The sequence below is a fragment of the Paracoccus sp. TD-10 genome (assembly GCF_048270675.1).
Lineage (GTDB): Bacteria > Pseudomonadota > Alphaproteobacteria > Rhodobacterales > Rhodobacteraceae > Paracoccus > Paracoccus pantotrophus.
On record NZ_CP182420.1, the window covers coordinates 556,923 to 612,241 of the forward strand.

Annotated in this window: 53 protein-coding genes, 3 pseudogenes and 1 riboswitch (1 of these 57 only partly in view); of the genes and pseudogenes, 24 read left to right on the forward strand and 32 right to left on the reverse strand. The window is 68.7% G+C overall.

The features are described from left to right. Positions 1-710, reverse strand: the 5' portion of a protein-coding gene (locus tag ACNKFW_RS21440; RefSeq protein ID WP_333484251.1) for an aspartate aminotransferase family protein. 619 nt of this gene lie to the left of the window's left edge; the window shows 710 of its 1,329 coding nt (coding positions 1-710); it begins with the start codon at positions 708-710; the stop codon falls past the left edge of the window. A gap of 125 nt (positions 711-835) precedes the next feature. On the opposite strand from ACNKFW_RS21440, the gene glnH reads away from it, so the two are divergent. From glnH to ACNKFW_RS21465, 5 genes are all read left to right on the forward strand, one after another. Beyond that, positions 836-1,576 carry a glutamine ABC transporter substrate-binding protein GlnH gene (gene glnH / locus ACNKFW_RS21445; RefSeq protein WP_333484252.1) on the forward strand — a complete coding sequence of 247 codons (741 nt, stop codon included), beginning with the start codon at positions 836-838 and terminating at the stop codon, positions 1,574-1,576. Positions 1,577-1,668: 92 nt separating this feature from the next. Beyond that, on the forward strand, positions 1,669-2,325 hold the full coding sequence (gene glnP, locus ACNKFW_RS21450) for a glutamine ABC transporter permease GlnP (protein ID WP_333484254.1): 657 nt from the start codon (positions 1,669-1,671) through the stop codon (positions 2,323-2,325). After that, on the forward strand, positions 2,322-3,047 hold the full coding sequence (gene glnQ, locus ACNKFW_RS21455; protein ID WP_147429223.1) for a glutamine ABC transporter ATP-binding protein GlnQ: 726 nt from the start codon (positions 2,322-2,324) through the stop codon (positions 3,045-3,047). The genes glnP and glnQ overlap by 4 nt, the downstream gene beginning before the upstream one ends. After that, positions 3,040-4,059, forward strand: a complete 1,020-nt coding sequence (locus tag ACNKFW_RS21460) for a C45 family autoproteolytic acyltransferase/hydolase (protein WP_024843438.1) — start codon at positions 3,040-3,042, stop codon at positions 4,057-4,059. The genes glnQ and ACNKFW_RS21460 overlap by 8 nt, the downstream gene beginning before the upstream one ends. Continuing rightward, the gene (locus ACNKFW_RS21465) at positions 4,016-4,936 is read left to right on the forward strand and encodes a MurR/RpiR family transcriptional regulator (protein WP_333484255.1); all 921 of its coding nucleotides are present in this window, start codon (positions 4,016-4,018) and stop codon (positions 4,934-4,936) included. The genes ACNKFW_RS21460 and ACNKFW_RS21465 overlap by 44 nt, the downstream gene beginning before the upstream one ends. A 24-nt stretch (positions 4,937-4,960) precedes the next feature. Here the strand turns inward: ACNKFW_RS21465 and ACNKFW_RS21470 are convergent, their stop codons facing one another. The 8 genes from ACNKFW_RS21470 to ACNKFW_RS21505 form a co-directional block, all read right to left on the reverse strand. Continuing rightward, positions 4,961-5,722 carry an SDR family oxidoreductase gene (locus ACNKFW_RS21470; RefSeq protein WP_333484256.1) on the reverse strand — a complete coding sequence of 254 codons (762 nt, stop codon included), beginning with the start codon at positions 5,720-5,722 and terminating at the stop codon, positions 4,961-4,963. After that, positions 5,719-6,546 (reverse strand): PCC domain-containing protein, encoded by an 828-nt coding sequence (locus ACNKFW_RS21475; RefSeq protein WP_333484258.1) that lies wholly within the window; start codon positions 6,544-6,546, stop codon positions 5,719-5,721. Before ACNKFW_RS21475 ends, ACNKFW_RS21470 begins: the two co-directional genes overlap by 4 nt. Beyond that, positions 6,543-8,144 (reverse strand): acyl-CoA synthetase, encoded by a 1,602-nt coding sequence (locus tag ACNKFW_RS21480; RefSeq protein WP_333484259.1) that lies wholly within the window; start codon positions 8,142-8,144, stop codon positions 6,543-6,545. Before ACNKFW_RS21480 ends, ACNKFW_RS21475 begins: the two co-directional genes overlap by 4 nt. After that, positions 8,141-9,310, reverse strand: a complete 1,170-nt coding sequence (locus ACNKFW_RS21485; protein ID WP_114669157.1) for an acetyl-CoA acetyltransferase — start codon at positions 9,308-9,310, stop codon at positions 8,141-8,143. The genes ACNKFW_RS21480 and ACNKFW_RS21485 overlap by 4 nt, the downstream gene beginning before the upstream one ends. Continuing rightward, positions 9,307-10,119 carry an IclR family transcriptional regulator gene (locus tag ACNKFW_RS21490; RefSeq protein WP_333484260.1) on the reverse strand — a complete coding sequence of 271 codons (813 nt, stop codon included), beginning with the start codon at positions 10,117-10,119 and terminating at the stop codon, positions 9,307-9,309. Before ACNKFW_RS21490 ends, ACNKFW_RS21485 begins: the two co-directional genes overlap by 4 nt. Continuing rightward, a complete protein-coding gene (locus ACNKFW_RS21495; RefSeq protein ID WP_333484261.1) occupies positions 10,119-11,135 on the reverse strand; it encodes a TRAP transporter substrate-binding protein in 1,017 nt (338 codons plus the stop codon). The genes ACNKFW_RS21490 and ACNKFW_RS21495 overlap by 1 nt, the downstream gene beginning before the upstream one ends. Before the next feature lie 29 nt (positions 11,136-11,164). Further along, positions 11,165-13,042, reverse strand: a complete 1,878-nt coding sequence (locus tag ACNKFW_RS21500; RefSeq protein WP_024843430.1) for a TRAP transporter large permease subunit — start codon at positions 13,040-13,042, stop codon at positions 11,165-11,167. Positions 13,043-13,450: 408 nt separating this feature from the next. Continuing rightward, positions 13,451-15,091 (reverse strand): bifunctional 3-(3-hydroxy-phenyl)propionate/3-hydroxycinnamic acid hydroxylase, encoded by a 1,641-nt coding sequence (locus ACNKFW_RS21505; protein ID WP_333484262.1) that lies wholly within the window; start codon positions 15,089-15,091, stop codon positions 13,451-13,453. A gap of 275 nt (positions 15,092-15,366) precedes the next feature. On the opposite strand from ACNKFW_RS21505, the gene ACNKFW_RS21510 reads away from it, so the two are divergent. Next, positions 15,367-16,005 (forward strand): TetR/AcrR family transcriptional regulator, encoded by a 639-nt coding sequence (locus ACNKFW_RS21510; RefSeq protein WP_114669153.1) that lies wholly within the window; start codon positions 15,367-15,369, stop codon positions 16,003-16,005. Here the strand turns inward: ACNKFW_RS21510 and ACNKFW_RS21515 are convergent. Next, positions 16,002-16,760 carry an IclR family transcriptional regulator domain-containing protein gene (locus tag ACNKFW_RS21515; RefSeq protein ID WP_114669151.1) on the reverse strand — a complete coding sequence of 253 codons (759 nt, stop codon included), beginning with the start codon at positions 16,758-16,760 and terminating at the stop codon, positions 16,002-16,004. The genes ACNKFW_RS21510 and ACNKFW_RS21515 overlap by 4 nt on opposite strands. 108 nt (positions 16,761-16,868) lie before the next feature. On the opposite strand from ACNKFW_RS21515, the gene ACNKFW_RS21520 reads away from it, so the two are divergent. The 3 genes from ACNKFW_RS21520 to pcaF (ACNKFW_RS21530) are packed head-to-tail and all read left to right on the forward strand — an operon-like array spanning position 16,869 to position 19,487. After that, entirely contained in the window at positions 16,869-17,618 is a 750-nt protein-coding gene (locus ACNKFW_RS21520) for a 3-oxoacid CoA-transferase subunit A (protein ID WP_114669150.1), read from the forward strand. After that, on the forward strand, positions 17,615-18,286 hold the full coding sequence (locus ACNKFW_RS21525) for a 3-oxoacid CoA-transferase subunit B (RefSeq protein ID WP_333484264.1): 672 nt from the start codon (positions 17,615-17,617) through the stop codon (positions 18,284-18,286). Before ACNKFW_RS21520 ends, ACNKFW_RS21525 begins: the two co-directional genes overlap by 4 nt. Before the next feature lies 1 nt (position 18,287). Next, positions 18,288-19,487, forward strand: coding sequence for a 3-oxoadipyl-CoA thiolase (gene pcaF / locus ACNKFW_RS21530; protein WP_333484265.1), 1,200 nt, complete (start codon positions 18,288-18,290; stop codon positions 19,485-19,487). Between the two features lie 303 nt (positions 19,488-19,790). On the opposite strand, the gene ACNKFW_RS21535 is transcribed toward pcaF (ACNKFW_RS21530), so the two are convergent. After that, the gene (locus tag ACNKFW_RS21535; protein ID WP_114669146.1) at positions 19,791-21,548 is read right to left on the reverse strand and encodes an FAD-dependent oxidoreductase; all 1,758 of its coding nucleotides are present in this window, start codon (positions 21,546-21,548) and stop codon (positions 19,791-19,793) included. Between the two features lie 56 nt (positions 21,549-21,604). Further along, complete coding sequence (locus tag ACNKFW_RS21540; RefSeq protein ID WP_114669145.1) at positions 21,605-22,678, reverse strand: maleylacetate reductase; 1,074 nt, start codon at positions 22,676-22,678, stop codon at positions 21,605-21,607. Positions 22,679-22,771: 93 nt separating this feature from the next. Between ACNKFW_RS21540 and ACNKFW_RS21545 the strand changes: the two genes are divergently transcribed. Continuing rightward, a complete protein-coding gene (locus tag ACNKFW_RS21545) occupies positions 22,772-23,722 on the forward strand; it encodes a LysR family transcriptional regulator (RefSeq protein WP_114669144.1) in 951 nt (316 codons plus the stop codon). 5 nt (positions 23,723-23,727) lie between these two features. Here the strand turns inward: ACNKFW_RS21545 and ACNKFW_RS21550 are convergent, their stop codons facing one another. The 9 genes from ACNKFW_RS21550 to ACNKFW_RS21590 form a co-directional block, all read right to left on the reverse strand. Further along, positions 23,728-24,060, reverse strand: a complete 333-nt coding sequence (locus ACNKFW_RS21550; protein ID WP_024843419.1) for a hypothetical protein — start codon at positions 24,058-24,060, stop codon at positions 23,728-23,730. A gap of 7 nt (positions 24,061-24,067) precedes the next feature. Beyond that, positions 24,068-24,904, reverse strand: a complete 837-nt coding sequence (locus tag ACNKFW_RS21555) for an intradiol ring-cleavage dioxygenase (protein WP_114669142.1) — start codon at positions 24,902-24,904, stop codon at positions 24,068-24,070. An 18-nt stretch (positions 24,905-24,922) separates the two neighbouring features. Continuing rightward, positions 24,923-25,960 (reverse strand): branched-chain amino acid ABC transporter permease, encoded by a 1,038-nt coding sequence (locus tag ACNKFW_RS21560; protein ID WP_181817330.1) that lies wholly within the window; start codon positions 25,958-25,960, stop codon positions 24,923-24,925. Between the two features lie 12 nt (positions 25,961-25,972). Further along, a complete protein-coding gene (locus ACNKFW_RS21565) occupies positions 25,973-26,836 on the reverse strand; it encodes a branched-chain amino acid ABC transporter permease (RefSeq protein WP_114669138.1) in 864 nt (287 codons plus the stop codon). Beyond that, positions 26,836-27,549 (reverse strand): ABC transporter ATP-binding protein, encoded by a 714-nt coding sequence (locus ACNKFW_RS21570; protein ID WP_114669137.1) that lies wholly within the window; start codon positions 27,547-27,549, stop codon positions 26,836-26,838. The genes ACNKFW_RS21565 and ACNKFW_RS21570 overlap by 1 nt, the downstream gene beginning before the upstream one ends. Next, on the reverse strand, positions 27,546-28,265 hold the full coding sequence (locus ACNKFW_RS21575; RefSeq protein ID WP_333484270.1) for an ABC transporter ATP-binding protein: 720 nt from the start codon (positions 28,263-28,265) through the stop codon (positions 27,546-27,548). Before ACNKFW_RS21575 ends, ACNKFW_RS21570 begins: the two co-directional genes overlap by 4 nt. Continuing rightward, positions 28,265-29,530, reverse strand: coding sequence for an ABC transporter substrate-binding protein (locus ACNKFW_RS21580; protein WP_333484271.1), 1,266 nt, complete (start codon positions 29,528-29,530; stop codon positions 28,265-28,267). Before ACNKFW_RS21580 ends, ACNKFW_RS21575 begins: the two co-directional genes overlap by 1 nt. A gap of 262 nt (positions 29,531-29,792) precedes the next feature. Beyond that, positions 29,793-30,266 (reverse strand): DUF6644 family protein, encoded by a 474-nt coding sequence (locus ACNKFW_RS21585; protein ID WP_114669132.1) that lies wholly within the window; start codon positions 30,264-30,266, stop codon positions 29,793-29,795. Positions 30,267-30,271: 5 nt separating this feature from the next. Next, positions 30,272-30,658 (reverse strand): DUF6152 family protein, encoded by a 387-nt coding sequence (locus tag ACNKFW_RS21590; RefSeq protein ID WP_024843411.1) that lies wholly within the window; start codon positions 30,656-30,658, stop codon positions 30,272-30,274. Between the two features lie 222 nt (positions 30,659-30,880). On the opposite strand from ACNKFW_RS21590, the pseudogene ACNKFW_RS21595 reads away from it, so the two are divergent. The 11 genes and pseudogenes from ACNKFW_RS21595 to ACNKFW_RS21645 all read left to right on the forward strand — a co-directional run. Then, positions 30,881-33,253: pseudogene (locus tag ACNKFW_RS21595) on the forward strand (penicillin G acylase). 117 nt (positions 33,254-33,370) lie between these two features. Beyond that, complete coding sequence (locus ACNKFW_RS21600; protein WP_418025624.1) at positions 33,371-34,225, forward strand: PaaX family transcriptional regulator C-terminal domain-containing protein; 855 nt, start codon at positions 33,371-33,373, stop codon at positions 34,223-34,225. Between the two features lie 144 nt (positions 34,226-34,369). Beyond that, positions 34,370-35,575 carry a 3-oxoadipyl-CoA thiolase gene (pcaF, locus tag ACNKFW_RS21605; protein ID WP_114669131.1) on the forward strand — a complete coding sequence of 402 codons (1,206 nt, stop codon included), beginning with the start codon at positions 34,370-34,372 and terminating at the stop codon, positions 35,573-35,575. Between the two features lie 18 nt (positions 35,576-35,593). Further along, complete coding sequence (gene paaA / locus ACNKFW_RS21610) at positions 35,594-36,583, forward strand: 1,2-phenylacetyl-CoA epoxidase subunit PaaA (protein WP_024843407.1); 990 nt, start codon at positions 35,594-35,596, stop codon at positions 36,581-36,583. A gap of 55 nt (positions 36,584-36,638) precedes the next feature. Next, a complete protein-coding gene (gene paaB / locus ACNKFW_RS21615; RefSeq protein WP_024843406.1) occupies positions 36,639-36,923 on the forward strand; it encodes a 1,2-phenylacetyl-CoA epoxidase subunit PaaB in 285 nt (94 codons plus the stop codon). After that, positions 36,923-37,777, forward strand: a complete 855-nt coding sequence (paaC, locus tag ACNKFW_RS21620; protein ID WP_333484274.1) for a 1,2-phenylacetyl-CoA epoxidase subunit PaaC — start codon at positions 36,923-36,925, stop codon at positions 37,775-37,777. Before paaB ends, paaC begins: the two co-directional genes overlap by 1 nt. 6 nt (positions 37,778-37,783) lie before the next feature. After that, complete coding sequence (gene paaD / locus ACNKFW_RS21625) at positions 37,784-38,305, forward strand: 1,2-phenylacetyl-CoA epoxidase subunit PaaD (protein WP_333484275.1); 522 nt, start codon at positions 37,784-37,786, stop codon at positions 38,303-38,305. A 31-nt stretch (positions 38,306-38,336) separates the two neighbouring features. After that, positions 38,337-39,413, forward strand: coding sequence for a 1,2-phenylacetyl-CoA epoxidase subunit PaaE (gene paaE, locus ACNKFW_RS21630; protein ID WP_418025627.1), 1,077 nt, complete (start codon positions 38,337-38,339; stop codon positions 39,411-39,413). Positions 39,414-39,435: 22 nt separating this feature from the next. Next, positions 39,436-40,188 (forward strand): Phenylacetic acid catabolic protein, encoded by a 753-nt coding sequence (locus ACNKFW_RS21635; protein WP_024843402.1) that lies wholly within the window; start codon positions 39,436-39,438, stop codon positions 40,186-40,188. 77 nt (positions 40,189-40,265) lie between these two features. Then, the gene (gene paaZ / locus ACNKFW_RS21640) at positions 40,266-42,326 is read left to right on the forward strand and encodes a phenylacetic acid degradation bifunctional protein PaaZ (protein WP_333484277.1); all 2,061 of its coding nucleotides are present in this window, start codon (positions 40,266-40,268) and stop codon (positions 42,324-42,326) included. A 92-nt stretch (positions 42,327-42,418) separates the two neighbouring features. Further along, positions 42,419-42,586 (forward strand): annotated as a pseudogene (locus ACNKFW_RS21645) (hypothetical protein); the annotation flags it as partial. A gap of 193 nt (positions 42,587-42,779) precedes the next feature. On the opposite strand, the gene ACNKFW_RS21650 reads toward ACNKFW_RS21645, so the two are convergent. The 5 genes from ACNKFW_RS21650 to ACNKFW_RS21670 form a co-directional block, all read right to left on the reverse strand. Beyond that, positions 42,780-43,208 carry a pseudoazurin gene (locus ACNKFW_RS21650; protein ID WP_333484279.1) on the reverse strand — a complete coding sequence of 143 codons (429 nt, stop codon included), beginning with the start codon at positions 43,206-43,208 and terminating at the stop codon, positions 42,780-42,782. 11 nt (positions 43,209-43,219) lie between these two features. Continuing rightward, positions 43,220-43,990 carry an ABC transporter ATP-binding protein gene (locus tag ACNKFW_RS21655; RefSeq protein ID WP_024843398.1) on the reverse strand — a complete coding sequence of 257 codons (771 nt, stop codon included), beginning with the start codon at positions 43,988-43,990 and terminating at the stop codon, positions 43,220-43,222. Beyond that, positions 43,987-45,036, reverse strand: a complete 1,050-nt coding sequence (locus ACNKFW_RS21660; protein ID WP_024843397.1) for a FecCD family ABC transporter permease — start codon at positions 45,034-45,036, stop codon at positions 43,987-43,989. Before ACNKFW_RS21660 ends, ACNKFW_RS21655 begins: the two co-directional genes overlap by 4 nt. Continuing rightward, positions 45,033-46,043 (reverse strand): ABC transporter substrate-binding protein, encoded by a 1,011-nt coding sequence (locus tag ACNKFW_RS21665; protein WP_024843396.1) that lies wholly within the window; start codon positions 46,041-46,043, stop codon positions 45,033-45,035. The genes ACNKFW_RS21660 and ACNKFW_RS21665 overlap by 4 nt, the downstream gene beginning before the upstream one ends. Before the next feature lie 93 nt (positions 46,044-46,136). Continuing rightward, positions 46,137-46,340: riboswitch (cobalamin riboswitch) on the reverse strand. Beyond that, entirely contained in the window at positions 46,335-46,529 is a 195-nt protein-coding gene (locus ACNKFW_RS21670) for a short-chain fatty acyl-CoA regulator family protein (protein ID WP_028710289.1), read from the reverse strand. Its footprint overlaps the riboswitch before it by 6 nt. Before the next feature lie 513 nt (positions 46,530-47,042). On the opposite strand from ACNKFW_RS21670, the gene ACNKFW_RS21675 reads away from it, so the two are divergent. Continuing rightward, the gene (locus tag ACNKFW_RS21675) at positions 47,043-47,504 is read left to right on the forward strand and encodes a hypothetical protein (RefSeq protein WP_418025865.1); all 462 of its coding nucleotides are present in this window, start codon (positions 47,043-47,045) and stop codon (positions 47,502-47,504) included. Continuing rightward, positions 47,489-48,171 (forward strand): annotated as a pseudogene (locus ACNKFW_RS21680) (isocitrate lyase); the annotation flags it as partial. The gene ACNKFW_RS21675 and the pseudogene ACNKFW_RS21680, both read left to right, overlap by 16 nt. 113 nt (positions 48,172-48,284) lie before the next feature. On the opposite strand, the gene xrtE reads toward ACNKFW_RS21680, so the two are convergent. Then, positions 48,285-49,973, reverse strand: a complete 1,689-nt coding sequence (gene xrtE, locus ACNKFW_RS21685) for an exosortase E/protease, VPEID-CTERM system (protein ID WP_333484280.1) — start codon at positions 49,971-49,973, stop codon at positions 48,285-48,287. Then, complete coding sequence (locus ACNKFW_RS21690) at positions 49,970-50,197, reverse strand: hypothetical protein (protein ID WP_024843390.1); 228 nt, start codon at positions 50,195-50,197, stop codon at positions 49,970-49,972. The genes xrtE and ACNKFW_RS21690 overlap by 4 nt, the downstream gene beginning before the upstream one ends. Before the next feature lie 4 nt (positions 50,198-50,201). Here ACNKFW_RS21690 and ACNKFW_RS21695 point away from each other — a divergent pair, with 4 nt between their 5' ends. Continuing rightward, on the forward strand, positions 50,202-50,414 hold the full coding sequence (locus ACNKFW_RS21695; RefSeq protein ID WP_167521746.1) for a hypothetical protein: 213 nt from the start codon (positions 50,202-50,204) through the stop codon (positions 50,412-50,414). Positions 50,415-50,507: 93 nt separating this feature from the next. Here the strand turns inward: ACNKFW_RS21695 and ACNKFW_RS21700 are convergent, their stop codons facing one another. The 4 genes from ACNKFW_RS21700 to ACNKFW_RS21715 all read right to left on the reverse strand — a co-directional run bounded on the left by ACNKFW_RS21700 (position 50,508) and on the right by ACNKFW_RS21715 (position 54,812). Then, positions 50,508-51,821 (reverse strand): FtsX-like permease family protein, encoded by a 1,314-nt coding sequence (locus ACNKFW_RS21700; protein ID WP_333484281.1) that lies wholly within the window; start codon positions 51,819-51,821, stop codon positions 50,508-50,510. Then, a complete protein-coding gene (locus tag ACNKFW_RS21705) occupies positions 51,818-52,504 on the reverse strand; it encodes an ABC transporter ATP-binding protein (RefSeq protein ID WP_024843388.1) in 687 nt (228 codons plus the stop codon). The genes ACNKFW_RS21700 and ACNKFW_RS21705 overlap by 4 nt, the downstream gene beginning before the upstream one ends. A gap of 9 nt (positions 52,505-52,513) precedes the next feature. Then, entirely contained in the window at positions 52,514-52,990 is a 477-nt protein-coding gene (locus ACNKFW_RS21710; RefSeq protein ID WP_024843387.1) for a hypothetical protein, read from the reverse strand. A gap of 67 nt (positions 52,991-53,057) precedes the next feature. Then, complete coding sequence (locus tag ACNKFW_RS21715; RefSeq protein ID WP_418025631.1) at positions 53,058-54,812, reverse strand: alkaline phosphatase; 1,755 nt, start codon at positions 54,810-54,812, stop codon at positions 53,058-53,060. Positions 54,813-55,319 lie beyond the last annotated feature (507 nt).

Consider the following 55,319-nt stretch of genomic DNA (forward strand, 5'->3'; position numbering starts at 1 on the left):
AGCACGCCATGGCGGTCGCAGATCTGGCGGATGCGCTTCAGATAGCCGGGCACGGCGGGCACCGCGCCGGCGGTCGCGCCTACAACCGGCTCGGCGATGAAGGCCATCACCGTCTCGGGGCCGAGGCGGCGGATCTCGGCCTCCAACTCGTCGGCGGCGCGCTGGCCGTAGGCCTCCTGCGTCTCGTCCTCCTGCCGGTCGCGATATTCGTAGCAGGGCGCGATATGGCTGGTCTCGACCAGCAGCGGCGCGAATTGCGCCCGCCGCCAGGCATTGCCGCCCGCCGCCAATGCGCCCAGCGTATTGCCGTGATAGCTCTGCCGCCGGGCGATCACCCGGTGCCGCTGCGGCTGGCCGATCTCCAGGAAATACTGCCGCGCCAGCTTGATCGCTGCCTCGACCGCCTCGGAGCCGCCCGAGACCAGATAGACCCGCTCGATCCCCTCGGGCGCATGGGCGGCCAGTGCGTCGGCCAGCGATTCGGCGGGCTCGGAGGTGAAGAAGCCGGTATGGGCAAAGGCCAGCGCATCCAGCTGCGCATGCAGCGCGGCGCGCAGCCCGGCATCGGAATGGCCAAGGCAGGACACCGCCGCCCCGCCCGAGCCGTCCAGATAGCGTTTCCCAGAGGAATCAATGATGTAGCAGCCTTCGCCGCGTGCCGCCACCGGCAGCACCCCCTTGGTCGTTCGTCCGAAAACATGTCCGGGCATCGCGACTCCATCCTTTCATGGGCCAGTGATCGGCAAATTTAATTGCATTGTTTGGTAATTTATGCAAATAAATTTGCGAGCGCGGTGCCGGTCTCTCGGTGCCGTTCCACAGGGAGAAAGAACAAATGAAGACGCTTTTCGCATTCGCCGGCGCTGCCACCCTGGCCCTGGGCATCGGGACCGCCGCCATGGCCGAGGATCTGGTCGTCGCCACCGACACCGCCTTCGTGCCCTTCGAGTTCAAGGAGGGCGACAAGTATGTCGGCTTCGACATCGACCTCTGGGATGCCATCGCCGCCGAGATCGGCGTCACCTATAAGCTGCGGCCGATGGATTTCGCCGGCATCATCCCGGCCTTGCAGACCGGGCAGGTGGACGTGGCGCTGGCCGGCATCACCATCAAGCCCGAGCGGCAGGAGGTCATCGACTTCTCGGACGGCTATTACGACAGCGGCCTGATGCTGATGGTGCCGGTCAACAGCGAGGTCGCCAGCCATGCCGACCTGGCCGGCAAGACCCTGGCGGTCAAGACCGGCACCTCGTCCTCGGACTATGCCGAGGAGAACTTCAAGGAAACCACGCTGCGCAAGTTCCCCAACATCGACAACGCCTATCTGGAGCTGCGCACCGGCGGCGTCGATGCGGCCATGCATGACACGCCGAACGTGCTTTACTACATCGCCACCGCCGGCGGCGGCCAGGTCAAGGCCGTGGGCGAGCAGATGATGGCGCATGAATACGGCATCGGCTTTCCCAAGGGCAGCGAGTTGACCCCCAAGGTCAACGAGGCGCTGGCCAAGCTCAAGGCCGACGGGCGCTACGAAGCGATCTACGAGAAATGGTTCGGCACCAAGCCCGCCGAGTGATCGTTCCGGGCGGCCAGCGCGGGTGACGGGGACCGATCCGTCCCCGTCCGTCCGGCCGTATCCTGTCCTTTCCGCGTCACGGAGGTCTTCCCTTGGAAGTCGATTGGTCCGTCGTTCCCGGCTTCTTGCCGCAACTTCTCGCCGGCGCCCGCGTCACCATCCTCATCGCGCTGGCCGGTCTGGTCGGTGGCACCGTCCTCGGGCTGATCGCCGGGCTGATGCGCGCCTATGGCGGCGTCATCCTGAACGCCATCGCCTTCGCCTATATCGAGGTGATCCGGGGCACGCCGATCGTGGTGCAGGTGATGTTCCTGTATTTCGCGCTGCCGGTGCTGGCCGGGGTGCGCATCGACCCGATGACCGCCGCGATCCTGGCCATCGTGGTCAATGCCGGCGCCTATATCGCCGAGATCGTGCGCGGCGCCTTCCTGTCGATCCCGCGCGGCCTGACCGAGGCGGGGCTGGCCATGGGCCTGCCGCAATGGAAGGTGCTGACCCATATCGTCGGTCCGCTGGCCTTTCGCCGGCTGATCCCGCCCCTGGGCAACCAGTTCATCGTCTCGCTCAAGGACACCTCGCTGTTTATCGTGATCGGGGTGGGCGAGCTGACCCGTACCGGGCAGGAGATCATGGCCTCGAACTTCCGCGCCGTCGAGATCTGGACGGCGGTGGCGGTGCTTTACCTGGTCATGACCGGCGTCCTGACCTTTGTCCTGCGGCTGATCGAAAAACACATGAGGATCCTGTGAGCATCATCGAGTTTCGCAAGACCTCCAAGCACTTCGGCGACCTGAAGGTGCTGGACGAGGTCGATCTCTCCATCGAGACCGGCGAGGTGGTGGTGCTGATCGGCCCCTCGGGCTCGGGCAAGTCCACGCTGCTGCGCTGCATCAACGGGCTTGAACAGATCACCGGCGGCGACCTGCTGGTGGACGGCATCTCGGTTCGCGCCGGGGCCAAGCAGCTGCGCCGCATCCGGCAGGAGGCCGGGATGGTGTTCCAGCAGTTCAACCTGTTCCCGCAGATGACCGCCTTGCAGAACGTGGCCTTTGGCCCGCGCAAGGTGCGCGGCCTGCCGCGCGCCGAGGCCGAGGCGCAGGCGATGCGGCTTCTGGAAAAGGTCGGGCTGGCGGCGCGTGCCCATCATCCGCCCTCGGCGCTGTCGGGCGGCCAGCAGCAGCGCGTGGCCATCGCCCGGGCGCTGGCGATCCGGCCCAAGGTCATGCTGTTCGACGAGCCGACCTCGGCGCTCGACCCCGAGCTGAAGCAGGAGGTGCTGAACGTCATGCGCGAACTGGCGCAGGAGGGCATGACCATGGTCGTCGTCACCCATGAGATGGGCTTCGCCCGCCAGGTCGGCACGCGGCTGATCTTCATGGAACATGGCAAGATCTCGGTGGACGGCGATCCGGTCCAGACCATCGCCAACCCGCCCAACGACCGTCTGAAGGATTTCCTGCAACATGTCTGAGGTTTCGACCGCGCCCGGGCTGGGCTGGCTGCAACTGGCCGGCACCCCGCATCAGATCGGCGTCGCGCTTGGCCGCGCCGGCCGCGCGGCGGTGCGGCGGCACCTGTCCGGCCATCCGCTGTGGCAGGAGGTCAACGCCGCCGCCCATGCCCCCCGCCTTGCCGCCATGGCCGCGGCGACCCGTGCCCGCTTTCCGCGCATCTGGCAGGAAATCGAGGGGCTGGCCGAGGGGCTGGGCCTGCCGGTGGCGCAGGTCTTTGCCTGGAACTGCCGCGGCGACCTGCTGGCCTCGGTCCCGGACGGCTGCACCACCGTCATGCTGCCGGGCCCCGAGCCGCTGCTGGCGCATAACGAGGACGGGCTGCCCTGCTTTCGCGGCGCCTGCTTCATCGCCGAGGCCCGGCCCGAGGCCGAGCCGGGCTTCCATGCCTTCTGCTATCCCGGCTCGATCCCCGGCCATACCTTTGCCTTTACCGGCGCCGGGCTGGTGCAGACGGTGAACAACCTGCGCCTGACCGGGGTCGAGGCGGAAATCCCGCGCATGGTGCTGGGCCGGGCGGTGCTGGCCTGCCCGACGCTGGCGGCGGCGCTGGAGGTGCTGGCCGATGCCGCCTCGGGCGGGTTCCATTTCGCGCTGATGCAGCGCGGTGACGGGCGCATCCTGTCGGTCGAGTTCGGCGGCGGCGCGATGTCGCGGCGCGAGATCGTCGCCCCGGCGCTGCATGCCAATCACGCGCTGCACCTGCCGCGCGGCCTTGACGGCCAGATCGTCACCGCGTCCTCGGGCGACCGGCAGCGGCGCGGCGATGCGCTGGTGGCGGCGGGCGCGGCTCCGCTGGCGATCCTGCGCGATACCGGCGGCGAGGGGCTTCCCATCCGGCGCGATGCGGAGGATGATCCCGACGAAGAAAACACCCTCGGCACCGCGATCCTGCGCCTGACCGTCCGGGGGCTCGATTGGAGCATCCATGACCGCGCCACCGGACCCGCCCGCTACAGCGGCACCGCCTGAGACCCTGCAAGAGCTGCGCGCCCTGGCCGTCGCCATCGCGCAGGGCGAGGGCGGCATCTCGCTGGGGGCCAAGGCGCGCGGCGCGCTGTCGCGCATCCTGGACCTGACCGGCGATCCGGTGCTGCTGTCGATCACCACGCTGGCCGAGCGGCTGGAGGTCAGCCCCTCGACCCTGACCCGGCTGGCGCATTCGCTGGGCTACTCCGGCTTTCCCGGTTTCCAGCAGGTTCTGCTCTCGGCCTCGATGAGCGCGCCGGGGGCGTTCTATTCGCGCCGGGCGGCTTCGGCGCTCGAGGGCGGCAGTTCGACCCGCGCCCGCGCCGCGCGCCTGTGCCGCGAGAACCAGGCCAATATCGACCGGTTCATCGAACAGTTCGACGAGGCCGCCTTCGACATGGCGGCCGAGATGATCATGGCGGCGCCGCGGATCGTGGTTCACGGCATCCGCCAGTTCCATTCCATCGCCAGCTTCCTGGTCTATGGGCTGCGCATGATCCGCTCGGACGTGGCGCTGCTCGATGCGAACGGGCTGGGCATTGCCGAGGGGCTGGCGCTGCTGGGCGAGGGCGGGGTGCTGATCTCGACCAGCTGCGCGCCCTATTCGGCGCAGGTGGTCGAGGTCGCGGCCGAGGCGCGCAAGCTTGGCATCGGCACCGTGGCCCTGACCGACCGGACCGATTCGCCGCTGGTGCAAAGCTCGCGCGCCGCGATCCTGGTCGCGCATGAGACCAGCTTCCTGTCGAACAGCATCGGCGCCTTTACCGTCGCCGTCGAATGCCTGGTCAACGCCTGCGCCGCCACCCGGCCGGCGGCCGCGCGCCGCGCCCTGCGCGAGCGCGACAGGATGATCGAAAGGCTGCGCGTCGAAATCGGCTGATCCGGTCCGGCGCGCGCGCCGCCGTCAGGCCGGCTCGTTCTCGCGCCGCAGCGCCGGCAGGCCGACGCCGGTGGCGTCGAAGCCGCCATCCACCGCCAGCGTCTGCCCCGAGACGAAGCTGGCCTTCTCCGAGCACAGGAACACGATGGCCTCGGCGATCTCGCGCGCCTCGCCATAGCGGTTCAGCGGGATGGCGTCGTAATAGGCCGAGATGATCTCGGGCGCATGCACCGCCATGGCCAGCTTGGTCTTGACCGGGCCGGGGGCGACGCAGTTGACGCGGATGCCATGCTCGCCCAGTTCGGCGGCGAATTGCTTGGTCAGGTGGATCACCGCCGCCTTCGAGGTGCCATAGGCCACCCGCAGCGTCGAGGCCCTGAGCCCGGAAATCGAAGCGATGTTGACGATGGCGCCGCCGGTTTTCGCCAGTTCCGGCGCCGCGGCCTGGGTACACAGGAACACGCCGTCCAGATTGGTCGCCATCACCTCGCGCCATTCCTCGAAACTGGTGCGGCCCGCGCGCGAAAACAGTGCCACGCCCGCGTTGTTGACCAGCGCATCGACGCGGCCAAGGCCGGCGACGGTCTCGGCCACCATGCGCTCGACCTGGTCGGGGTCCGAGACATCGGCCTCGACCGCCAGCACGTTCTCCATGCCCTCTGCGACCCGGTGCAGTTCCTGGGTGTCGCGGTCGACCATGGCGACGCGCCAGCCATGTTCCAGGAAGATCTCGGTGGCGGCCAGGCCGATGCCGCGGCAGCCCCCGGTGACGATGGCGGTTTTCATGGCGTTTCCCCTGTCGGTTCGATGATGAGTTCCAGCGTCACGCCGACGGGGTTCGCGCCCCGTTCCAGCGTGCCGCGCGCGATATGGCCGTCGATGTCCACGACCTCTATGGGGACATGCGCCGTGCCCCGGGCCAGCCGCGCGCCGTCCAGCCGCAGTTCGGTGGCCAGGCAGTCCATGCGATGCCCCTCGGCGAAGCGGATATGGTCGATGCTGCCCACGCCATGCAGCCGCGCCGTGGCGATGCCGTGCCGGGCGGCCAGCGTCTCGATGGCCGAGACCACGTCTTCGCCGGGCAGGATGCGGGCGAAAAGGCCGGGGCCGTCGCCGCCGCCCTGCGGGGTGAACAGGGTGAAGGCGGTTTCCTCGTCGGGCAGCGCCTCGAACCATGTCTCCGCCGCGCCCAGCCCTTCGACCGCCACGTCCTCGGCAATCACCGCATCAAAGGGCAGCAGGTGGCCCATCGCGACCTCTCGCCCGTCCGACCAGATGCCGTGGCAATGCAGGAAGGGCGCGCCGTCCTTCCTGCCGACCGTCGCGGTGGCGCTGTCGAGGGTCCAGCGGCCGGCGGGCGCATGGGTGTCGGAATACCAGGCCGCGTGCAGCCCGTCGGTCGACAGCGCCGGCAGGACATAGCGCATCGGCGCGCAGGCAAGGCCCGCCAGCGAGACGACGCCGCCCTTGCAGCCGTGATCGGCGAACAGCTCGCCCACCGCCTGCATCACCGTCTGCCCGGCGCGCAGTTGCCCATGGACGGGACGCAGCGCGGCGCGCCGGGCCTGCACGCGCTCGACCGCGCGGGGGCCGGGATGGACCATGTTCATGCCGGGGTCTGCTCCAGCAGGCCGCGCGCCTCCAGCTCCTCGCGGATCATCTTCTTGGTGATCTTGCCATAGGCCGATTTCGGCAGGCCGTCCCAGAACAGGAAGCGCCTGGGCAGCTTGTAGCGCGACAGTTTCGGTGCAAGGAATGCCGCCAGCTCCTCCTCGGTCACGGGGGTTTCGGCCACGCAGACCGCCCAGCCGACCTCGCCCCAGAGCGGATCGGGCACGCCCAGCACCGCGACCTCGGAAATGGCGGGATGGGTCAGGATCTTTTCCTCGATCTCGCGCGGATAGACGTTCGAGCCGCCCGAGATGAACATGTCCGACTCGCGCCCGGTGATATAGAGAAACCCCGCCTCGTCCATATGGCCCAGGTCGCCGGTGCGGAACCAGCCGTCGCGGAAGGCCTTCGCATTGGCCTGCGGGTTCTGATAGTAGCCGGCAAAGACTGCCGGGCCGATCACGCAGATCTCGCCGGTCTGGCCGGGCGGCAATTCGCGGCCCTGGTCGTCCTGGATCTGGATCTCGATGCCGGTGCGGGCATGGCCGCAGGTGCCGATGCGGGTGGTCGGGCCGTCCTCGGCCTCGTGCAGATGCGCGGGCAGCACGGTGATGTTGCCGGTGCATTCGCCCAGGCCGAAATATTGCACCAGCACCTTGCCCAGGACGCGCAGCGCCTTTTGCTGGTCCACGCGATACATCGGCGCTCCGGCATAGATCACGTAGCGCAAGGACGAGGTGTCGGCCGTCTCCGTCGCCGGATGCTCGACCAAGAGCTTCAGGATCGTCGGCACGGTGAACATGGTGGACACCCGCCATGCCCGCACCAGATCCCAGACCTGCGCCACGTCGAAACGCTCGGTCGGCAGCAGCACGGTTTTCACCCCGCGCGCCACCTGGGTCAGCTGGTGTACGCCCGCGCCATGCGACAGGGGCGCCACGACCAGCGAGGCGTCGTCTCTGGTCAGGCCCGGCATCAGGTCGGCCAGGTGGTTCGTGACCACGAAACCCATCTGGCCGTGGGTCAGCACCGAGGCCTTGGGCCGGCCGGTGGTCCCCGAGGTGAAGAAGAACCAGCAGGGATCGTCGCGATCCACCGCCGCCACCTGCGGGCGGCTTCCCATATGCTCGGCGGTGATGGCCTGCACCGAGGGGCCGAAACCGGCCTGCCCGAAGACCAGCGTGGTCACGCCGCAGGCGGCGGCGTGATCGGGAAAGGCGGCATTGCAGAACATCAGCGTCGCGCCCGAGGATTCGGTCAGCCAGGCCACTTCCTCGGGCGTCTGGCGGAAGTTCGCGGGCACCCAGACGCCACCCGCGCGCCAGGTGGCGAACATGGCCTGCATCATCTCCATGCAGTTCTGCGACTGGCACATGACCCGGTCGCCCTTGCGCAGGCCAAAGCGGGTCTGCAGCGCATGGGCCAGGGCGTCGGCGCGGGCCTCGAACTCGGCCCATGTCCAGCGCGCCTCGCCCATGACCAGCGCGATGCCGTCCGGGTCGCGCCGCGCGGCCTGGGTCAGGAAGGTGGCAAGATTCATTACCCGGGTCGAGACCGGGGTCACGCCGCCAGCCGGGTCGGTGGCGGGTTCGGTCATTTCACCCGCTCCAGGATCGAGCAATAGCTGGCGACCGCGGCGCCGCCCATGTTGAAGACCCCGCCCAGGCTGGCGCCCGGCACCTGCATGGCGCCGGCATCGCCGGCCAGCTGCATGGCGACCATGACATGCTGCGAGACGCCGGTGGCGCCGATCGGATGGCCGCGCGACTTCAGCCCGCCCGAGGGGTTCACCGGCAGCGCGCCGTCGAACCGGGTCACGCCGTCGCGGATGACGCGCCAGCCCTGGCCGCGCGGGGCCAGGCCCATGGCCTCGTATTCGATCATCTCGGCGGTGGTGAAGCAGTCATGCGTCTCGACCAGCGCCAGGTCCGTGATGCCCAGGCCCGCCTGCTCCAGCGCCGCAGCCCAGGCCCGGTGCGGGCCGTCGAAGGCGATGGGATCGCGCCGCGACAGCGCCAGCAGGTCGCCGGCCTGCGCACGGGCGCGGAAGCGGATGGCGCGCTGCAGTTCCGCCGCCAGTTCGGGCGCGGCCAGCACCAGCGCCGCCGCCCCGTCCGAGACCAGCGAGCAATCCGTGCGCCTGAGCGGCCCGGCGACGCGCGGGTTCTTGTCCGAGATGGTGTTGCAGAAGGCGAGGTCGAAAGGCTTCTGCATATGCGCATAGGGGTTGCGCATGCCGTTTTCGTGGTTCTTGGCGGCGATCATCGCCAGTTCCTCGGACCGGTCGCCGTGGCGCTGGAAATAGCTCTCGGTGATGCGGCCGAAGACGCCGGCGAAACCGCCGGGGATCTCGCCCTCCTCGGGGACGTAGCTGGCCGACAGCAGGATGTCGCCGACCTGGTCGCCGGGCGTCGCGCTCATCTTCTCGGCGCCGATGACCAGGGCGACCTTGCCGCGGCCCGAGGCGATGAAATCGGCCGCCGCATAGAGCGCGGCCGAGCCGGTGGCGCAGGCGTTCTCCGTGCGCATGAAGGGCACGCCCGCCAGCTCCGGCGTGCCCATGGCGACCAGCGCGCCCTGGAAATCCTGGCGCGAGAAACCGTTGTTGTAGACGCCGACGAAAATGCCATCGACAGCATCGGCGCCAAGGCCCGCATGGTCCAGCGCCGGCCGTGCCACCTCGGCCATCAGGGCCAGCGTGTCGGGAGCCTCGGACTTGCCGAATTTCGTATGCGCCCAGCCGACGATCAGCGGATCACTCATGCGATGTTCCTTTTCGGTTGCGTGTCCAGCGCGGCCAGGCGGGCTTCGACCCGCCGCGCCTCGCGATGCAGCAGGGCGGCCAGTTCGGCCTGCCGCGCCGCGCCCATGCGGTTCTCGATGGCGGCGATGGAAAGCGCGCCGGCCGGCCGCCCGTCGGGCCACAGGATCGCCACCCCCAGGCCCCAGGATCCCGGCACCACCCGGCCGGGGTTCAGCGCGTGCCCGGCCGCGCGTGCCCCTGCCAGATCCTCGGCCAGCGCGGCGGCAAGGCCGGGGGCCAGCGCCTCGGCCAGGGGCGCCACGCGGCGCAGCAGCGCGTCGCCCTCGGCCACCGACAGGGCGGCGAGGATCGCCAAGGCGCCCGCGCCGACGCCCGCGGGCTTGCGGTCGCCGCGCATCAACGCATGGGTGCGGATCGGGAAATCGCCCTCGATCCGCTCCAGGCACAGGGTATGGTCGCCCTGCGGCACGGTCAAAAGCAGGGTGTCGCCGGTCTCGCGCGCCAGCCGCAGCATCGGGTCGCGGGCGTGATGCAGGATGCCGTGGCGCTCGGCGGCGAAGCTGCCCAGCAGATAGGCCTCGGGGCCCAGGTGATAGCGCCGGGTTTGGCGGTCCTGCTCGACCATGCGCGCTGCGGCCAGCGCCAAGAGCAGCCGCCGCACCGTGGGCCTTACCAGCCCCGAGGCGGCGGCCAGCTGCCCCAGCGCCAGCCCCGCATCGCCGCCCCTGCCGACCAGCGACAGCAGCGACAGCGCCCGCGCCACCGCCTGCGCGCCGCCGGTCGTTTCGGGGGCGGGCGCGTCCGTCATCAGGCCAGCTTCCGGCCGATGGCGGCTTCCAGGATCTCCCATGCCTCGTCGCCATAGGTCTTTTTCCACTCGGCATAGAAGCCCGCCTCGCGCAGCTTGTCCTCGAAGGGCTGCGGATCCACGTCGTTGAAGACGAAGCCGTGGCTTTCCAGATCGCCGCGCAGGGTGGCGTTCAGCGCCATCACATCCTCGCGCTGGCGTTCCGCGCCGGCGTTGAAATGCTTGGCGACGGCCTGCTGCGCGTCCTCGGGCAGGGCGCCCCAGGCGCGGCGGTTGCCCAAGAGCCAGAACCCGTCCCACATGTGGTTGGTCATGGACAGGTATTTCTGCACCTCCCACAGCTTGGCGACCTTCATGATTGCCAGCGGGTTTTCCTGCCCGTCCACGATGCCGGTCTGCAGCGCGGTATAGACCTCGGCGAAGTTGATCGAGGCGGGCGCGGCGCCGAAGGCCGAGAACAGCGAGGTCCAGAGCGGGCTGACCGGCACGCGGATCTTGAAGCCCTGCAGATCCTCGGGCGTCTGGATCGGCTTGGTCGAGGTGGTGGTCTGGCGAAAGCCATTGTCCCAGATCTTGTCCATCACCACCAGGCCGGCATTCTCGATCTGGCCGCGGGCATAGGCGCCCAGCTCGCCGTCCATCGCCTTCCACACCGTGTCGTAGTCGGGGAAGGCGAAGCCCACGCCGTTGATCGAGGCGTTCGGCACCAGCGTCGACAGGATCACCGGCGACAGCTGGAAGAACTCGACCCCGCCCGAGCGCAGCTGGCCCAGCACGTCGGTATCGGCGCCCAGCTGGTTCGAGGGGAAGATCTGGATATCCACCGCGCCCGAGGTTTCCTCCAGGATCGCCTTGACCGCCTCGGCCAGCCGCACGTTGCTGGGATGCTCGAGCGGCTGGTTGTTCGCGATCTTGTAGCTGAACTCGGCGGCGCGGGCGGCGCCCGGCCGGATGAAGGGCGCGGCAAGCGCCCCTGCGGCGGCACCCATCAGGACGCTGCGGCGGGTGATGGTCATGGTTTCCTCCTCCCCGAGGGTTGTTGACGTCAAAGCAAGGCGGTCGAGAACCAGGGCACGGCGGCGATGGCCAGCAGGCCGACCAGCAGCGCCGCCAGATAGGGCCAGATCCGGCGCATGACCTGGTCGGCGGGCACGTTGGCGATCTTGCAGGCGATGTAGAAGCCGATGCCGATGGGCGGGGCCATCAGGCCGATGTTCATCGCCGTGACGATGACCATGGCGTAATGGATGTCGTGGATGCCCAGGCCGCGGGCGATGGGGAACATGATCGGCGCCAGAAGCACGATGGCCGGCAGCCCCTCCAATACGCAGCCCAGGATCAGGAAGATCAGGATCGAGGCCAGCATGAACACCACCCAGCCGCCCGGCAGGCCGGTGACGACGGCCATCAGGTCGCGGGCGAAGCCCGATTGCGTCAGCGCCCAGGCCATTGCGGATGCCGCGCCCAGGATCAGCAGGATCGCGCCCGACATGGCCGCGGTCTCGACCAGCATGGTGCCCAGCTTGCGCAGCGGGATGCCGCCATAGAGCACGACGCCGATGACGAAGGCATAGACCACGGCGATGGTCGAAACCTCGGTCGCCGTGGCGACGCCGCCGCCGACCAGGCTGCGGATCATGAAGGGCAGGACCAGCGCCGGCGCCGCGATCAGCGCGGTCCGGCCGATCAGCGGCAGGGTGGCGGCGCGTACGCCCGACATGTCCTCGGCCCGCGCCTTCCAGCGTGCCAGCACCGCCAGCACGACCAGCAGCACCATGGCGATGACGAAGCCCGAGGTGAACAGCCCGGCGATGGACACGCCCGCGACCGAGCCCAGCACGATCAGCACGATCGAGGGCGGCACCGTATCGGCCATGGCCGCGCCGGTCGCGAGCAGCGCCGTCATCTCGGGCGCGGAATGGCCGCGACGGCGCATTTCCGGGAAAAGCGCAGGCGCCACCGTCGCCATGTCCGACACCTTCGAGCCGGAAATCCCCGAGACCAGGAACATCGAGCCCAGCAGCACATAGCTCATCCCCGCCTTGACGTGGCCCAGAAGCGAGGCGAGGAAATTGACGATGGCCTTGCCCATGCCGGTGGCGTCGAGGATGCAGCCCAGCAGCACGAAGACCGGCACCGACAGCAGGATCAGCGAGGACATGCCCTCGTCGATGCGGCCCATCATCACGAAGATCGGCGCGTGGCTGGCGAAGGTCAGATAGGCCAGCGTCCCCAGCGCGAAGCAGAAGGCGATGGGCACGCCGATGCACAGCAGCACCGCGACCAGCAGGCCCAGCCAGATCGGCAGGTTCCAGTTGCCGATGGACAGAAGCGCCGGCCGCGCGAACCACATCAGCGCCACTGCCAGTGCCGTAATGGCCAGGGTCGCGGCGATGATGCGCCATTCGCGCGAGCGCAGGACCGAAAGCACCGCCAGCACCGCCATCAGCCCGATCCCGGCCGGCAGGGCCGAGGCGCGCCAGGACATCGGCAGTCCCAGCGCCGGCGACCTGACAAAGCTTTCCTCATAGGCATATTCCACCGCGACCGGCAAAAGCCGCAGCAGCAGGACGCAGACCAGCACCTGACCCGCCACCTCGGCCACCCGCGCCAGCCGCTCGGGCAGCAGCGGCAAAAACACGGTCAGGCGCATATGCTCGTGCCGGTCCACCGCCAGCGCCGCGCCCAGCATCGCCATCCAGATGAAGCTGATGGACGCGACCTCGTCGCCCCAGATCAAGGGCTTGGTCAGCACATAGCGGAAGAACACGTTGGCCAGCACGGTGACGATCATCACCACCAGAAGGCCGGCGGCGGCGATCTCGACCGGGCGCATCCAGAACTCGGCGCGCTTGGGCTCGGCCAGTGCCTCGATGCCGCCCAGGGCCAGCTCGCCCTCGGGCGGGGTGTCGGTCAGTTGCATCGCATCCCTCCCATGGCGGCGGGCCTCCCCTCCCTGCTGATGATCCATGATATGGACATTACAGCTGCCGGTTTTTGGGAATTTCTGGGCGATTCTTGACAAAGTGCAAGTGAAAATTGCCAGTTGCCGCGATTTTGGCGGTATTTGGCGATCCTTTGCAAATATGCCATTCTACATCATGGAACAAATCTCCGCTCGGGCAGCGAAAATGACAAGGGCCGCGCCGGCTTGGCGCGGCCGTTTCTGTCAGGGCTTGCGCCTCGGCTCGAATCCGCCTTGCGCGGCGCGTCATCGGATGATGGGCTGGCCGTCGATGCGCAGGAAGGCAGCGAACAGGCCCCGCCTGCCCGGCCCGCCCCGGACAGGATCCGGGCGGGGCGGACGGCACCGGGACCAGAGGGCGGTCCCTTACTCCGCCGCCAGCGCCGGGCTGTCGGCCAGGTCCAGCGTGCGCATCACCGCATCGACGCGCCGCTGGAAGACCTCGGGGCTGTTTGCTGTGGCCGCGACATAGAAATCCGGCCGGATCAGCACAAATTTCGCGTCGATCTCGTCGAACCAGCGCCTGTAGGTGCCCTCGGTGTCGATCACGGCGCAGCCGCCGCCGGGGGCGCAGAGCTGCACGCCGAACCCCTCGAGCAGGTCAAGCTGCGCCCGCTGCCTCGGCGTCAGCGCCGCCAGCGGATCGGCCTCGTGGCCGATCACCACCCAGCCCCGGCCCACGGCCTGGTCGAAGCGGTCGCGCCGGCCCTTGTGCTCGACCACGCCCTGCACCGACAGTTCGCCGGCATGGGCGCTGGCCGGGCACCAGGCGCCGGGGCCGAGATGGCAGATGTCGGTCGGCACCGGCCGTTGGCCGCGGGCCTGAAGCTCGGCGATCATGCGGGTGTCGCGCACCGCGGCCTCGGCCGCGTCGGCGATGCAGATGATGCGGCCCAGCTCCCGGCTGAAGTCGATGTAGTGGCAGGCATGATCCTTGCGCTCGCTGGTATAGCTGTCGAGCAGGCCGAGCCCTGCCTTGCCCTCGAGGATCAGGTCCAGCCGCCAGGCCATCGCCACCGCGTCGCGGATGCCGGCGCACATGCCCTCGCCGGCAAAGGGCGGCATCAGATGCGCGGCGTCGCCGCCGATCAGGCAGCGGCCCTTGTGCCATTGCTTCGCCCAGCGGGCCTGGAAGCGATAGACGGCGGCGCGCTCCAGCGCGGCATTCTCGGGGGTCAGGCCCCAGGGCTGCAGCAATTCCCACGCCTTTTCCGGGGTCTGCATCTCGGCCGCCGATTCGCCGGGCAGGACCATGAACTCCCAGCGGCGGCGGTCGGGCTGGCCGGGCAGCGGTGCCGGCCCGCCGGGGACGATGGTGGTCGGGCGGCTGGGGTCGCAAAGCTGCCATTGCGCCGGCTCATCCGGGTGCGCGGCGCAATAGTCGAATTTCGGCAGCATGTCGAGGATCAGCCAGTCGAAGAAATAGCCCTTGTCCTCGTTCTCGATGCCAAGCGCATGGCGCACGAAGCTGTTGGCGCCGTCGGTGCCGACGACGAATTTCGCCCGGATCGTCCGGCGCTCGCCATCCGGGCCGACCTCCTCGGGGTTCCGTTGCAGCGCCAGGGTGACGCCCTCGGCATCCTGGTCCAGCGCGACGGCGTTCCAGCCGCGCAGCATGGTGATTTCCGGCATGCCGCCCGCCAGCTTCAGCAGGCGCTTTTCCAGCAGCGGCTGGTTGAACCAGTAGCGCACCCGCCAGCCGCTGGCCGACCGGCTCTGCCAATCCACGATCTGCAGGTTCTCGCCCCTGGCGTTGCGCCAGTAGTAAAGCTCGTCGTGATGGTTGATCGACGGGTCGGATTCGGCGTCGATGCCCAGCGTGGCCAGGATGCGCGCGATCTCGTGGTCGAAGGTCACGGCGCGCGGCAGGTCGTAATGCGTGCTCCAACGCTCGATCAGCGTGACGCGCTTGCCGCGCTGGCCCAGCAGGATCGCCAGCAGCGTCCCGACCGGACCGGCGCCGACGATGGCGACATCGGTGTCGATGGCTTGGGTTGATGGGGTCATGCTTGCTCCTCCCTGAAACGATTGCCGGGGGTTCCGGCCCGATCGCCCGCGCTCCCATGCGGGTGGATCGGTCGGCGGTGAATTTGTTCTAAAAATGAATTATCATCAACTTTGATTATAATTCATATTGACCGGAAGCTTGCAACGCATTGACTGGACGCTAAAAACTCTCCCACCGCCTGCATTTTCTTGTCGCGCCGGCGGGGCGAGCCGCCCCTCGGCTTGAGATCCGATTCGTTTCCGAATATGGTTCGGGTTCGAATACGGAGCAGGGCATGGCCGAGGCAGGGATCCAGGGCGAGGGCCGCGTGGCGCGGCGCCAGCGGCGCAACCGGGCGGCGCTGATCAAGGCGGCGCGCGAGATCATGACCGAGAAGGGCGCCGAGGCCGCCACCATGCTGGAGATCGCCGAACGCGCTGATGTCGGGGCGGGGACGATCTACAATTACTTCAGATCCAAGGACGAACTGGCCATCGCCGTACTCGAGGGGTTGATGCATGACCTGGGGGTCAGCATCCAGGCCGTCACCGACCGGTTCGAGGATCCGGCGCAGGTCTATGCCTTCGGCATCCGCACCGTGCTGGACGCTGCGACCGGCGATCCGCGCTGGCGGCAGATGCTGCACCGTTCCGAGGTGATCGCAGATGCGCTGTTCCGCATGATGGGCCCCTTTGCGATCCGCGACCTGCGCCAGGCCTCGGCGGCCGGCCGCTTTCGGGCCGAGGACGCCGAATTGACCTGGCGGCTGACCTGCCACGCGCTGATCGGCGCCAGCCTGGCGATCACCCAAGGCCAGCTTTCCCCCGCGGAAAGCGAGCGGATCGTGGCCCGTCTGCTCTGCATGGCCGGTCTGGACCTGGCCAGCGCCACCGAACTGGCAGGCCGGCCGCGCCCGCCGCTGCCCGGCCGCTAGCGCAGCACCCGGCGCAGCCCCTCCTGCACCCGGAGCAGCGCCGGCAGGTAGAGTGCGACCAGTTCCTCGGCCGAGGATTGCACCGCCGCCACCCCGGTATTCAGCGCCGCCACCACCCGGCCATGCGCGTTCAACAGCGGCACGGCAAGCGAGCGCAGGCCCAGCTCGACCTCCTGGTCGATCACCGCATGGCCGTCGTCGCGGGCTCGGGCGATGCGCGCCATGATCTCGTCCGGCGCGGTCAGGCTGTGGCGGGTGCGCGGCGTCAGGTCCGAGCGCTCGACGATGGCGCGCGCCTCGGGCTCGGGCAGGGCGGCCAGCAGCACCCGGCCCATCGAGGTGCAATGCGCCGGCAGCCGCGAGCCCGGCATCAGCCCGATGGACATCACCCGCCTTTGCGCCGCCCGCGCCAGATAGACGATCTCGGTATCATCGAGGATCGAGACCGAGGTGGATTGCCCGATCTGCTCGGACAGCTGGTCCAGCCAGGGCTGCACCAGCTGCGCCAGCGGCATCGCCGCCAGGGCCCCCATGCCCAGCCGCAGGATGCGCGGCGTCAGGGTAAAGAACTTGCCGTCGTAATCGGCATAGCCCAGCTCGTGCAGGGTCAGCAGGCAGCGCCTAGCCGTCGCCCGGTCCAGCCCCGTCGCCTCGGCCACCTCGGCGATGGAAAGCCGCGGCCGTTCCGCCCGGAACGCCTCGATCACGCCCAGACCCTTGGCCAGCGAGGCGATGAAATCGGTCTTGTTCACCATGCGCACAGGTTTTTACGCAGTTTGAACAAATGTCAACATCCGCACGAAATCTCTGGCCTCGCGGCGGCCATGCGCGCATGACATCCCCGGAACCCGCAGGAGGGGGTCATGGACAAACGCATCCCCAACCTGGCCGAGGCCGTCGCCGGCATCCCGGACGGCGCCACGGTGATGATCGGCGGCTTCGGCGGCTCGGGCGCGCCGATCGAGCTGATCCACGCGCTGATCGACCGCTACCTGGCCACCGGCAGCCCCAAGGATTTGACCGTCATCAACAACAATGCCGGAAACGGCCATGTCGGCATCGCCGCGCTGATCGAGCAGGGCATGGTCCGCAAGATGGTCTGTTCCTTCCCGCGCTCGGCCGATCCGCGGGTCTTTACCGAGAAATACCTGGCCGGAGAGATCGAGCTGGAGCTGGTGCCGCAGGGCACGCTGGCCGAACGCATCCGTGCCGGCGGGGCCGGCATCCCGGCCTTCTACACGCCGACCAGCTATGGCACCGACCTGGCCCGCGGCAAGCCGGTCGCCGAATTCGACGGTCGGCCCTATGTGCAGGAACGCTGGCTCAAGGCCGATTTCGCGCTGATCAAGGCCGAGCTGGGCGACCACTACGGCAACCTGACCTATCGCATGGCGGCGCGGAATTTTTCGCCCCTGATGGCGATGGCGGCGGCGCGCACCGTCGCGCAGGTGACGCGGGCGGTCGCGCCGGGCGGCATCGACCCCGAGCATGTGGTGACGCCGGGCATCTTCGTCTCCGGCATCGTCGAGGTCGCCAACCCGGCGCAGGAAGAGGCGCTGAACCGCGCCGAGGCGGCCCATCCCCCCGCCCGTCCCCAGGAGGTGCAGGTATGACCACGAAGCTTTCCAACGCCCAGATCGCCTGGCGCGCGGCACAGGACATCGCCGACGGCGCCTATGTGAACCTCGGCATCGGCTTTCCCGAGATGGTGGCCAAGTTCCAGCCCCCCGGCCGCCAGGCGGTGTTCCATACCGAGAACGGCGTGCTGGGCTTTGGCGAGGCCCCGCCGGCGGGCGAGGAAGACTGGGATCTGATCAATGCCGGCAAGAAGGCGATCACGCTGAAGCCCGGCGCGGCCTTCTTCCACCATGCCGACAGCTTTGCCATGGTGCGCGGCGGGCATCTGGACGTGGCGATCCTGGGCGCCTATCAGGTGGCGCAGAACGGCGACCTGGCGAACTGGTCCACCGGGCCGAAAGGCGTGCCGGCGGTGGGCGGCGCCATGGATCTGGTGCATGGCGCCAAGCGCGTCGCGGTCATCACCGACCATGTCACCAAGGACGGCAAGCCGAAGCTGCTGGAGGCCTGCACCCTGCCGCTGACCGGGGTTGGCTGCGTGACGCGGGTCTATACCTCGCTCGCCGTGGTGGACATCGAGGACGGCCGCTTCGTGCTGCGCGAGAAGCTGGCCACGATTTCCCTTGACGACCTGCAAGCCGTGACCGGCGCGCGGCTGCATCTGGACGGTGCGGTCGGCGACCTGGTCGTGCCGGAGCTGTGACATGACCGACGTCTTCATCTGCGACTATATCCGCACGCCCATCGGCCGCTTCGGCGGCGCGCTCTCCCCGGTGCGGGCCGACGACCTGGGCGCCATCCCCTTGCGCGCGCTGATGGCCCGCCATGCCGGGCTCGACTGGCAGGCGGTCGACGATGTGATCTATGGCTGCGCCAACCAGGCCGGCGAGGACAACCGCAACGTCGCCCGCATGTCCGTGCTGCTGGCCGGCCTGCCGCTCGAGGTGCCGGGCACCACGATCAACCGGCTCTGCGGCTCGGGCATGGATGCGGTGCTGGTCGCCGCGCGCCAGATCGCGGCGGGCGAGGCCGGGCTGATGATCGCCGGCGGCGTCGAGTCGATGTCGCGCGCGCCCTTCGTGCTGCCCAAGGCCGAGACCGCCTTTAGCCGCCATGCCGAGATCCACGACACCACCATCGGCTGGCGCTTCGTGAACCCGGCGATGCAGGCGGCCTATGGCACCGACTCGATGCCGCAGACCGGCCAGAACGTCGCCGACGATTACGGCATCTCGCGCGAGGCGCAGGACGCCATGGCGCTGGCCTCGCAGCAGAAGGCTGCGGCGGCGATCGCCAGCGGCCGGCTGGCGCAGGAAATCACTCCGGTGACGATCCCGCAACGCAAGGGCGATCCGGTGGTGGTCGATACCGACGAGCATCCCCGCGCCACCACGGCCGAGGCGCTGGCCAAGCTCAGGCCGCTGTTCCCGGACGGCTCGGTGACGGCGGGCAATGCCTCGGGGGTGAACGACGGGGCGGCGGCGCTGATCCTGGCCTCGGAGGCGGCGGCGCGGGCGCACGGCCTGACCCCTATCGCCCGCGTGCTGGGCGGGGCGACGGCGGGGGTGCCGCCGCGCATCATGGGCATCGGCCCGGCGCCGGCGTCGCAGAAGCTGATGGCGCGGCTGGGGCTCACGCCGGCCGATTTCGACGTGATCGAGCTGAACGAGGCCTTCGCGGCCCAGGGCCTGGCGACGCTGCGCCAGCTGGGTATTGCCGATGACGACCCGCGGGTGAACCCGAACGGCGGGGCTATCGCGCTGGGGCATCCGCTGGGCATGTCGGGCGCCCGCATCACCGGCACGGCGGCGCTGGAACTGGCGCGGACCGGCGGGCGGCGCTCGCTTTCGACCATGTGCATCGGCGTAGGCCAGGGCATCGCCATCGCGCTGGAACGGGTCTAGGCGGCTTCCGCCGCGCGGCAGCAGACGCCGGAGACAGCGAAAGCCCGGATCCGGGCCGTCATGGCCGCCTGCCACGGATGGCGGGCGGCAGCAATCCGCTGCGCAGCGACAGCTTGCCCCGTAGCCGCAAGGGTCGCGGTGCCCAACAGCCGCCTGAAGCGTATGGGTGCGCCGATCTGCGCGCCATGGCAATGGGTCAGCCCCATGCCTTGCCTGGCCTGCCTAGCCAGACGCGGCATCGGGATTTCGAAGGCGCCTTTTCCGCCGGGCGCGTTGCGCAAGCATGCGCCCGGTGGCCGGGGCTCAGCGCGCCAGCACCTGGCGCAGCACGCGGGCCAGTTCCGCCTCGGGCCGGGGAACAAGGCCGGTCGCGCGCCAGCAGACATGGTGGTCGGGGCGCACCAGCAGGCAGCCGTTATCCCTGATTTCCGAGGCGCGGGCCCAGTCGCCGCTGTGGTCGACATGGGCCCGGCGCGGGCCGATGACATGGGCGACCAGGTCGATGCCCAGGTCGCGCGCCACCCTGCCGGCCGCCTCGGCCCAGGCTTCGCCGCCAAGGCCGGTCAGCAGGGTGAAGCGGCCATGGCCGCACAGGTCCAGGGTCGAGACCTCGGCCCCGTCGTCGTGGCGATAAAGCCAGGCATGCGGCAGGCGGGCGCCCGGCCAGGTGGTCGGCTGGTAATGCAGCTCGGGGTCGAGCTGGAAGTCCGGCTCCAGCTGGTCGTCGGTCACGATGGCATCCGAGCGGTAGCGCTGGTTCATCTCGACGCCATGCGCGTCGAATTCGTATTTCTTGAAGGCGATGGCCTTGCGGATCGCCTCGCGCTGCAACTCGGCTTCGGGGGTGCCGTCGGTGCGGGCCTGCAGGTTCTTCTGCATCTGCACCGGGTCCACCCCCTCGGCCATGCCGAGCGCGGCAAAGATCGGGCCGGTCTCGGTGATCGACTGGTTGGCGCGGGTGACGATCTGCCTGGCCACCGGCGCGCGCTCGGCGTCATAGCTGTCCAGCAGCCGCTCGCCGGCCTGGCCCTTCAGCACCAGGGCCAGCTTCCAGGCCAGGTTGAACGCATCCTGGATCGAGGTGTTCGAGCCCAGCCCGTTCGACGGCGGATGCCGGTGGATCGCATCGCCCATGCAGAACACCCGCCCGTTCGAGGTCCGGGTGGCGTAGAAGTTGTTCACCGTCCAGGTGTTGGCGGACAAAAGCTCGATCTTCAGCTCGGGATCGCCGACCAGCTGGCGGGCGACGCCGGTGGCGAATGCCTCGGTCACTTCCGGTTCGGGGCCGTTGATGTCATAGCCCCAGACGATCAGCCATTCGTTCCAGGGCCGCACCATGCGCACCAGCCCCATGCCGATGCCGCCGACATCGGCGCCGGGCTGCATCACCCAGTAAAGCACCGAGGGCCGGTGCGCGACGTATTTCGACAGGTCGGCCCGGAACAGGATGTTCATGCTGCCGCCCACGCCCATCCTGCCCTCGAAGGGCAGGCCGGCATGTTCGGCCACCAGCGACTTGCCGCCATCGGCGCCGACCAGGTATTTCGAGCGGATGGTGATCTCCTGTCCGGTCAGCCGGTCGCGGCAGGTGGTGGTGACGCCGGTCTCGTCCTGCTCATGGCGCAGGTATTCGGTGGACAGCCGCCCCTGCGTGCCGCGCGAACAGGCGGTCTTGAACAGCAGCGGCTCCATATAGGTCTGCGGCAGGTCGTTCATCCGGGTGGGCGAGGACATCAGGTGTTCGGCCTTGGACAGCGGATGGTTGCCCCAGGCCTTCAGCCGGCCGATTTCCTCGCCTGCCAGGCTTTCGCAGAAGATATTCTCGCCCATCAGCTCCTGATGGGTGGCGAACATATAGGCCTCGTCCTCGACCTCGCGGCCCAGGTCGCGCAGCACCTCCATGGTGCGCTGGTTGGTGATATGGGCGCGGGGCGTGTTGGCCAGCCAGCGATAGCGGTTCACCGCCATGTTGGCGATGCCGTAGGTCGACAGCAGCGCGGCGGTGGCCGAGCCGGCCGGGCCGGTGCCGATGATCAGCACATCGGTGGTGATATCAGTCATTCGAGGTCTCTCCTCCCAGAGGTTTCGTCGAAATGCGTGGCTGCGGGGCGGGCGGCTCAGCGGTCCGGCGCCTCGCCCGCCCAGGCGGCGGCCAGCAGCCGGCGCAGGGCGTCGCGCTCGACCGGGCGCGGGTTCCAATAGGGGTTGCGGGTGGCGATCTCGGCGGCGCGGTCCAGATCCGTTTCCTTCAGGCCCAGGTCGCGCAGCGCCAGCGGCGCCCCGCTTTCGCGGGCGAAGCGGTGCAGCGCCCGGCCGGGATCGGCATCGCCGAAGATCTCGGCCACCGGTGCCAGCAGCTCGGGCACCGCCTGCGCGTTAAAGGCGATGGCATGCGGCAGGATCACGGCATGGGTCTCGGCATGGGGCAGGTCGAAGCTGCCGCCCAGCGTGTGGCAAAGCTTGTGGTGCAGCGCCATGCCGACCTGGCCCAGCACCGAGCCGCAAAGCCAGGCGCCATAAAGCGTCTCGCCCCGCGCCGCCAGGTCGCCGGGCGCGGCGATGACGCGGGGCAGGGCGTCGCGAAAGGCGCGCAGCCCCTCGACCGCCATCAGCGAGGTCAGGGGCGAGCGGTCGCGGGCGTAAAGCCCCTCGGCGGCATGGGCCATGGCATTGATCGCGCTGGTCACGGTCATCGCCACCGGCAGGGTGGCGACCAGTTCGGCATCGTAGAGGATGATCTCGGGCTGCACGCGGCGGTCGGTGATCGTGGTCTTCAGCCCGTTTTCGGTCTGGCCCAGGATCGGCGTCGCCTCGCTGCCGGCATAGGTGGTGGGCACGACGATCTGCGGCAGGCCGGTGCGCAGCGCGATGGCCTTGCCGAGGCCGGTGGTCGAGCCGCCGCCCACCGCGACCAGCACGTCGGCGCCGATGCTGCGGGCCTGTTCGGTCGCCTGTTCCGAGACCTCGACCGGGGTGTGCATGACCGCGCCGGTGAAGCGGCCCGCCGCGCGGTCGCCGCAAAGCGCGGCGAATTCCTCGGCCATATCGGCCTGCTGCGGCGTGGTCAGGATCAGCGCGCGGCGGGCGCCGAGCGCGTCGATCTCGTCGGCGATGCTGTTGCGCACATTGCGGCCGAACCGCACCCGGACGGCCGGGCTTTGCGCGGTGAATTCCTCGCGGAAAAAGGACACGGCTATTCCTCCCTCGATCCTCATCGGGGGCAAGCTACACCGGGCAAAGACAAATATTGATCGGATGAATGGAGTATAATATAGCGATAAGTTATGAAAATAGGCAGCGAACATCTGGAAATCCTGGCGGTGATCGTCGAAAAGGGCGGGCTGACCGAGGGGGCCGAGGCGCTTGGCAAGTCGCAGCCCTCGGTCTCGCGCAGCATGGCGCTGCTGGAAAAGCGCATCGGCATGCCGCTGTTCCAGCCCGGCCGCCGGCCGCTGCGCCCGACCGAACTGGGGCTGAGCCTGGCGCGCTTCGGTGCCCGCATCCGCGCCGCCAACCAGGAGGCGAGCCTGCTGGTCCAGCGTTTCCGCAAGGGCCATGCCGGGCGGCTGCGGGTCGGCGGCTCGCCGATCTTCATGGACGGCGTGGTCTCGACCATGATCGCGGATTTCCAGATGCGCCACCCCGAGGTGCAGATCGACCAGTCCTATGGCTATGTCGATACGCTGGAGGCGTCCTTGCGCAACGGCACGCTGGACATGGCGATCCTGCCCCTGCATCCCAGCCAGGTGCCGCCGGGGCTGGGCTTCATCCCGGTCCTCGCCGGCCGCAACGTGGTGGCGGCCCGCGCCGGCCATCCGCTGACCCGGCGCAAGGCCATCGCCCAGGCCGACCTGGCGCCCTATCCCTGGATCGCGCCGCCGGCGAACAGCCCGCTTTACCGTGACCTGGAGCGGGCGCTGAAATCCATCGGGCAGGAGGATTTCAACGTCAGCTTCTCGGGCGGCACGCTGGCCTCGATCCAGTCGGTGATGGCGGGATCGGATGCGCTGACCGTGCTGCCCTATTCGGTGGTGTTCCTGTCGCGCCGCAGCGTGCCGCTGGAGGCGCTGCCGCTGCGCATCGACCACCCCGAGCGGCAATTGGGCCTGCTGATGCCCGAGAACCGCCCCGGCCCCCCGGCCATGCGCCAGCTCATCGCCTTCCTGACCGAGGAATTCGCCCGGCTGACCGCGCGGATGGAACACGACCAGCAGGTGACGCGCCGGCGCGGCTGAGGGGGCTATTTCAGCGCCAGATAGGTCTCGGGGTCCAGCATGCCCACCCGCACCGCGACATCGAGGCCGCTGGCCTGCTCCAGCACCTGCCGCATGGTCCCGGCGACGGCGCGGATGCGCTCCGGCGTGCGCCCGCTGCGCGGCAGGATCAGCAGCTCGGCATTCACCTGCGGCTGGTCTGGCAGGCCCAGCACCGGCAGCGCGGCGATCTGGCAGGCGCTGGCCTCGACCGCCAGCCGCTCGCAGAGCAGGTCACGCAGCCGGGGCAGCGCGTCCTCGATGGCGGCGCGGCAGGCGGCGAGGCGGGTTTCGTCGATATAGATCTTGACGTTGGGCATGATCGGCTCAGGCGGGAACGAGGACGAAGTCGAAGGGCGAGCGCCAGAGGGTGTCGCCATCGACGCGCTGGAAGGGGGCGATCAGCGTCTCCTTGACGCCGAACACGGTATCGTCGGCGATATAGTCGTCCTCGGCGACGAAGGTATGGGTGACGACGCGCTGATGGCCCGGTGCCGTCACCATGTAATGCATATGCGCCGGCCGATAGGGATGGCGGCCCAGCTTGCCCAGCATCTGCCCGACCGGCCCGTCATCGGGGATCGGATAGCTGACCGGCTTGATGCCGACAAAGCTGTAGCGCCCGTCCGGTCCGGTGACGAAACGGCCGCGATTGTTCCATTTCGGCTGGATGCCCGGCTGCTGCACGTCGTAATAGCCGTCGGCATTGTCGGCCCAGACATCGACGGTCGCGCCCTCGACCGGATTGCCGTCGAGATCCAGCACCCGGCCCTCGAACAGGCAGCTTTCACCCTTGCCGTCCAGGCTGATGCATGCGCCCATCTCGCGGATCGGCGCGCCCTCGACATGGAAGGGGCCGAAGACGGTGTTCTCGGTCGCGCCCTCGGGGCGGCGGTTGTTGATCGCATCGACCAGCATGGAAAAGCCCAGCACGTCCGAAAGCAGGATGAACTCCTGCCGCTCGGCCGAGCAGATCCGGCCGGTGCGGGTCAGGAAGTCGATGCCGATCTCCCATTCCTCCTGGGTCAGGGCGATTTCCTTGGCAAAGGCGTGCAGGTGCTTGACCAGGCAGGCCATTACCTCGGCCAGCCGGGCGTCGGTCGTCTCGCCCATGCGGGCGTTCACCGCCTCGACCGAGCCTGCTTCGGTGAAATAGGACATGATGCTTTCCTTTCGTGAATCTCAGGGCCGGACGGCCGGTGCAGGGTCGGGGGCGCGGTGGCCCAGCGGCAGCAGCTCCAGCCCGGTGCGTCCGGACAGGCTGCCCCAGAGGCCGCGCCGGGCGAACAGCATGACCGCGATGCCGAACAGGCCCAGCACGATCAGATAGGCGCTGCCGTAATCCGACAGCAGCCGCTCCAGCGCATAGAACAGCACCACGCCGACGATGGGGCCGGGCAGGGTGCCGATGCCGCCGATCACCACCACGAACAGCACGAAGGCGGTCCAGTCCAGCAGCGAGAAAGCCGCGTCCGGGGTGATGCGGGTGATCTGGATGAACAGCAGCCCGCCGCAAAGGCCGGTGCCGAAGGCGGTCAGCAGAAAGACCAGCGCCTTGAGCCGCACCGGATCGACGCCCACCGCGCGCGCGGCCGTGGCATTGTCGCGGATCGCCTGCAATCCCAGCCCCAGGCGCGAGCGCAGGAAAGCCCAGGACACGCCCAGCGTCACCAGCACCAGCCCCAGCGCCAGCCAGTAAAGCAGGATGTCGCTGGCCGCGGCGCTGGACACGCCCAGCCATTCCTTGACCGGCCCGACGCCCAGCATGTCGCGGGTGGTGCCCTTGGGCAGCGAGGTGCCGGTGCCGCCGCCAAGCGCCTTCCACTGGCCCAGGCCCAGCCGGGCGATCTCGGCCGCGACCCAGGTGCCGATGGCGAAATAGGCGCCGTTCAGGCGAAAGACGAAACAGGCCACCGGCACGGCCAGCGCCATGGCGACCAGCCCGCCCAAGAGCACGCCGGCCAGCGGGTCCAGCCCGAACAGGATGACCGCGGCGAACATGGTATAGGCGCCGATGCCGACGAAGGCCTGCTGCCCGACCGAGACCAGCCCGGCAAAGCCCGCCAGCATGTTCCAGTTCAGCGCCAGCACCAGCAGGCAGAGGATGCCGAACAGATCCTGCACCATGGCGCGCGGGCCGATCAGCGGCACCATGGCCAGGACGGCTGCGGCAAGGACGGCGAGCGCCAGGGGGCGATATGCGGGAAAAGCGTTCTTCATCACGGCGCCCTTTCAGTCGATGGCTCGGGGGAACAGCCCGCGCGGGCGGACCATCAGGATCAGCACGAAGGCGACATGCCCGGCCAGGATCTGCCACTCCGGGTTGATCGCCGCGCCCATGGTCTGGGCCAGGCCGATCACCACGCCCCCGGCCAGCGTGCCCCAGAGACTGCCCAGCCCGCCGATGATCACCGCCTCGAAGGCATAGAGCAACCGCGCCGGCCCGATGGACGGGTCGAAATTCGCCCGCGTGCCCAGGTAGAGCGCGGCGATGGCGGCGACGACCAGGGCGATGCCGGTGGCCATGGCGAAGATGCGCTGCGGCCGGATGCCCATCAGCTGCGCCGTCACCGCATCGTCCGAGGTGGCGCGGAAGGCGCGTCCCAGCGCCGTGCGGTAGAACAGCAGGTTCAGCCCCAGGATGACCGCGACCGCCGTGGCCAGGGTCATCACCGGCATGACGCCCATCTGCACCGACCCGACCGCGACCGAGGCGGACTCGACCGGCCCCGCCGCCAGCTTGCGGCTGTCGGCGGTGAAGGCGGCAAGCAGCCCGTTCTGGATCACCACCGACAGCCCGAAAGTGACCAGCAGCGGCGGCAGGATGTCCTCGCCCAGCACGCGGTTCAGCAGGTGCGTCTGCAAGAGCCATCCCAGCGCGAACATCAGCGGCATGGCGATCAGCGCCGCGGCAAAGGGGCTCATGCCCGTCGCCGTGCCGAGGCCGAGGATCAGATAGGCGCCCAGCACGATCAGGTCGCCATGCGCCAGGTTCACCAGCCGCATGATGCCGAAGACCAGGCTGAGCCCGGCGGCGAAAAGCGCATAGAGCCCGCCCAGCAGCAGGCCCTGCACGATCGTATCCAGCGAGAACATCAATGGGTCGCTCCGAAATAGGCATCGTGGATGGCGTCGCGCGACAGCTCGCCCGGCCGGCCGGACAGGGTGATGCTGCCCTCCATCATGCAATGCACGTGATCGGCCACTTTCAGCGCCTGGCCCACGTCCTGCTCGATCACCACGATCGAGGCGCCGCCGGCGCGGATCTCGGGGAAGGCGGCATAGATCTCGCGGATCACCACCGGGGCGAGGCCGAGGCTGAGCTCGTCGCAGAGCAGCACGCGCGGATTGGACATCAGCGCCCGGCCGATGGCGACCATCTGCTGCTGGCCGCCCGACAGCGCCGTGCCGGGATGGTCGCGCCGCTCGCGCAGGGCGGGGAACAGGCGATAGACGCTTTCCAGGTTCCAATGCCCGGCGGTGCGGCGCGCATGGGCGCCGATCAGCAGGTTCTCCTCGACGCTGAGCGAGGGGAACAGCCGCCGCCCTTCCGGCACCATGGCGATACCGGCCATCACGATGTCGGGCGCCGCAGAGCCGGTGATGTCGCGCCCGTCCAGCCGGACGCGGCCGGCGCTGATGCGGGCGATGCCGGTGATCGCCCGCATCAGGGTGGTCTTGCCGGCGCCGTTGGCGCCGATGATGGCGACGACCTCGCCCGGTTCCAGCGCCAGGTCGACGCCGAACAGCGCCTGAAAATCGCCGTAATGCGCGGTCAGGCCGGACACCGACAGGATGGGTTCGCTCATGCCTCGGCCCCCAGGTAGATCTCGCGCACCTCGGGTGCGTTCATCACCGTGCGGACATCGCCCATCATCAGCAGCCGGCCGAAATTCAGTACGATCAGCCGGTTCACGACGCTGTTGAGCGCGTGCAGCACATGCTCGATCCAGACGATGGCGGTGCCCTCGGCGTGGATGGCGCGGATGGTGGCGACCAGTTCGACGCATTCGGCATCGGTCAGCCCGCCGGCGATCTCGTCCAGCAGCAGCACCCGCGGCCGCGTCGCCATGGCGCGCGCCAGTTCCAGCCTCTTGCGGCTGAGCAGCGGCAGCCCGCCGGCGGTACTGTCGGCCACGCCGGCCAGCCCGGTGCGGCGCAGGATGTCCATGCAGAATTCCGGCGCCTCGGCCGCCGCGAGCCCGCCGCCGAACCGCGCCGCGACCAGCAGGTTTTCATAGACCGACAGGTGGCCGAAGGGCTGCGGGATCTGGAACGAGCGGCCGATGCCCGCCGTGCAGCGCGCCATGACCGAATCGGCGCTGACATCGCGCCCGTCCAGCAGGATCTGCCCGGCATCGGGCCGCAGGTTGCCGGTGATCAGGTTGAACAGCGTCGATTTCCCGGCGCCGTTCGGGCCGATGATGCCAAGCGCCTCGTCCGGTTGCAGATCGAAGCTGACATCGTCGGTGACCTTCAGCGCGCCGAAGCTTTTCGACACGGATCGCAACGAAAGCAGGGCCATCACGCCAAGGTCCGGAGGCTGTCGCCCAGCGGGATCTGGGGTGCGAGAGCGTTCTCGACGATCACCAGGTCGAAGCTGCCGTCCTGCATGCGGCGCCATTGCCCGCCGACCAGCGGCGTCTTGGCGACGTTCCTGCGGGCGAATTCGGGCACGTTCTCCTGTCCCCAGGCGACGCGGCCGACCACGGTTTGCAGATCGGTGGCGGCGATGGCCTCGGCCAGCGCATCGCCGTCGGTCGGGTTGTCCGTGCGGCGGATGGCGTCGGCGGCGACCTCGAACAGCGCATGGACGAAGCCGGCGGGCTGGGTCCATTGCCGCTTCGCCGCCGCCTCGAAATCGCCGGCCAGTTCGCCCGCGCTCTGCCCGGTCAGCGACGAGCGGAACGGGTGCTGCGGCGACCACCAGACCTCGGCGGTCAGGTTGTCGCCCAGCTCGCCAAGCGCGGCGACGCTTTCGGGGAACAGCAACGCCTTGGCGACCGAAACCAGCTTGGGCCGGTAGCCCTGCTGCCGGGCCTGGGTCCAGAAGGTGGTGAAATCCGGCGGGATCGGGATGCCGACCAGGATCTCGGCCTGCGCCTGCTTGAAGGCGCTGATCTGGGCGCTGAAATCGTCGGTCAGGTTCTGGTAGCGGCCGGGATCGGTCAGCCTGTAGCCGGCCGCGGCCAGCGCCGGCGGCATGCCCACCGCCGAGGACCAGGCATTGCCGTCGCTGTCGTTGGGCCACAGCGCGCCGACGGACTTGTTGGTCTGAACGGCGTCCCACATGTTCATGAAGACCCGGACATTGTCCTCGAGCCCCCAAAAGAAGTGATAGACATAGTCGAATTCCTGCCAGCTGCCCGGATCGGCGGGGTTGCCCTGCTGGCCGATGAACCAGGGCTGCCAGGGCGCCACGGTCGAGATCACCGGGATCTCCTCGGATTCCGCCACGCTGCAGACCGGGTTGGTCGTCTCGGGGGTCGATGCCACCAGGATCAGGTTCACCTCGTCGCGGCTGATCAACTCGCGCGCCACCTCGGCGGCGCGGTTGGGATTGGACTGGCTGTCCTTGACGATGACCTCGGCATCGAGGCCAAGCCCCGGCGCCGCGGCCAGGAACTGCCGGACCATGAAATCGTCCGCGGCGGAAAAGGCCGAAAGCGGCCCGGTCTGCGGGCTGACATAGCCGATCCTGATCGCCTTGCGCTGCGCCAGTGCCGGGCGCGCCAGCCCCAGCCCGGCCAGGGCCGAGCCCGAGGCGATGAATGTCCGTCTGTTGAGCATTGCCAAACCTCCCATGATCCGCCGCATGCCGTTGCGGGTCCGGCCCTCCTCCGACCGGCGCCTGCGGCAAGCGTCCTGAAGCGGCACTCTATCTCGGGTAAGGTTGCCATATTATCGCATGGTCGCGCAGAAATATGCCCTTGGGTTATATCTCTGCGGATCGCATCCAGGGGGCCGGCCCGTATGGACGGCAGGTCCGGCGAGGACGCGTCGGCCCGTCCAATACCGGCGTTTCAGGGATTCCCGATCCAGCCGCGCGCCGTCACAGAAAGCCGATCCAGCGCCCCGCCAGCAGCACGGACAGCCAGATCGCCAGCGAAAGCGCCGCCAGGATACGGGCATCCGGGCCGGGCGTCCCGGTCTCGACGGCCTGTCGCCAACCCTTGCCGGCATGTTGCAGGGCGACGACCAGAAGGCCAAGCGCGATCAGCGCGATTTTCCAGCGAAAGGCGGCATTGGCCAGGTAGTCGCGGGCCGCGACCGACCACAGGACCGGCCCGGTCGCAAGGGTGATGGCCAGCCCCATCCCCGCCGCGCGGGACAGAAAGGGCGCCAGAACGCGCAGCGCGCCGCCGCGGACGATCCCGACAAGGCGCAGGTCCAGCGGAACGATCGCGCCCAAGAGCAGCGCGATGCCCAGGATATGCGTGGCGTTCACCACCATATAGAGATGGCCCGACCGGCGCAGCGCCGCCGCCAGCGCGGTGCCCTCGGCCCAGGCCGCGAGTTCCTGCACGGGCCTTAGTCCGCCTGGATACGCTCGGGATACATGTCGTAATTCTGCCCGTCGATCACGATGCGGACGGCCTTCATATGCGCGCTTTGATCCTGGTTGCGATTGCCGATCACCGTGATCGCATCGCCGGGCCCTGCCGTGTCGGCGGTAAAGCCCGAACGGGCGGTCTGGTTGGGATTGCCCAGGTCGACCTGCCAGACGGTGCCCTGGGCATCGCGGACCTGGATCGTAGGATGGGGCGGGTTCATCGAGACGCTTTCGACGGTTCCTTCCAGCGTCGTCTGTTCCCCCTCGGCCCATGACCAGCCGTGATGCGCCAGCAGGGGTGCGGCGCCCAGCGTCAGCGCAGCGGCGAGCATGATCGAGGGAAGGATGCGGGCGTGATTCTGCATGTCGGACCTCTTTGGGAAATGTTGGTCGGGACTGCCGCGGGCCGTGGCGGCCGCCCCACCATGATCGGCCAGCCTGCGGCGGCCGGCGCTGACAATCGCGTGAACGGCCCGATCCCCTGCCGGCCGGCTGAGCGGGCATCCCTAATTAATTGACCGACCGAACGGTTAACGATAAGCCTTGCCACGCGCCGGAGGAGGCGCTTGCACCCGGAGGAGAATACCATGTTCAGGTCTTCGTTTGGCCGCCTGCTGCTGTCGGCCGGCCTTTCTGCCCTTCTGGCCTGTCCGGCCCTGGCCGACACCCAGGTCGAGATCATCCGCGACGACTGGGGCGTGCCGCATGTCTATGCCGACGACGTGCATGGGCTTTACGCGGGCTTCGGCTACAGCGTGGCGCAGGACCGGCTGTTCCAGATGGAGATGGCGCGGCGCTCGGTCCTGGGCGAGGTGGCCGAGGTGCTGGGCATCGAGCGGCTGCCCTTCGACATCCAGACCCGGGCCATGTTCGACCATGCCGAGATCCGCCGCCAGATCGAGGCGCTGGCGCCGGAGGAGCGCGACATCCTGCGCGGCTACGCGGCGGGCTTCAACCTGTGGGTGGACCGGGTTCTGGCCGAACCGGCCGAGCTGATGCCCAGGCAGTTCAACGATTTCGGCTTCAAGCCCCGCCGCTGGACCGAGTTCGACGTGGCGATGATCTATGTCGGGACCATGGCCGGCCGCTTTTCGGGCTACAGTTCCGAATTGGCCAATGCCAGGACGCTGGCCGAGCTGGAGGCGCAATTCGGCGCCGAACAGGCGCGCGCAGTTTTCGACCAGATGTTCTGGGACGAAGATCCGCTGGCCCCGACCACCGTGCCCGAGGGCGAGCAATACCAGCGCAAGGCCGGGCTGACCCCGCCTTCCGCCAGCCGCTTTGCCGAATTGCTGCACGCCGGCGCGCTGCCCGGCGATGATGAGCGCCCGCGTGCCAGCAACCTGTGGATCGCCGGGCCGCAAAAGACCACCGACGGCAGCACCATCCTGATCAACGGCCCGCAATTCGGCAATTTCAACCCGTCCTATGTCTTCAGCATCGGGCTGCACGGCGCGGGGTTCGACCTGACCGGCAACACGCCCTTTGCCGTGCCCAACGTCCTGTTCGGCACCAACGGCACCATCGCCTGGGGCGCCACCGCCGGGCCGCGCGACGTGAACGACTATTACCGGCTGGAGCTGAACCCCGAGAATCCGCGGCAATACCGCGCCCACGACAGCTGGAAGGAGATGACGGCCCGCCGCGAGACCTTCCGCGTCAAGGGCCAGCCCGAGGTCGAGACCACGGTCTGGGAAAGCGATTACGGCGTGGTCGGCCAGATCGATCCCGAAACGGCGACCGCCTATGCCTTCAACCGCGCCTGGAAGGGGCACGAGATCTCGACCCTCATGGCCTGGGTGAACTCGACCAAGGCGCAGAATTACTAGGAATGGCTGGACCAGGCGGAAAAGGTCGCGACCACGATCAACTGGTATTACGCCGACCGGGACGGCAATATCGGCTATGTCTCGCCCGGCCATGTCCCCGTCCGCGCCGAAGGCCATGACCAGCGGCTTCCGGCCCGGCCGGGCAAGGACGACTGGCAGGGCGTGCGGCCCTTTGCCGATGCGCCCAAGGCCTATAACCCCGGCCAGGGCTGGATCGCGAACTGGAACAACCGCTCGGCCAAGGGGGACGCCGCGAATTTCGAGGCCACGCCCTGGGGCAGCGCCGACCGTGTGGTCGAGATCACCGCGCGGCTCGACGCCAAGGACAAGCTGACCCCCGAAGAGATCTGGGACATCAACCGCGAGATCAGCTTTCTCGACATCAACGCGCGCTATTTCCTGCCCTTCATCCTCGATGCGGCCGAGGGCATCGACCCGCAAAGCCAGCGCGCCGAACTGGTCGAGATCCTGCGCAACTGGGACGGGCAGCAGATCCGGGCCGAGGACGGCCGCGCCACCAGCCCGGCGGTGGGGCTGTTCCAGGCCTGGCTGGACGTGATGGTCGAGGACGTGCTGCGCGACGACAGCCCGGCGATCCCGCCGGCGATCCTTTACAACCGCATCTCGCGCGCCGCGCAGATGCTGCACAACGCGCTGCTGGGCGAGCGGGCCGGGGTGCCGCAGACCCATGATTTCTTCAACGGCGCCGACGCGGCCGGCCGCAACGAGATCATCCTGGCCTCGCTCGACAAGGCGGCCGCGCGGCTGGCCGACAGGTTCGGCAGCCAGGAGCCGGCCAACTGGCGCATCGAGATCAAGCAGCACGTGTTCGAGACCAGCAACTACCTGGGCATCCCGCAGGCCGGCGAGGACGAGGTCCGCGCCATCGGCACCGCGATGAACCGCGGCACCGAGAACAACCGGATCACCTTCCGCGACGGCAAGGCCGAGTTCTGCGCCGTGACCCCGCCGGGCCAGAGCGGCTTCATCGGCCCCTCGGGCGAGGCTTCCCCGCATTACGAGGACCAGTTGGCGCTTTACGAGGGCTTCGACTGCCGCCCGCAGGCGCTGACCCGCGATGAGGTCGAAGCGGCCGCCGTGTCGCGCGAGACCATCGCCGTCCCGCGGTAAGGCCCGGCCGGCCATCGCGACGGGTGGCCGGCCTCCGCGCCCGATGCTGGGGCAAGCCGCATTGCGCATGACCGCTTTCCCGGCTTCTATGGCAGCGGCGGCGGATGGCGGGGAAACATGCGGCAGGGCGGAATGGCCGAGCGCGGGCTGATCGACGGGATATTGCAGGGGATGGCGCTGCGTTCGGCCGCCTTCATCGTCACCGTCTATGGCGACGTGGTGGTGCCGCGCGGCGGCGTCTTGTGGACCGGCACGCTGATCGAGGTCTGCGAGCGGGTCGGCATCAGCGAATCGCTGGTGCGCACCGCCGTCTCGCGCCTGGTCGCCGCCCACCGGCTGCGCGGCGAGCGGCTGGGGCGGCGCAGCTACTACCGGCTGGACGCCTCGGCCCAGCGGGAGTTCGACCAGGCGGCGGGGTTGCTCTACAAGGCCGAGGTGCCGGCGCAGGGCTGGCAGATCCTGCACGCCCCGGACCTGACCGAGGACGAGGCCCGCCACCAGCGCATGGGCCATATGGGCGGCGCGGTCTTCATCCGGCCCGACCGCGGCCAGCCGCTGCCGGAAGGCGCGCTGGCCTTTCGTGCCCCGGACCCGCCCGAACTGGGCCGGATCGGGCAGTTCTGGGATCTCTCGGTGCTGCATCAGCGTTATCTCGACATGCTGGCGCGCTTTGCGCCGCTGGCCGAGGCGGGCGCGGCGCTGTCGGACGAGATGGCGCTGATCGCGCGGCTGCTCTTGGTGCATGACTATCGCGGCGTGCTGCTGCGCGACCCCCGCCTGCCGCAGCCCGCCCTGCCGCCGGACTGGAAAGGGCACGAGGCGCGGGCGCTGTTCCGCCGCCTCTATCGCCAGCTTTCCCCGGCGGCGGAACGCTGGATCGGGGCGCAATTCGAAGGCAGCGACGGCCTCCTGCCGGAAAAGACCGCGGAAAGCGAGGCGAGGCTGGCCGACCTGTCCCGCACAACAAGTTGAGAAGAACGGATTATTTTTTGCGCCCCAAAACATCACACGACTGACCAAATTTTTCTTTCTTTGTGATGTTTTGGATTGTATAAGTTGACCAACCGGTCGGTGAATTGGAGAATCATCGGCCGTTGCCAAAAAGGGGGAGAGAGCATGCAGGACGCCTTCATCTGTGACGCGGTGCGCACGCCGATCGGCCGCTATGGCGGGGCGCTGGCCTTGGTCCGGGCGGACGACCTGGCCGCGGTGCCGCTGAAGGCGCTGATGGAGCGCAACCCCGGCGTGGACTGGGCGGCGGTCGATGACCTGATCTATGGCTGCGCCAACCAGGCGGGCGAGGACAACCGCAACGTGGGCCGCATGGCGGTGCTGCTGGCGGGCATGCCCATCGGCGTGCCGGGGACCACGGTGAACCGGCTTTGCGGCTCGGGCATGGATGCGGTCGGCATGGCGGCGCGGGCGATCAAGGCGGGCGATTGCGATTTCGTCATCGCCGGCGGCGTCGAAAGCATGACCCGCGCGCCCTTCGTGATGTCCAAGGCGGAAAGCGCCTTTTCCCGCGCCAATGCGGTCTATGACACCACCATCGGCTGGCGCTTCGTCAACCCGGCGATGAAGGCGCGATACGGCATCGATTCGATGCCGCAGACCGCCGACAACGTCGCCGCCGATTTCGCCGTCAGCCGCGCCGACCAGGACGCCTTTGCCGCCCGCAGCCAGGCCCGGTGGGAAGCGGCGCAGAAGGCCGGCGTCTTTGCCGACGAGATCGTGCCCGTCACCATACCGCAGAAAAAGGGCGAGCCGGTGGTCTTCGACACCGACGAGCATCCGCGCCCCGGCACCACGGCCGAGGTGCTGGCCAAGCTGAAGGGCGTGAACGGCCCTGACCTGACGGTGACGGCCGGCAATGCCTCGGGCGTCAACGACGGCGCCGCGGCGCTGGCGATCCTGTCGGGCGAGGCCGCGAAGCGCCACGGCCTGACGCCCAAGGCACGTATCGTTGCCATGGCCGCGGCCGGCGTCGAGCCCCGGATCATGGGCATCGGCCCGGCGCCGGCGGCGAAAAAGGTGCTGGCGCGCGCGGGACTGACCATCGAGCAGATGGATGTGATAGAATTGAACGAGGCCTTCGCCAGCCAGGCGCTGGCGACCTTGCGCGACCTTGGCCTGCCCGACGATGCCGCCCATGTGAATCCGAACGGCGGTGCCATCGCGCTTGGCCACCCGCTTGGCATGTCGGGGGCCCGGCTTGTGACGACGGCGATGTATCAGCTGCATCGCACCGGCGGGCGCTATGCGCTTTGCACCATGTGCATCGGCGTGGGGCAGGGCATCGCGCTGATCCTCGAACGCGTTTGACCCAGGGAGAAGTTTGCCATGTATGCCCAGCTTGTGAAATCCGAAGGGATGAAGGCCCGAGAGGAGATGACTCCCCAGGAGATCGCCTTCCAGGAGCGCATCGACCGCGGCGAGAAGATCGAGCCCAAGGAATGGATGCCCGAGGGCTATCGCAAGACGCTGATCCGCCAGATCGGCCAGCACGCCCATAGCGAGATCGTCGGCCAGCTGCCCGAGGGCAACTGGATCACCCGTGCCCCCACGCTGGAGCGCAAGGCGATCCTCTTGGCCAAGGTGCAGGACGAGGCCGGGCACGGGCTCTATCTCTATTCGGCGGCCGAGACGCTGGGCGTCTCGCGCGACGAGCTGATGGAGCTCTTGCATGCCGGCAAGATGAAATATTCCTCGATCTTCAACTATCCGACGCTGACCTGGGCGGACATGGGCGCGGTGGGCTGGCTGGTCGACGGCGCGGCGATCATGAACCAGGTGCCGCTGCAGCGCACCAGCTATGGTCCCTATTCCCGCGCCATGATCCGCATCTGCAAGGAGGAAAGCTTCCACCAGCGCCAGGGCTATGCGGTGATGATGAAGCTGGCCCAGGGCACGCCGGCGCAGAAGCGCATGGCGCAGGACGCGCTGAACCGCTTCTGGTATCCGGCGCTGATGATGTTCGGGCCTTCGGACAAGGATTCGGTGCATTCGGCGCAGTCGATGGCCTGGAAGATCAAGATCAACACCAATGACGAGCTGCGGCAGAAATTCGTTGACCAGACCGTGCCGCAGGCGGAATACCTGGGCCTGACCGTCCCCGACCCGGACCTGAAATGGAACGAGGAAAAGGGCGGCTACGATTTCAGCGAGCCGGATTGGTCGGAATTCTTCGACGTGATCGCCGGCAACGGGCCCTGCAACAAGGACCGGCTGGGCGCCCGCGTCAAGGCCTGGGAGGACGGCGCCTGGTTCCGCGAGGGGCTGATGGCCCATGCCGAGAAGGCCGCCGCCCGCCGGGCGCAGGCCGCCGAATAACCCGTCATCGCCAGGAACACGCGCCAGTCGCAGAACCAAGTTTAGGGAGAGAACCATGTCCAAGGAATGGCCGCTCTGGGAGGTCTTCATCCGGGGCCAGCACGGGCTGAACCACCGCCATGTCGGCAGCCTGCACGCGCCCGACGCCGAAATGGCGATCATGAATGCCCGCGACGTCTATACCCGCCGCAACGAGGGCGTGTCGATCTGGGTCGTGCCCTCGGCGCAGATCACCGCGTCGAGCCCCTCGGACAAGGGGCCGCTCTTTGAGCCCTCGAACGCCAAGGTCTATCGCCACCCGACCTTTTTCGACATTCCCGAAGAAGTGGGGCATATGTGATGCCGTCGCTGCCCGACATGAACACGCCCCAGGTGGCGGAACTGGCCCGGCGCGAGGCCGAGGCCCATCCGGCCCATCCCGCCGTGCCCCAGCCCGACGAGGGCCAGGAGGCGCTGTTCGAAACCCTGCTGCGCCTTGGTGACTCGACGCTGATCCTGGGCCATCGCGTCTCGGAATGGTGCGGCCATTCGCCGGCGCTGGAGGAGGACATCGCGCTGGCCAACGTGGCGCTGGACCTGATCGGCCAGACCCAGCTGTGGCTGGGGCTTGCCGGCGAGGTCGAGGGGCAGGGCCGCTCGGCCGACGACCTGGCCTATCTGCGCGACGCCTGGGATTTCCGCAACCTGCTGATCTGCGAGCGTCCGAACGGCGATTTCGGCCATACGCTGATGCGGCAGTTCCTGTTCGACGCCTGGCACCATGAATTGCTGAAGGGGCTGGCGGCCTCGTTGGACCCGCGCGTGGCCGAGATCGCGGCCAAGGCCGGCAAGGAGGTCGCCTATCACCTGGAACGCTCGTCCGACCTGGTGGTGCGGCTGGGCGACGGGACCGAGGAAAGCCACCGCCGGATGCAGCAGGCGCTGGACGCGCTCTGGCCCTATACCGGAGAGATGTTCCTGGGCGACGACAAGGATGCGCAGATGGCCGCGCGCGGCATTGCCCCCGATCCGGCCAGCCTGCGCGCCGGCTGGGACGCCTCGCTGCGCCATGTGCTGGGCGAGGCGACCTTGCAGATCCCCGAAAGCGATTTCGCGCATAAGGGCGGCAAGCAGGGCATCCACACGGAACATCTGGGCTACATCCTGGCCGAGATGCAGTTCCTGCAACGCGCCTATCCCGGCGCCAGCTGGTAAGGCGCCATGGCCGCTGCGACCCATCCCAGCGTCGAGCAGGTCTGGGGCTGGCTGTCCGAGGTGCCCGACCCGGAGATCCCGGTGATCAGCCTGACCGACCTGGGCATCATCCGCGGCGTCGAATGGCAGGGCGATACGCTGGTCGTCCGGGTCACGCCGACCTATTCCGGCTGTCCCGCGACCAGCATCATCAACCTGGATATCGAGACCGCGCTGCGCGGCTACGGCATCGACAAGCTGCGGCTGGAGCGCCAGATGTCGCCGCCCTGGACCACCGACTGGATCACGCCGGAGGGCCGGGAAAAGCTGCGCGCCTATGGCATCGCGCCGCCCGTGGACGGTACGGCGGCAGACGGGGTGCTGGCCGGGCGCATCGCCCGCATGAGCGGCGCGAACCTGACCATCGCCTGCCCGCGCTGCGGCTCGACCAATACCGAAAAGATCAGCCAGTTCGGCTCGACCCCCTGCAAGGCGAATTATCGCTGCAAGGACTGTCTGGAACCCTTCGACTATTTCAAATGCCTGTAAGAAGGCGACCCGCTTCAGGAAGGATACCCCCATGGCACGCTTCCACCCGCTGAAGGTCATCGACGTGCGCCGCGAGACGCGCGACGCGGTGGTCGTCACCCTGGCGCCCCGCGACGAGGACCGCGCGCTGTTCGACTTCACCCAGGGCCAATACCTGACCTTCCGCCGCGATTTCGACGGCGAGGAGCTGCGCCGCTCCTATTCGATCTGCGCCGGCAAGGACGAGGGCACCCTGCGCGTCGGCATCAAGCGCGTCGATGGCGGCGCCTTCAGCACCTGGGCCAACGAGAACCTGGCGCCGGGCGACGAGATCGAGGCGATGCCGCCGATGGGCAAGTTCTTCACCCCGATCGAGCCCGAGGCGGAAAAGCAGTATCTGGGCTTTGCCGCCGGCTCGGGCATCACGCCGGTCCTGTCGATCATCAAGACCGTGCTGGCGCGCGAGCCGCGCGCGCAGTTCACGCTGGTCTATGCCAACCGCCAGATCAACACCATCATGTTCCGCGAGGAGCTGGAGGATCTGAAGAACCTCTATCTCGGCCGCTTCTCGGTCATCCATGTGCTGGAGCAGGAGGGGCAGGAGATCGACCTGTTCACCGGCCGCATCGACGAGGCCAAGATGGCGGCGCTGTTCCAGCATTGGCTGGATGCCGAGGCCGTGGACACCGCCTTCATCTGCGGCCCGGAACCGATGATGCTGACCGTCGCGGCGTCCTTGCGCGACCACGGGCTGCGCGACGAGCAGATCAAGTTCGAGCTGTTCGCCTCCAGCCAGCCCGGCCGCGCCAAGGCCCGGCCCGTCTCGGCCCAGGCCGCTGGTGCCGGCGAGGGGGTCGCGGCCACCGTGACGCTGGACGGCGCCACCCGCAGCTTCCAGATGCCGCGCGAGGGCGAGACGATCCTGGAAGCCGTGCTCGCCAACAGCATGGACGCGCCCTATTCCTGCAAGGCGGGCGTCTGCTCGACCTGCCGCTGCAAGGTGCTGGAGGGCGAGGTCGAGATGGCGGTGAACCACGCGCTGGAGGATTACGAGGTCCGTGCCGGCTATGTGCTGTCCTGCCAGGCCTATCCGATCAGCGACCGCGTGGTCGTCACCTATGACGAATGATCCGGGCGCAGGAGGGGAACCCATGTCCGATACCATGAATATCGAGGACTACCTGGCGCAGGGCGGGGTGCTGACCGCGCCCGGCAACGCGCCCGCCCGCTATCGCGGCGAGCTTTTGCGGCTGATGTCGTCCTTTGTCGACAGCGAGCTGGCCGCCTCGGCCGGCTTTGCCGATGCGATCAACCTGGCCCCCGGCATCAAGGAGCGCATCGCCGCCAGCCGCATCACGCTGGAAAAGGCCGACCATGCCGAGCGCGTGCTGCGGGTGATGGCCGAGTTCGGCACCGATGCCGCGCGCTATCAGACCAGCCATGACTGGGCGGCGCGGGTCGAGCGCGATGCCGATCTGGGCACCGCGCGCCGGCCGGGCGACATGCGGCTGTCGGTGTTCCATTATCCCATCGCCGGCTGGACCGATGCGGTGGTGATGAACGTGCTGCAAGGGCTGGCGACCGGGGTGCAGATGACCGAACTGACCCGCGTCTCCTACGGTCCGCTGGCCGAGGTGTTCCGCGAGATCGCCCCGCGCGAGGCGCGCCATGCCGAGCTGGGTCTTGAGGGGCTGGAGCAGATCGCCCAGACCGAGACCGGGCGCGAGGAAGCCCGCGCTGCCGTCGCCTATTGGCAGCCGCGCGTCGCGGCCGGCTTCGGCGTGGCCCATTCGGCGCGCTATGACACGCTGGCGCGCTTCGGCCTGCGCCACAGTCCGAACGAGGCGCTGCTGGCCCGCTGGGAGGCGCTGGTGTCGGAACATCTGGCCGCGCTTGGCCTCTGAATCGGTGCTTGCGGCCGTGCCCCGACAGGCGCGGCCTTGCCGCCTGACCAAAACGAAGATTGACCGAGGAAACGCCCATGACCACTCCGCGCCGTCTTGAAAGCTATGTCTGCGGGCGCTGGACCCCCGGCGACAAGCCGGGCCAGGCCCTGCTGGACGCCGCCACCGGCGAGCCGGTGGCCGTGATCGATTCGACCGGCATCGACTTCGCCGCCGCGCTGGCCCATGGCCGCGAGGTGGCCGGGCCGAAGCTGCGCGCCATGTCGTTTCACGAACGCGCCGGCATGCTCAAGGCCCTGGGCCTGGCGCTGATGGCGCAGAAAGAGGAGTTCTACGCCGAAAGCCTGCATACCGGCGCCACCCGCGCCGACGGCTGGGTGGATATCGAGGGCGGCATCGGCACCATGCTGACCTATGCCTCCAAGGGCCGGCGCGAATTGCCCAATACCCGCGTGCTGACCGATGGCGATGTCGAGCCGCTGTCCAGGGACGGCAGCTTCAGTGCCCAGCATATCCTGACGCCGCTGCATGGCGTGGCGGTGCATATCAACGCCTTCAACTTCCCGATCTGGGGCATGTTGGAAAAGATCGCGCCGACGCTGCTGGCCGGGATGCCCTGCCTGGTCAAGCCCGCCAGCCAGACCGCCTATCTGACCGAGCTGATGGTGCGCCGCATCGTCGAGACCGGCATCCTGCCGGAAGGCGCGCTGCAACTGATCTGCGGCTCGGTCGGGGATCTGCTGGACCATGTGACCGAACAGGATGCCGTGACCTTCACCGGCTCGGCCTGGACCGGGCGCAAGCTCAAGACCCATCCGGCGATCGTCGCCAATTCCGTGCGCTTCACCATGGAGGCGGACAGCCTGAACGCCTCGATCCTGGGTCCGGACGCGGTGGCGGGCACGCCGGAATTCGACCTGTTCGTGCGCGAGGTCGCGCGCGAGATGACGGTCAAGGCCGGGCAGAAATGCACCGCGATCCGCCGCGTCATCGCGCCCCGCGCCCAGGTCGACGCCCTGGTCGCCGCGCTGGACGAGCGGCTGGGCAAGACGCCGCTGGGCCTGCCGGGCGACGAGGGGGTGCGCATGGGGCCATTGGCCAGCCTCGACCAGCGCGAGGAGGTGCGCGAGCGCATCCGCGACCTGCAGGCGGCGGCCGAGATCGTGGCGGGCGATCCCGACGCGGTGCGCGTGACCTCGGGCGATGCCGCCAAGGGCGCCTTCCTCAATCCGGTGCTGATGTATGCGGCGAAGCCCTTCGAGGCGGCGGCGGTGCATGAGGTCGAGGCTTTCGGTCCCGTCTCGACGGTCATGCCCTATGACGACCTGGACGAGGCGGTGGCGCTGGCGCGGCTGGGCCGCGGTTCGCTGGTCACATCGGTCTTTACCGACGATCCCAAGGTCGCCGAGCAGGCGGTGCTGGGTGCGGCGCCCTGGCACGGCCGGGTGCTGATCGGCAACCGCGCCTCGGCCAAATCCTCGACCGGGCATGGCTCGCCGCTCGCGCCGCTGGTCCATGGTGGGCCGGGGCGCGCGGGGGGCGGCGAGGAGATGGGCGGCATTCGCGGCGTCAAGCATTACATGCAGCGCACCGCCGTCCAGGGCGCGCCTCGGCTGCTCTCCGCCGTCACCGGGCGCTGGATCGAGGGCGCCGACGTGCAGCAGGGTGTGCATCCCTTCCGCAAGTCGCTGGCCGAGCTGCACATCGGCGACCAGCTGGTCACGGCGAGCCGCACCGTCACCCGCGAGGATGTCGAGCATTTCGCCCATTTCACCGGCGACACCTTCTATGCCCATATGGACGAGGCGGCGGCCAAGGCGAATCCGTTCTTCGACGACCGCGTGGCGCATGGCTATCTGATCGCCAGCTTTGCGGCGGGGTTGTTCGTCGAGCCGAATCCCGGCCCGGTCCTGGCCAATTACGGCGTGGACAACCTGCGCTTCCTGACCCCGGTCTATTTCGGCGACACGCTGCAGGTGCGGCTGACCTGCAAGGAGATCAACCCGCGCGAGAATGCCGGCCATGGCGAAGTGCGCTGGGATTGCCAGGTGACGAACCAGAAGGGCGAGGTCGTGGCGCAATACGACGTGCTGACCATGGTCGCCAAGGAATGGCCGTTGGCCCAGGCGGCGCAATAGGGCCGTCGCCTGATGCGCGAACGGACCGGCGGGACGGTGGGCGCTTGCGCCCCGCTGATCATCGGCGGAACCGTCTCGCCCGATGATCAGCCTTGCGCGGGCAGCAGGCTGCGCCGGATCGGGGCGTCCAGCGCCTTGAATGCGCCGAGTCCGCTCATGTCGTAAAGTGTGGCCCCGGCCCGCATCTTGGACTGCCGGCCGGCCGGCTGGTCGATGCGTGCGGGCTGGCCCTGAAGAACCCCGCGCCTGCGACGAGGATCGCCCCCGGCTGCAAAGCCCGCGAGCGTCCCGCCTGCCCGCAGCGCGCGCTTCCCGTGCCCTGTTTCGCCCCCCATTCCCGCCGCGCCGGGTGCCCAGGCAGATCGGTTTTCCCAGTCCCGCGCCGATGCGCAGTCCGCGGGAGGGGGCAGGCCCGCGCCGCCCTCCTGAGCTGCAATGCGACGCGGCCCCGGCTCAGTCCGCTTTTCGGCGTTCAAGGATTTCCAGCATCCTCTGGCGCGCGGCGGAGGGCAGGTCGTCGGGCAGGTCGGCCTCGGTCGCGGGCCTGTCGCCGACCTGGATCAGCATCACCATGCCCATGGTGAAATGCGGCGAGCATTTGACGCCCCAGATGCCCTCGGCGTCCAGCGTGACCTCGATTTCCTCGTCGATCTTGCCGACGAATTTCTCGCCGCCCTCGGGGATCATCCCGGCGATGGTGGCGGCATTGTGGCCGGGATCGGCGGCGATGAACCGGACCGTGTCGCCGGGTTGGACCACCAGGTAGTCCGGCTCGAAGGGCATCGGGCCGGTGGCATTGCGGTTGAGCATCCTGACCTCATGCGTCTCGGCCAGGGCGGCGGCGGGCAGCAGGCAGGCAAGAAGCGCGGCGCGAAGCAGCATGGGATGTCCCTTCAGGCAAGGCGTTGGAAGGCAAAGACCGGCCGGCCCCCGCCAGGATGGGGGATGATCTCGGCCTCGACGGCAAAGATCTCGCGGATCAGCGCCGGGGTCAGGATTTCCATCGGCGGGCCAAGCGCCACGCAGCGGCCCGCGCGCAGCACCATGATCCGGTCGCAGCGCAGCGCGTGATGCAGGTCGTGCAGCGCGATCACGGTGGTGACGGAAAGCTGCGCGACCAGGTCGAGGATGGCGATCTGGTGATGGATGTCGAGATGGTTCGTCGGCTCGTCCAACAGCAGGACACGCGGGGCCTGCGCATGGGCGCGCGCGATATGGACGCGCTGGCGCTCGCCCCCCGACAGCGAGGCCCAGTCGCGCCCCGCCATATGCGCCATGTCCACGGCATCAAGGGCCGCCGCGACGGCGTCGTCGTCCTGGGCACCCCATGGCCGCAGCGGGCCAAGCCAGGGCGTGCGGCCCAACTCCACCGCATCGCGCACGGTGATCCGTTCGGCCGTCTCGGCCGATTGCGCGACCAGCGCCAGCCGCCGCGCGATCTGCCGCCGGCCCAGCCGGGCCATGGGACGGCCTTCCAGCCGGATCTCTCCGCGGCTGGGGCGCAGCAGGCCCGCCATCATCCCCATCAGCGTCGACTTGCCCGATCCGTTCGGCCCGATCAGGCCCAGGGTCTCGCCCGGATGCAGGCGCAGGCTGATGTCGGACAGGATCTCGCGGCCGCGCACGGCATGGCTGGCGCCGACGGCTTCCAGGATGGGCGTCATCGTTGCCTTCCCCGGATCATGACCACGGCAAAGGCGGGCGCGCCGACCAGCGCGGTGATGACGCCGATGGGCAGCACCTGGCCGGGAATGACGATGCGCGAGACGACGTCGGACAGCACCAGGAACACCGCCCCCGCCAGCGCCGTCGCCGGGACCAGCCTGGCATGGCGCGGCCCGACGAGGATGCGCATCGCATGCGGCACCACCAGCCCGACGAAGCCGATGGCCCCGGCGATCGAGACCATGATCGCCGTCGCCAGCGAGGCCGTTCCGATCAGCAGCACCTGCGTGCGCCGCAGGTCGATGCCCAGCGACGCGGCGCTTTCCGCGCCGAAGGCAAAGGCGTCGAGCGCGCGCGCATGCCACAGCGCCACCCCCAGCGCCAGCGCCGCCATCGGGACCGCGACCCAGCTGTCGGGCCAGCGCACGCCGGACAGGTTGCCCAGCAGCCAGAACATGATGCCGCGCGCCTGCTCGGCGCTGGCCGATTGCGCGATGATCAGCGCGGTCAGCGCGTTGAACATCTGCGAGCCGGCGATGCCCGCCAGGATGATGACCCCGGCGCCGCGCATCCCGGTCCCGCCGCCGGCGGCGCGCGCCAGCGCCGCCACCAGCGCGAAGGCGGTCAGTGCCCCGGCAAAGGCGCCCGCCGACATGCTGAGCAGCCCCGCGCCGATCCCCGCCACCGCGACCGTGACCGCCCCGGTCGAGGCCCCGGCCGAAATCCCCAGCAGATAGGGCTCGGCCAGCGGGTTGCGCAGCAGCGCCTGCAGGATCAGCCCCGACAGCGCCAGGCTTGCGCCGCCGCAGGCCGCGACCACCGCCCGCGACAGCCGGTAATGCCAGATCACGCTGGCATCGATCGGGTCGAGCGCGGCCGAGCCAAGCCCGGCCTTGACCGCCAGCACCTCGATGACGGTGGCCAGCGGAATGCGCGTCTCGCCCACCGCCGTTCCGAAGAGCAGCGCCGCGACCAGCACGGCGGGGGCCAGCCACAGCCAGCCCCGATTGCGCCCCGTGCTGCGGGTCGCGGCGCGCGCCCTCATTTCAGGTCGAACCCGGCCAGCGAGTCAGCCAGCGATTCCAGCGCATAGATCGCGCGCACCGAGGGGTCCATCGCATTGGCCGGCATGGTCAGGATGCGGTCGTTCTTTACCGCCCCCATCTCGCTCGTCACCGGGTCCGAGGTCAGGAAATCCCGCTTGACGGCGATGTCGTCGGCCGGAAAGCGGCGCCGGTTCATCTCGGCGGCGACGATGAAGCTGGGATTGGCCTTGCTGATGGTTTCCCAGCCCACGGTCGGCCATTCCTCGGCCGAGGCGACGACGTTCCTGACCCCCAGCTTGGACATCATCCAGCCCGGCACGCCATTGGCACCCGCGACATAGGGGTCGATCTCGATCTCGGCCGAGGAATACCAGAACAGGCCCGACACCGTTTCGGGCAGGTCCAGCGCCTGCGCCCGCTCGACCGCCGCCGCCTCGCGCGCCTTCAGGTCGGCGATCACCGCGGCCCCGCGATCCTGCACGTCGAAGATCGCCGCCAGTTCCTCGATGCCCTGGTAGAGCAGCGCGGTGTCGAACAGGACCGAGCGCGCGCCGTCCATGCTTTGCGTATTGTCCTTGCCGACGCATTCGGTGGGCATGATCCAGCTGGGGATCTGCGCGTCGTCGAACATCTCGCGTGTGCCGACCACGCCCTGCGGGCCGATCATCCATTCATAGGCCGTGACCACCAGCCCAGGCTTCTTGGCCAGCACGCTTTCGAAGCTGGGGGCGTTGTCGGCCAGCCGCTCGACCCCGGCATCCGCCTCGGCAAATTCGGGCAGGACCGGGTTGATCCACAGCGCCGTGCCCGCCACCTTGTCGGCCAGCCCCAGCATGTAGAGGATCTCGGTCGTGCTTTGCCCGACGCTGACGACGCTTTCGGGCGCCTTGTCGAAAGTGACTTCGTGGCCGCAGCTGGTCAGCGTCAGCGGGTATTCGGTGGCCCCGAACGCCGCCATCGGCGCCAGGGTGAACGTGGCGATCATCGCCGTGGTGAGCCTTGGCATGATGTTTCCTTCCGCTACATCATGAACAGGCCGGATGAGCGGATGGAGACCGGGCGAATGCCGGTCGCAACCCCTCCCGAGCCGACCCGCTCGGATTGGTCAAACGTCGTCGGCAGGTCTCCTGACTGGCGGGTCACGGCAGGGATGCGGCCTTCCCATGGCGCGGGGCCACAGTGGCATTCTCGCATCCTGCTCGCCGCCTACAGTTGCGGGGGCAGTTCCGGTTCGGGACGCCTGCGGGCGCCCCGGCGGATTCCCTTTCAATTCCTTGCGGAAACCGACGCGCCTTCCCTAGCTTCTGGCGCGGGCGCTGGCAAGCGGCAGCATGGCCGGCCGGCTTGCCGCTGCCGCGCCACGGCTGCCCCCGGCCCGGTCCAGCCGCACGAAGAAGAACGGGATGCCGCGCGCCTCGGGGCGTTGCAGCGTGGACATACGATGCGCGGTCTGCTCGAAACTGGCACCGAAGCGGTGGCCCAGCAGTTCCACGTCGTAGCGCGCCGATCTGGAACCGGCGGCTGGACTGCCCCAGCAGTTCGGACAGCATCAGCTCGCGCCGGTGCGGGTCGAAGCGGCGCAGCTGCTCGCCCCTGACCGGGGCGGGCAGGATGCGCACCGCGATGCCATGCGCGGCCAGCCGGCCGGTCAGCGCCATATGTGGCTCGTTGCGGTGCAGCGCCAGTGCCTCGGCCAGTTTCTCGGCCGCGCGGTCCAGCCTATCGACGTAATTGCGCCGGGCATAGAGCCAGTTCCGGACCGCATCGACCGGGCGCGATCTGCCCGACTATCTGCCGCAAACGCGCGAGATCCGGCAGGGCATCTGGCAGGCCGCCTTCGTTCCGCCGGCGCTGGAGGATCGCCGGGTCGAGATCATCGGGCTGCTGGGACCATATCTTCAGCCATAGCGAGCCCGCGATGCTGCTGAACCCGCATCAGGGCCGGATCACCGAGGCGGGCGTGCGGCTGAACATCCAGGTCTGCGTCGAATACCTGGCGCAATGGCTGTCGGGCCGCGGTGCGGTGCCGATCCGAAACATGATGGAGGATGCCGCCACCGCCGAGATCAGCCGTGCCCAGCTGTGGCAATGGCTGCGCCGCGGTCGCGCTGGAGAGCGCCGCATGGCAGGGCGATCTGATGCAAGCCGAGATCGTCCGCATCCTCGACCGGCTGGGCCCGAACGGGCTCCATCGCGGCCATTACGCCGCGGCCGCGCGCATCCTGCGAGAGGCGGCGACGGCCGAGACCTTGCCCGATTTTATCACCCTGCCGGCCTATGCCGTGCTGAACGCGCTGGACTGAGGGGCCCCGATGGACATCATCCGCACGCTTGCTCCCTTTGGCGGGCCGCTTGCCCCGGATGCCCCGCCTTGCCGCCGGCCGCGCCTGCCGATTCCCGGACCGATCATGCGGAAAGGAAGCATCATGAGCAGAAAGACCTTTTCGGCAATACATCAAATGGCTGAAGGTGGAGCCGATCATGGACGCAAACCCGATCCGCGAGGGCACGGGGCGCCGGCGCGTGATCGAGGATTGCATCGCCTCGCTGACCTTGGGCGGCGCCGACCTGTTGTGGATCGAGACCGATACGCCCAACGTGGACAAGATCGCCGGCATGGTGGCCGAGATCCGCAAGGCGGTGCCCGATGCCAAGCTGACCCATAACAACGCGCCCGGCTTCAACTGGACGCTGAGCCTGCGCAAGCAGCTGCGGGCGCAATGGCTGGCCGAGGGCCGGATCGGCAAGGCCGACCATCGTGACGGGAGTGCGCTGATGAAGCCCGATTTCGACGATACCGGCCTGGGCCGCGAGGCCGACGCCCGGCTGCAACGCTTCCAGGCCGACATATCGGCCCGCGCGGGCGTGTTCCGCAACCTGACCATGCTGCGACCTTCCACCTGACCGCCAAGCCGGTGGACGAACTCAGCCGCGGCAATTTCGGCGCGGAAAAGATGTTGGCCTATGTGCAGACCGTGCAGCGCGAGGAGATCCGCCGCGGCATCTCGGCGGTCAGGCACCAGCACGAGGTCGGCTCGGACCTGGGCGACACGTTCAAGGAGATGGTGGCGGGCGAACGCGCGCTGAAGGCGGGCGGGCATGCCAATCCCATGAACCAGTTCGCCGCAGGATAGGCCGGGATCGGGCTGCGGGTCGCCCGCCTTCGGTGGGTTCGCTCAACGCTCCCCGGCCTGCCCGCGACGCCCCGATCCCTTGGGGCGTCGCTTTTCCGTCGTCGCGCCCGTGTTCAGATCAATGCCCAGTTGCCGCTGGCCGCCGCGGCGGCGAAGACCACGAGGTTCGCCGCCGCATGCGCCCATACCGCGTCGGTCAACCTGCCGCGGCGCTTGTAGACCGCGGCAAAGGCCAGCCCGGCGACGAAGGCCGCCGCGCCGCTGTCATGGAGCAGCGCGAAGGCGGCCGAGGAAACCAGAACGGCCCCTGCCTGGCCGGCCGGGCCGGGCAGTTTCAGCAGGTGGCCCAGCAGGTAGCCCCGGAAGGCCGCCTCCTCGATCAGGGGTACCAGCAGCACGGTGCCGACCAGGCGCAGGACGATCCAGCTTGCCGCCGCAAGCCCGAGCCCGGCGAAGGGCGGCGGGGCCGGCTCGGCCCCCGCAGCGACGCCGGCGGCAATCCACATGATACCGACCGCGACGCCCGCCAGCAGCGGCAATGGATCGACGCGCCAGTCGAGCCGGGCCCAGACCGGAAGGAACAGGACCAGCCCCGCGCCCATCGCCGGCACCCGGTATGGGTAGGCCGCCTCGGGATTGGTGAAGAATGTCGATACGAAAAGCCCCGAGAGCAGCAGGACCAGCAGCGGCACCAGCATCGCGCTGACCGGATCGTGCCGGAAGGCGGCTGTCTTTGCGCCAAAGGCCGGGCCGGGTTTTTCGCCGCGCCACAGCGCCGGCACCAGATGCGCCGCGCCGATCATCCCGATGCTCAGCAGGGTGAACAGCAGCCAGCCCGCGTAGCTGTGAAAGGCATTGACCGCCAGGTCGGGCGATATGCGCGCCCCGATCCAGATCAGGGCCGCGATGCGCAGCACGTTGAGGCCGAAACTGGCCAGCAGCCCGACCGGCAGCAGCACCAGTGCCAGAGGCAGGCGCAGGCGCCGCCGCTCGAGCGCGATGAACCCGGCCATCACCAGGGTGATGAGCGCAAAGCCTTGCATGCCCGAGCATGGGTCGCCCACGCGGATGAGGAAATCGTCAAAGCCGATCACCATCTCGTTCGGGGCGGCCACGACCCTGCCGGGCAGCAGGGCAAGCAGGCGCAGCACCAGCTCGAAGGTGGCGGCGGTCAGGGGCGGCCAGCCCCAGGTGCCGTTGAAAAGCCCGGTCAGTTCCGGCGAGAGCAGCGCGATCCCCATGGCCGCCCACAGCCAGGGGCCGCCCCGGCGCAGCACCGAAAGCCAGCAGGCGATGGGCGCGGTCCCGGCCAGCGCCGCTGCGACCGAAACGGCGGCGCCCGCGGCAAGGGCCAGGGCAAGCGGCGCCAGGCTGGCGGTCATGTCGCCCCAAAGCACCGGCAGCAGCATGATCGCCAGCCCCGCCAGCATCGCGGCCGCTGCGGTGCCGGGCGACAGGTCGCCCGCGCCGATGCCGCCCGCGCCCAGGAAGCCGAACAGCTGGCGCCGCGCGGTCATCGCCAGCCCGGCAAGCAGGGCCAGGGCAAGCAGCCGTCCCAGCCCCTCGCGCAGCGCAAGGCAGGCCCGCGGCGTCTGGAAATCCGTGCATTCGATCTCGACCAGGAACTGGTAGCAGAAGGCGACGATCAGCAGCTCGCCCAGCAGCAGGGCGGCGAAAAGGCCAAGCCTGCGCCAGCCGCTTGCAAGAAGGGGCGCTTGCGGCGCCGGCGCCTCCGCCTGCCCATGATCCGGGCCGGCGCCGCCAACCGCGGCCGGGTCCGAGGGGTCGGCGCTGTCGGTCACGGGTTGGCCGAACGCCGGCGCCATTCCCAAAGCAGAAGCCCGACGATCACCGCGATCATCAGGACCGATGCACCCGCGAACAGGTCGATCTCGGGGACGCTGTGGGGTGCGGTGGCGCTTGCCGGATGGGCGGTGCCGGCATGGCTTTCCGAAGGGCCGGTCAGCGCCAGGTGGGTGCCGGCGGCGGACAGGGTCAGCAGGACCAAAAGCGCAGCATAGAACATCGAAATGAACCCAGATACCGAGGAAACGCGACAAACAAGCAAGAGCGTCGATGACCAAGAATTCATCATGCAGGGAAAACCGGCAACCTGTCGGAATCGCCAGGTTTTCCCCTTGCTTGCCCGCGTGATTTCGGGTGAGCGCGGCAATTTCGCTGCTGGCGACCATGCCGTCGGGATGTCGCGGTCGGTTGGCGGTCCACGGCGCCAATCTCTTTGATGCTTGAAAATATATAGATGATTTTCAGTGGTCTAAATCGCAAATATGAAGTGGCGTCGAGGAGTCGTCCTGTCGGCGGAACCCGGTCGGCGGTCAGCCGCGCAAGGCGGCGGCCGGCGACTGGCGATAGGCCAGCCAGGCCGGCAGCGCCGCCAGAAGCGCCGCGGCCGCGACCAGGATCGCCAGCGTCGCGCCATCCTCGGGCGTGAAGCCGACCGGCAGGCTGAAGCCGCGCTGCATGGCGAAGGCGCGCGACAGCAGGCTGGCGGCCAGGTAGCCGCCGCCGTAGCCCAGCAGGATGCCAAGCCCGACCAGCATGGACAATTCAAGCCAGACGATCCCGAACACTGCCGACCGCGGCGCGCCAAAGGCCCGCAATGCGCCGATCTGCCGCCGGCGCTGGCCGACATGGATCACCGTCACCATCAGCAGCGCCGCCGCGACCAGAAGCTGCGTCCCGGAAGCGATGACCGCCAGCACCTGCCGGGCATCGCCCAGCGTCGCATAAAGGCTGGTCAGGACTTCGCCCGGAAAGACCGCAAGCGTCCGGCCGTCCGCGCGATAATCCTGGCGCAGCCTGTAGGCGTCGGCGATGGTCCTGGGCTTGACCAGGACGGCCGGCAGGCCGGGCAGCGCGCCGCGGTGCCAGTCCTCGTCCAGGGGCGCATCGGCATCCAGGCCGCGATGGCCATGCGCCTCGTCGTTTTCATGCGCGGCGTCGTGTCCGGCGTGGTCGTGTCCGGCATGTTCATCCTCGTGCCCGTGCCCCTGCCTCTGCCCGTGTTCGTCGTGGCCGGGCGCAAGGCCCATGCCATGCACATGCCAGACCGCCTGGATCGGCACCAGGATCGCCCGGTCCCAGGGCGTGCCGGTCGGGTTCAGCCGGCCGCTGACCCGATACCGGACGCCTTCGTGTTCGTGCCCGCCCTGTTCGACCTGACCATGGGTCGGCACGATCGTCTCGCCCGGTTGCAGCGGCACGGCCGAGCCGACGACGGCCTCGCCCTCGGTCCTGAACATCCCGCCCCGGGAAAAGCCGCCCGCGGTGCCCTCGATCAGGGTGGTGGTGGTGCCGACGATCGGGTAGCCGGCATGGAAGTCGCCGAAACCCACCGGCGCGGCCCATTCCACGCGCGGGTCGTCGTTCAACTCGGCCAGCACCTCGCCCGGCATCAGGGGCAGGGCGGCCGGTTGCAGGAAGACCGCGGACAGCACCAGCTGGGTTTCGCTGCCCGGCGCGCCGACGATCACGTCGAATTTCTCGGCGGCGCGGGCGCTGCCCAGGCGCAGCGCGCGTTCCTGCAAGGTGACGCCGACGCCAAGCGCCACCGCCAGCGCGACCAGCAGGACGATCACCACGGAACCGGCCCAGAGCCGTTTCAGGTCGGCCAGGGCAAAGCGGATCATGGCCGGACCTCTGCCATGCTGTCCGACCGGACGGTGCCGTCGGCCATGGCGATCCGGCGCGGCAGGCGCGAGATCAGGCGCTGGTCATGGGTGACGACGATCAGCGTGGCGCCGGTCTGCGCGGCCAGTTCCAGCAACAGGCCGGCGATGACCGCGCCGTTCTCGGCATCGAGGCTGGCCGTCGGTTCGTCCGCGACGATCACGCCGGGGTCGCGCAGCAGCGCGCGCGCGGCCGCGACGCGCTGCATCTCGCCGCGCGACAGGGTCTCGACCGGCTGGTCCGGCCGCGACAGGCCGACGCGGGACAGAAGCGCGCCCGCGCGTGCCCGGATGGCGCCGTCTGCCACGCGCGCCAGCCGGGCGGGCAGCAGCACGTTCTCCAGCGCCGAAAGCCCTGGAAACAGGTGGAAATCCTGCATGACCAGGCCGATATTGGCGCCGCGCCAGCGGTCGCGCGCGCCTTCGGAAAGTCGCGCGATGTCGCGTTCGTCCCAGAACACGCGGCCCTGGGTCGGGCGGGCCAGGCCGGTGATGACATTGACCAGCGTGGATTTTCCCGAGCCCGACGGCCCGATCACCGCGACCTGGCTGCCGGCGGCGATCTCCAGCCGCGGGATGCGCAGAACCGGCGCGGGCAGGCCGGGAAACGAGACTTCGGCAGCGTCGAGGTGCAGGCAGGGCATGGTGCGATCTCAGACCGTGGCATAGCGCGCTTCGCGCAGCCGCAGCTGGCTGACGAAGCCGGTTTCGGGGTCGATCCAGGAGCCGCGCTCGAGCCGGCCGGTCACCTCGATCATCTGGTTGGGCTGGGTAAAGGTCTGCCGCCGGCCCAGGTAGACCACGACGATGTTGTCCGGCCAGTCCGCGTCGGACGAGCAGAAGGGGCAAAGCGCCATCGGGATTTCGGACAGGACAAAGAACTGGGCCTCGGCCTTCAGCGGCGGGGCCATGAAGCCGCGGATGCTGACCGTCTTGCCGGTCAGCAGCTTGACCTTGTCCGAGAACTCCAGCCCCAGCACGCCGTATGCGGCATAAAGCTCGTCGAAGGTCAGCGCGGGCGCGCGGGCCAGCGCCGGGACCGGGGCGCCCAGGGCCAGCAGCGCCGCCAGCCCGCCCAGGCAGGCCCGGCGGCCGGGACGGAAACGGATCGGGTCTTGGGGACGGGTCATCCTGCATCTCCGGCAACGAATACGGTTCGGCCTGGCCGGGGCGGAAACCCCGGACAGGCCGCATGGCTCACTTCTGCACGGTGCCGAGGGCAAAGACGTCGGCCAGGATCTTGTAGACGTCGGACTGCTCCATATAGCCCTTGAACGCCTCGGCGCCGGGGCCGGCGGCCTGCAGCACGATGTCGTCCACGGCATGGACGGCGGTGTCGTTGTCCTTGGGCAGGTTGCCCTCGCGGAAGACCGCGCCGGGCAGATCCTTGTAGGCGTCGTTGGCGACATATTCGCCGTTCTCGTTCTGCACCGCGGGCTGGAACGGGCCGTCCAGCTTCGGGCCCCAGGTCTCGTAATGGTCGGGATAGTTCGAGGCGAAGATCGCGAAACGCCGCGCCACGTCGACCGAGTCGGGATAGCCGTCGCCATCGGCATCGGCATAGTCGGGAAAGCCCGCCTCGTCATAGACGCCGACCTTCTGGCGCATCTGGTCGCCGGACCGGTTGTCGTCGATCGTGCCGATCAGCGAGACGCCATGGGTATGGTCGCCCGTGACCACGATCAGCGTGTCGGGATTGGCCTTGGCGAATTCGCGGGCCAGGGCCACGACCTGGTCCAGTTCGATGGTCTCGACCACGGCGCGATCCCAGTCCATCGGGTGGGACATCTTGTCGATCGAGGCGCCCTCGACCATCAGGAAGAAGCCGTCGGGGTTCTTCGACAGCTGCGCCAGCGCCGATTGCGTCATCTCGACCAGGCCGGGCTGGTCGGGGAACTTGTCCACGGTGCCCTTTTTCAGCTGGTTGCGGTCCAGCCAGGTGTCCATGTTGCCGGTGTGGAACAGGCCCAGGAGCTTGCCGGCATTGCTGCCCGCCGCCGCGGCCAGTTCATCCCTGCTGGTCGCCAGCGCATAGCCGGCATCCTTGAACAGCTGGATATAGTCCTTGTCGTCCTTGCGCTTCGAGCCGGGGATATCGGCCTTGAGGAAATAGGCCGAGCCGCCGCCCAGGATGACCTCGGGCTGGATGTCGTGGAACATGCCGACGATCTCGGCCTTGTCGGCGCGCTTGCGGGTATGGGCCACGACCGCGGCCGGGGTCGCGTCCTGCAGCTCGGAGGTCGAGACGACGCCGATCGCCTTGTTGGTGGTACGGCGCAGCGCCTCGGCGATGGTTTCGACCCTGGGATCGTCCAGGCTGTCCGGGGTGCGGTCGGCATAGACGCCAAGCGCGTTCACGCGGCTCTTGTGGCCGGTCATGTAGGCCGACATCGTATTGGCCGAATCCGTCGCGATGGAATGGGTGGACGAGGTGCCGATGAAGGCCATGTGGTCCAGGTCGTCCATGGCCAGGCGGCCGTTGGCCTTGCCCTCGGTCATGCCCTTGGACATGATCCGCGCCGCGGTGCGATGCGCCACCGACAGCCCGTCGCCCAGGATGAAGATGACATTCTTGGCCTTGGGGGTCTCGGCGGTCGAATAGACCTCCCAGGTGACCGACTTGCTTTCCTCGCCGGCCTTGACCTCGACCGTGTATCGGCCCGGTTCGGCCAGCGCCAGGTCGCGCAGGATCAGGGCCGAGCCGAGGGCCGCGTCGTCATCGCCCTTTTCCTCGGCCACGAACTCGGCGGGCTTGCCGAAGACCTCGGCATAGGGCTTGCCGTTCACGGTGACGGCCACGTCGCCTTCGGGATGAACCTCGTCCAGCTCGATCTTGAAATCGAAGGGGGAGTTCACCAGGATCGTCGCCCGGTCGAGCGGATAGATCGTGGCGGCCTGGGCGGCCCCCGTCAGAAGGGTCGTTGCCGCAAGCATCGCAAGCAGATTTCGCATGATCGCCTCTTGTGAGTTTCGGAAAACCGAGGGTTTTCCCGCAAGGGCGGCCTAGTCTTCTTCTGTGGCGCAAACGTGACAGAATGGCTGGGTGGCGGCGCAATCTTCCCGAAAGGGGCGATTTTCGGCGAAGTTCCAGCCGTTTTATTATGTTATATCATATCGATTTGGCCGAGCCGGCATGGCCGGAGAACCCGTGGGACTCGGTTTGCAACCGGACGGGTCCGGTGGCGGATGCCGGGCAGGGGGGCTGCCCACGCGTCGTCGCATCGCGACAAGGCCGATCCGCGATGCCATGAGTGCCCAGGATGCATGGATGCTTCCACAGCAAAAATGGGCGCAGCCCTTCTTGTTCTTGTAGTTCTATAAGTTCAGGGGGAATTCTCTTTTTCCAATTGCACGCGCGGCTATAGGCAAGGAATGGGGACGAAACTGCTAGCTGACGGGCAAGTTTTTATTGCAGAAAAACTTGCCATGCCAAAAACCCTGCAAGTTGCCGCTGATCGC

Bases quoted from the DNA above. Each gene is read 5' to 3' on its own strand.
- glnH (WP_333484252.1), top strand. From the start codon at position 836: ATGAAGACGCTTTTCGCATTCGCCGGCGCTGCCACCCTGGCCCTGGGC.
- ACNKFW_RS21460 (WP_024843438.1), top strand. From the start codon at position 3,040: ATGTCTGAGGTTTCGACCGCGCCCGGGCTGGGCTGGCTGCAACTGGCC.
- ACNKFW_RS21465 (WP_333484255.1), top strand. From the start codon at position 4,016: ATGACCGCGCCACCGGACCCGCCCGCTACAGCGGCACCGCCTGAGACC.
- ACNKFW_RS21470 (WP_333484256.1), bottom strand. From the start codon at position 5,722: ATGAAAACCGCCATCGTCACCGGGGGCTGCCGCGGCATCGGCCTGGCC.
- ACNKFW_RS21475 (WP_333484258.1), bottom strand. From the start codon at position 6,546: ATGAACATGGTCCATCCCGGCCCCCGCGCGGTCGAGCGCGTGCAGGCC.
- ACNKFW_RS21480 (WP_333484259.1), bottom strand. From the start codon at position 8,144: ATGACCGAACCCGCCACCGACCCGGCTGGCGGCGTGACCCCGGTCTCG.
- ACNKFW_RS21485 (WP_114669157.1), bottom strand. From the start codon at position 9,310: ATGAGTGATCCGCTGATCGTCGGCTGGGCGCATACGAAATTCGGCAAG.
- ACNKFW_RS21490 (WP_333484260.1), bottom strand. From the start codon at position 10,119: ATGACGGACGCGCCCGCCCCCGAAACGACCGGCGGCGCGCAGGCGGTG.
- ACNKFW_RS21495 (WP_333484261.1), bottom strand. From the start codon at position 11,135: ATGACCATCACCCGCCGCAGCGTCCTGATGGGTGCCGCCGCAGGGGCG.
- ACNKFW_RS21500 (WP_024843430.1), bottom strand. From the start codon at position 13,042: ATGCAACTGACCGACACCCCGCCCGAGGGCGAGCTGGCCCTGGGCGGC.
- ACNKFW_RS21505 (WP_333484262.1), bottom strand. From the start codon at position 15,091: ATGACCCCATCAACCCAAGCCATCGACACCGATGTCGCCATCGTCGGC.
- ACNKFW_RS21510 (WP_114669153.1), top strand. From the start codon at position 15,367: ATGGCCGAGGCAGGGATCCAGGGCGAGGGCCGCGTGGCGCGGCGCCAG.
- ACNKFW_RS21515 (WP_114669151.1), bottom strand. From the start codon at position 16,760: ATGGTGAACAAGACCGATTTCATCGCCTCGCTGGCCAAGGGTCTGGGC.
- ACNKFW_RS21520 (WP_114669150.1), top strand. From the start codon at position 16,869: ATGGACAAACGCATCCCCAACCTGGCCGAGGCCGTCGCCGGCATCCCG.
- ACNKFW_RS21525 (WP_333484264.1), top strand. From the start codon at position 17,615: ATGACCACGAAGCTTTCCAACGCCCAGATCGCCTGGCGCGCGGCACAG.
- pcaF (WP_333484265.1), top strand. From the start codon at position 18,288: ATGACCGACGTCTTCATCTGCGACTATATCCGCACGCCCATCGGCCGC.
- ACNKFW_RS21535 (WP_114669146.1), bottom strand. From the start codon at position 21,548: ATGACTGATATCACCACCGATGTGCTGATCATCGGCACCGGCCCGGCC.
- ACNKFW_RS21545 (WP_114669144.1), top strand. From the start codon at position 22,772: ATGAAAATAGGCAGCGAACATCTGGAAATCCTGGCGGTGATCGTCGAA.
- ACNKFW_RS21550 (WP_024843419.1), bottom strand. From the start codon at position 24,060: ATGCCCAACGTCAAGATCTATATCGACGAAACCCGCCTCGCCGCCTGC.
- ACNKFW_RS21560 (WP_181817330.1), bottom strand. From the start codon at position 25,960: ATGAAGAACGCTTTTCCCGCATATCGCCCCCTGGCGCTCGCCGTCCTT.
- ACNKFW_RS21565 (WP_114669138.1), bottom strand. From the start codon at position 26,836: ATGTTCTCGCTGGATACGATCGTGCAGGGCCTGCTGCTGGGCGGGCTC.
- ACNKFW_RS21570 (WP_114669137.1), bottom strand. From the start codon at position 27,549: ATGAGCGAACCCATCCTGTCGGTGTCCGGCCTGACCGCGCATTACGGC.
- ACNKFW_RS21575 (WP_333484270.1), bottom strand. From the start codon at position 28,265: ATGGCCCTGCTTTCGTTGCGATCCGTGTCGAAAAGCTTCGGCGCGCTG.
- ACNKFW_RS21580 (WP_333484271.1), bottom strand. From the start codon at position 29,530: ATGCTCAACAGACGGACATTCATCGCCTCGGGCTCGGCCCTGGCCGGG.
- ACNKFW_RS21590 (WP_024843411.1), bottom strand. From the start codon at position 30,658: ATGCAGAATCACGCCCGCATCCTTCCCTCGATCATGCTCGCCGCTGCG.
- ACNKFW_RS21600 (WP_418025624.1), top strand. From the start codon at position 33,371: ATGCGGCAGGGCGGAATGGCCGAGCGCGGGCTGATCGACGGGATATTG.
- pcaF (WP_114669131.1), top strand. From the start codon at position 34,370: ATGCAGGACGCCTTCATCTGTGACGCGGTGCGCACGCCGATCGGCCGC.
- paaA (WP_024843407.1), top strand. From the start codon at position 35,594: ATGTATGCCCAGCTTGTGAAATCCGAAGGGATGAAGGCCCGAGAGGAG.
- paaB (WP_024843406.1), top strand. From the start codon at position 36,639: ATGTCCAAGGAATGGCCGCTCTGGGAGGTCTTCATCCGGGGCCAGCAC.
- paaC (WP_333484274.1), top strand. From the start codon at position 36,923: ATGCCGTCGCTGCCCGACATGAACACGCCCCAGGTGGCGGAACTGGCC.
- paaD (WP_333484275.1), top strand. From the start codon at position 37,784: ATGGCCGCTGCGACCCATCCCAGCGTCGAGCAGGTCTGGGGCTGGCTG.
- paaE (WP_418025627.1), top strand. From the start codon at position 38,337: ATGGCACGCTTCCACCCGCTGAAGGTCATCGACGTGCGCCGCGAGACG.
- ACNKFW_RS21635 (WP_024843402.1), top strand. From the start codon at position 39,436: ATGTCCGATACCATGAATATCGAGGACTACCTGGCGCAGGGCGGGGTG.
- paaZ (WP_333484277.1), top strand. From the start codon at position 40,266: ATGACCACTCCGCGCCGTCTTGAAAGCTATGTCTGCGGGCGCTGGACC.
- ACNKFW_RS21650 (WP_333484279.1), bottom strand. From the start codon at position 43,208: ATGCTGCTTCGCGCCGCGCTTCTTGCCTGCCTGCTGCCCGCCGCCGCC.
- ACNKFW_RS21655 (WP_024843398.1), bottom strand. From the start codon at position 43,990: ATGACGCCCATCCTGGAAGCCGTCGGCGCCAGCCATGCCGTGCGCGGC.
- ACNKFW_RS21660 (WP_024843397.1), bottom strand. From the start codon at position 45,036: ATGAGGGCGCGCGCCGCGACCCGCAGCACGGGGCGCAATCGGGGCTGG.
- ACNKFW_RS21665 (WP_024843396.1), bottom strand. From the start codon at position 46,043: ATGCCAAGGCTCACCACGGCGATGATCGCCACGTTCACCCTGGCGCCG.
- ACNKFW_RS21690 (WP_024843390.1), bottom strand. From the start codon at position 50,197: ATGTTCTATGCTGCGCTTTTGGTCCTGCTGACCCTGTCCGCCGCCGGC.
- ACNKFW_RS21695 (WP_167521746.1), top strand. From the start codon at position 50,202: ATGAACCCAGATACCGAGGAAACGCGACAAACAAGCAAGAGCGTCGAT.
- ACNKFW_RS21700 (WP_333484281.1), bottom strand. From the start codon at position 51,821: ATGATCCGCTTTGCCCTGGCCGACCTGAAACGGCTCTGGGCCGGTTCC.
- ACNKFW_RS21705 (WP_024843388.1), bottom strand. From the start codon at position 52,504: ATGCCCTGCCTGCACCTCGACGCTGCCGAAGTCTCGTTTCCCGGCCTG.
- ACNKFW_RS21710 (WP_024843387.1), bottom strand. From the start codon at position 52,990: ATGACCCGTCCCCAAGACCCGATCCGTTTCCGTCCCGGCCGCCGGGCC.
- ACNKFW_RS21715 (WP_418025631.1), bottom strand. From the start codon at position 54,812: ATGCGAAATCTGCTTGCGATGCTTGCGGCAACGACCCTTCTGACGGGG.